Annotated in this window: 54 protein-coding genes and 1 pseudogene (2 of these 55 cut by a window edge); 16 read left to right on the forward strand and 39 right to left on the reverse strand. The window is 69.3% G+C overall.

The window, feature by feature from the left end:
- The 4 genes from ABZ477_RS15890 to ABZ477_RS15905 all read right to left on the reverse strand — a co-directional run.
- Positions 1-97, reverse strand: partial view of a dihydrolipoamide acetyltransferase family protein gene (locus tag ABZ477_RS15890; protein WP_360135169.1) — the start only. 1,286 nt of this gene lie to the left of the window's left edge; only the first 97 of its 1,383 coding nucleotides appear in the window; its start codon is at positions 95-97; its stop codon lies off the left edge, out of view.
- Positions 98-196: 99 nt separating this feature from the next.
- Positions 197-1,171 (reverse strand): alpha-ketoacid dehydrogenase subunit beta, encoded by a 975-nt coding sequence (locus ABZ477_RS15895; RefSeq protein ID WP_360135383.1) that lies wholly within the window; start codon positions 1,169-1,171, stop codon positions 197-199.
- 50 nt (positions 1,172-1,221) lie between these two features.
- Positions 1,222-2,385, reverse strand: coding sequence for a thiamine pyrophosphate-dependent dehydrogenase E1 component subunit alpha (locus ABZ477_RS15900; protein ID WP_360135171.1), 1,164 nt, complete (start codon positions 2,383-2,385; stop codon positions 1,222-1,224).
- Positions 2,382-3,503 (reverse strand): histidinol-phosphate transaminase, encoded by a 1,122-nt coding sequence (locus ABZ477_RS15905; protein ID WP_360135173.1) that lies wholly within the window; start codon positions 3,501-3,503, stop codon positions 2,382-2,384. Before ABZ477_RS15905 ends, ABZ477_RS15900 begins: the two co-directional genes overlap by 4 nt.
- A gap of 120 nt (positions 3,504-3,623) precedes the next feature.
- Here ABZ477_RS15905 and ABZ477_RS15910 point away from each other — a divergent pair, with 120 nt between their 5' ends.
- Positions 3,624-4,016, forward strand: a complete 393-nt coding sequence (locus ABZ477_RS15910) for a phage holin family protein (RefSeq protein WP_360135175.1) — start codon at positions 3,624-3,626, stop codon at positions 4,014-4,016.
- Here the strand turns inward: ABZ477_RS15910 and ABZ477_RS15915 are convergent.
- From ABZ477_RS15915 to ABZ477_RS15925, 3 genes are all read right to left on the reverse strand, one after another.
- The gene (locus tag ABZ477_RS15915; protein WP_360135177.1) at positions 3,988-5,355 is read right to left on the reverse strand and encodes a hypothetical protein; all 1,368 of its coding nucleotides are present in this window, start codon (positions 5,353-5,355) and stop codon (positions 3,988-3,990) included. The genes ABZ477_RS15910 and ABZ477_RS15915 overlap by 29 nt on opposite strands.
- 1 nt (position 5,356) lies before the next feature.
- Positions 5,357-5,602, reverse strand: coding sequence for a hypothetical protein (locus tag ABZ477_RS15920; RefSeq protein ID WP_360135179.1), 246 nt, complete (start codon positions 5,600-5,602; stop codon positions 5,357-5,359).
- A 95-nt stretch (positions 5,603-5,697) separates the two neighbouring features.
- Entirely contained in the window at positions 5,698-8,442 is a 2,745-nt protein-coding gene (locus tag ABZ477_RS15925; RefSeq protein WP_360135181.1) for an ExeM/NucH family extracellular endonuclease, read from the reverse strand.
- A 167-nt stretch (positions 8,443-8,609) separates the two neighbouring features.
- On the opposite strand from ABZ477_RS15925, the gene ABZ477_RS15930 reads away from it, so the two are divergent.
- On the forward strand, positions 8,610-9,119 hold the full coding sequence (locus ABZ477_RS15930; RefSeq protein ID WP_360135183.1) for a low molecular weight protein-tyrosine-phosphatase: 510 nt from the start codon (positions 8,610-8,612) through the stop codon (positions 9,117-9,119).
- Positions 9,120-9,159: 40 nt separating this feature from the next.
- A complete protein-coding gene (purB, locus tag ABZ477_RS15935; RefSeq protein WP_360135185.1) occupies positions 9,160-10,581 on the forward strand; it encodes an adenylosuccinate lyase in 1,422 nt (473 codons plus the stop codon).
- Positions 10,582-10,596: 15 nt separating this feature from the next.
- On the opposite strand, the gene ABZ477_RS15940 is transcribed toward purB, so the two are convergent.
- The 10 genes from ABZ477_RS15940 to ABZ477_RS15985 all read right to left on the reverse strand — a co-directional run bounded on the left by ABZ477_RS15940 (position 10,597) and on the right by ABZ477_RS15985 (position 22,142).
- Positions 10,597-13,917, reverse strand: coding sequence for a PKD domain-containing protein (locus tag ABZ477_RS15940; RefSeq protein ID WP_360135187.1), 3,321 nt, complete (start codon positions 13,915-13,917; stop codon positions 10,597-10,599).
- 181 nt (positions 13,918-14,098) lie between these two features.
- Complete coding sequence (locus ABZ477_RS15945; protein ID WP_360135189.1) at positions 14,099-14,440, reverse strand: amino acid transporter; 342 nt, start codon at positions 14,438-14,440, stop codon at positions 14,099-14,101.
- Positions 14,437-15,087, reverse strand: a complete 651-nt coding sequence (locus tag ABZ477_RS15950) for an acyl-CoA synthetase (RefSeq protein WP_360135191.1) — start codon at positions 15,085-15,087, stop codon at positions 14,437-14,439. The genes ABZ477_RS15945 and ABZ477_RS15950 overlap by 4 nt, the downstream gene beginning before the upstream one ends.
- Before the next feature lie 181 nt (positions 15,088-15,268).
- On the reverse strand, positions 15,269-16,447 hold the full coding sequence (locus ABZ477_RS15955) for a cystathionine gamma-synthase (RefSeq protein ID WP_360135193.1): 1,179 nt from the start codon (positions 16,445-16,447) through the stop codon (positions 15,269-15,271).
- The gene (locus tag ABZ477_RS15960; protein WP_360135195.1) at positions 16,444-17,442 is read right to left on the reverse strand and encodes a pyridoxal-phosphate dependent enzyme; all 999 of its coding nucleotides are present in this window, start codon (positions 17,440-17,442) and stop codon (positions 16,444-16,446) included. The genes ABZ477_RS15955 and ABZ477_RS15960 overlap by 4 nt, the downstream gene beginning before the upstream one ends.
- Positions 17,443-17,706: 264 nt before the next feature.
- On the reverse strand, positions 17,707-18,372 hold the full coding sequence (locus ABZ477_RS15965) for a hypothetical protein (RefSeq protein ID WP_360135197.1): 666 nt from the start codon (positions 18,370-18,372) through the stop codon (positions 17,707-17,709).
- The gene (locus tag ABZ477_RS15970) at positions 18,369-18,845 is read right to left on the reverse strand and encodes a MarR family transcriptional regulator (RefSeq protein ID WP_360135199.1); all 477 of its coding nucleotides are present in this window, start codon (positions 18,843-18,845) and stop codon (positions 18,369-18,371) included. Before ABZ477_RS15970 ends, ABZ477_RS15965 begins: the two co-directional genes overlap by 4 nt.
- Positions 18,846-18,909: 64 nt before the next feature.
- A complete protein-coding gene (locus ABZ477_RS15975; protein WP_360135201.1) occupies positions 18,910-19,845 on the reverse strand; it encodes an aldo/keto reductase in 936 nt (311 codons plus the stop codon).
- A gap of 110 nt (positions 19,846-19,955) precedes the next feature.
- Positions 19,956-20,888 carry a trypsin-like peptidase domain-containing protein gene (locus tag ABZ477_RS15980; RefSeq protein WP_360135203.1) on the reverse strand — a complete coding sequence of 311 codons (933 nt, stop codon included), beginning with the start codon at positions 20,886-20,888 and terminating at the stop codon, positions 19,956-19,958.
- Between the two features lie 69 nt (positions 20,889-20,957).
- Positions 20,958-22,142 (reverse strand): epoxide hydrolase family protein, encoded by a 1,185-nt coding sequence (locus ABZ477_RS15985; RefSeq protein ID WP_360135205.1) that lies wholly within the window; start codon positions 22,140-22,142, stop codon positions 20,958-20,960.
- A gap of 98 nt (positions 22,143-22,240) precedes the next feature.
- Here ABZ477_RS15985 and ABZ477_RS15990 point away from each other — a divergent pair, with 98 nt between their 5' ends.
- Entirely contained in the window at positions 22,241-22,807 is a 567-nt protein-coding gene (locus ABZ477_RS15990) for an NADPH-dependent FMN reductase (RefSeq protein ID WP_360135207.1), read from the forward strand.
- Between the two features lie 6 nt (positions 22,808-22,813).
- Here ABZ477_RS15990 and ABZ477_RS15995 read toward each other — a convergent pair whose 3' ends face one another.
- The 11 genes and pseudogenes from ABZ477_RS15995 to ABZ477_RS16045 all read right to left on the reverse strand — a co-directional run bounded on the left by ABZ477_RS15995 (position 22,814) and on the right by ABZ477_RS16045 (position 33,512).
- Positions 22,814-23,611 (reverse strand): alpha/beta fold hydrolase, encoded by a 798-nt coding sequence (locus tag ABZ477_RS15995; RefSeq protein ID WP_360135209.1) that lies wholly within the window; start codon positions 23,609-23,611, stop codon positions 22,814-22,816.
- A gap of 65 nt (positions 23,612-23,676) precedes the next feature.
- Positions 23,677-24,420, reverse strand: a complete 744-nt coding sequence (locus ABZ477_RS16000) for an SUMF1/EgtB/PvdO family nonheme iron enzyme (RefSeq protein WP_360135211.1) — start codon at positions 24,418-24,420, stop codon at positions 23,677-23,679.
- A gap of 54 nt (positions 24,421-24,474) precedes the next feature.
- Positions 24,475-25,230, reverse strand: coding sequence for a hypothetical protein (locus tag ABZ477_RS16005; RefSeq protein WP_360135213.1), 756 nt, complete (start codon positions 25,228-25,230; stop codon positions 24,475-24,477).
- Between the two features lie 191 nt (positions 25,231-25,421).
- On the reverse strand, positions 25,422-26,351 hold the full coding sequence (locus ABZ477_RS16010; protein WP_360135215.1) for a TIGR03621 family F420-dependent LLM class oxidoreductase: 930 nt from the start codon (positions 26,349-26,351) through the stop codon (positions 25,422-25,424).
- Positions 26,352-26,370: 19 nt separating this feature from the next.
- A pseudogene (locus tag ABZ477_RS16015) lies at positions 26,371-26,517 on the reverse strand (recombinase family protein); the annotation flags it as partial.
- A gap of 6 nt (positions 26,518-26,523) precedes the next feature.
- On the reverse strand, positions 26,524-27,210 hold the full coding sequence (locus tag ABZ477_RS16020) for a hypothetical protein (RefSeq protein WP_360135217.1): 687 nt from the start codon (positions 27,208-27,210) through the stop codon (positions 26,524-26,526).
- 117 nt (positions 27,211-27,327) lie between these two features.
- Positions 27,328-28,404: a hypothetical protein gene (locus ABZ477_RS16025; protein WP_360135219.1), complete on the reverse strand. Its 1,077-nt coding sequence runs from the start codon at positions 28,402-28,404 to the stop codon at positions 27,328-27,330.
- Positions 28,405-28,582: 178 nt separating this feature from the next.
- Positions 28,583-29,422 (reverse strand): hypothetical protein, encoded by an 840-nt coding sequence (locus ABZ477_RS16030; protein WP_360135221.1) that lies wholly within the window; start codon positions 29,420-29,422, stop codon positions 28,583-28,585.
- Positions 29,423-29,646: 224 nt separating this feature from the next.
- The gene (locus ABZ477_RS16035; protein ID WP_360135223.1) at positions 29,647-31,653 is read right to left on the reverse strand and encodes an ATP-dependent helicase; all 2,007 of its coding nucleotides are present in this window, start codon (positions 31,651-31,653) and stop codon (positions 29,647-29,649) included.
- Positions 31,654-32,193: 540 nt separating this feature from the next.
- A complete protein-coding gene (locus tag ABZ477_RS16040) occupies positions 32,194-32,925 on the reverse strand; it encodes a hemerythrin domain-containing protein (protein WP_360135225.1) in 732 nt (243 codons plus the stop codon).
- 260 nt (positions 32,926-33,185) lie between these two features.
- A complete protein-coding gene (locus tag ABZ477_RS16045) occupies positions 33,186-33,512 on the reverse strand; it encodes a GYD domain-containing protein (protein ID WP_360135227.1) in 327 nt (108 codons plus the stop codon).
- A 150-nt stretch (positions 33,513-33,662) separates the two neighbouring features.
- On the opposite strand from ABZ477_RS16045, the gene ABZ477_RS16050 reads away from it, so the two are divergent.
- Positions 33,663-33,812, forward strand: a complete 150-nt coding sequence (locus ABZ477_RS16050) for a hypothetical protein (RefSeq protein WP_360135229.1) — start codon at positions 33,663-33,665, stop codon at positions 33,810-33,812.
- Between the two features lie 182 nt (positions 33,813-33,994).
- On the opposite strand, the gene ABZ477_RS16055 is transcribed toward ABZ477_RS16050, so the two are convergent.
- Positions 33,995-34,864, reverse strand: a complete 870-nt coding sequence (locus ABZ477_RS16055; protein WP_360135231.1) for an alpha/beta hydrolase-fold protein — start codon at positions 34,862-34,864, stop codon at positions 33,995-33,997.
- Positions 34,861-36,087, reverse strand: coding sequence for an amidohydrolase family protein (locus ABZ477_RS16060; RefSeq protein WP_360135233.1), 1,227 nt, complete (start codon positions 36,085-36,087; stop codon positions 34,861-34,863). The genes ABZ477_RS16055 and ABZ477_RS16060 overlap by 4 nt, the downstream gene beginning before the upstream one ends.
- Here ABZ477_RS16060 and ABZ477_RS16065 point away from each other — a divergent pair.
- Positions 36,056-36,760 carry a TetR/AcrR family transcriptional regulator gene (locus ABZ477_RS16065; protein ID WP_360135235.1) on the forward strand — a complete coding sequence of 235 codons (705 nt, stop codon included), beginning with the start codon at positions 36,056-36,058 and terminating at the stop codon, positions 36,758-36,760. The two genes, ABZ477_RS16060 and ABZ477_RS16065, sit on opposite strands and share 32 nt — an antisense overlap.
- 9 nt (positions 36,761-36,769) lie before the next feature.
- Here ABZ477_RS16065 and solA read toward each other — a convergent pair whose 3' ends face one another.
- Together solA and ABZ477_RS16075 are read right to left on the reverse strand one after the other, a co-directional pair.
- Positions 36,770-37,954, reverse strand: a complete 1,185-nt coding sequence (gene solA, locus ABZ477_RS16070) for an N-methyl-L-tryptophan oxidase (protein ID WP_360135237.1) — start codon at positions 37,952-37,954, stop codon at positions 36,770-36,772.
- A gap of 290 nt (positions 37,955-38,244) precedes the next feature.
- Positions 38,245-38,667 carry a glyoxalase superfamily protein gene (locus ABZ477_RS16075; protein ID WP_360135239.1) on the reverse strand — a complete coding sequence of 141 codons (423 nt, stop codon included), beginning with the start codon at positions 38,665-38,667 and terminating at the stop codon, positions 38,245-38,247.
- Between the two features lie 402 nt (positions 38,668-39,069).
- Here ABZ477_RS16075 and ABZ477_RS16080 point away from each other — a divergent pair, with 402 nt between their 5' ends.
- Together ABZ477_RS16080 and ABZ477_RS16085 are read left to right on the forward strand one after the other, a co-directional pair.
- Positions 39,070-39,231 (forward strand): hypothetical protein, encoded by a 162-nt coding sequence (locus ABZ477_RS16080; protein WP_360135241.1) that lies wholly within the window; start codon positions 39,070-39,072, stop codon positions 39,229-39,231.
- A complete protein-coding gene (locus ABZ477_RS16085) occupies positions 39,228-39,518 on the forward strand; it encodes a hypothetical protein (protein ID WP_360135243.1) in 291 nt (96 codons plus the stop codon). The genes ABZ477_RS16080 and ABZ477_RS16085 overlap by 4 nt, the downstream gene beginning before the upstream one ends.
- A 98-nt stretch (positions 39,519-39,616) precedes the next feature.
- Here the strand turns inward: ABZ477_RS16085 and ABZ477_RS16090 are convergent, their stop codons facing one another.
- Positions 39,617-40,207: a hypothetical protein gene (locus tag ABZ477_RS16090; RefSeq protein WP_360135245.1), complete on the reverse strand. Its 591-nt coding sequence runs from the start codon at positions 40,205-40,207 to the stop codon at positions 39,617-39,619.
- 167 nt (positions 40,208-40,374) lie between these two features.
- Between ABZ477_RS16090 and ABZ477_RS16095 the strand changes: the two genes are divergently transcribed.
- The 4 genes from ABZ477_RS16095 (at position 40,375) to ABZ477_RS16110 (ending at position 44,488) form a co-directional block, all read left to right on the forward strand.
- On the forward strand, positions 40,375-40,965 hold the full coding sequence (locus ABZ477_RS16095) for a thymidine kinase (protein WP_360135247.1): 591 nt from the start codon (positions 40,375-40,377) through the stop codon (positions 40,963-40,965).
- Positions 40,966-41,731: 766 nt separating this feature from the next.
- Positions 41,732-42,523 carry a hypothetical protein gene (locus tag ABZ477_RS16100; RefSeq protein ID WP_360135249.1) on the forward strand — a complete coding sequence of 264 codons (792 nt, stop codon included), beginning with the start codon at positions 41,732-41,734 and terminating at the stop codon, positions 42,521-42,523.
- Positions 42,520-43,860, forward strand: coding sequence for a hypothetical protein (locus ABZ477_RS16105; RefSeq protein ID WP_360135251.1), 1,341 nt, complete (start codon positions 42,520-42,522; stop codon positions 43,858-43,860). Before ABZ477_RS16100 ends, ABZ477_RS16105 begins: the two co-directional genes overlap by 4 nt.
- A complete protein-coding gene (locus tag ABZ477_RS16110; RefSeq protein WP_360135253.1) occupies positions 43,841-44,488 on the forward strand; it encodes a hypothetical protein in 648 nt (215 codons plus the stop codon). The genes ABZ477_RS16105 and ABZ477_RS16110 overlap by 20 nt, the downstream gene beginning before the upstream one ends.
- Positions 44,489-45,096: 608 nt before the next feature.
- Here the strand turns inward: ABZ477_RS16110 and dnaB are convergent.
- A complete protein-coding gene (gene dnaB, locus ABZ477_RS16115; protein ID WP_360135255.1) occupies positions 45,097-46,473 on the reverse strand; it encodes a replicative DNA helicase in 1,377 nt (458 codons plus the stop codon).
- A 545-nt stretch (positions 46,474-47,018) separates the two neighbouring features.
- Here dnaB and ABZ477_RS16120 point away from each other — a divergent pair.
- On the forward strand, positions 47,019-47,996 hold the full coding sequence (locus ABZ477_RS16120; protein ID WP_360135257.1) for a hypothetical protein: 978 nt from the start codon (positions 47,019-47,021) through the stop codon (positions 47,994-47,996).
- A 384-nt stretch (positions 47,997-48,380) separates the two neighbouring features.
- On the opposite strand, the gene rplI is transcribed toward ABZ477_RS16120, so the two are convergent.
- From rplI to rpsF, 4 genes are all read right to left on the reverse strand, one after another.
- A complete protein-coding gene (rplI, locus tag ABZ477_RS16125) occupies positions 48,381-48,833 on the reverse strand; it encodes a 50S ribosomal protein L9 (protein WP_360135259.1) in 453 nt (150 codons plus the stop codon).
- An 11-nt stretch (positions 48,834-48,844) separates the two neighbouring features.
- Complete coding sequence (gene rpsR / locus ABZ477_RS16130) at positions 48,845-49,099, reverse strand: 30S ribosomal protein S18 (protein ID WP_005054609.1); 255 nt, start codon at positions 49,097-49,099, stop codon at positions 48,845-48,847.
- A gap of 94 nt (positions 49,100-49,193) precedes the next feature.
- Positions 49,194-49,697 carry a single-stranded DNA-binding protein gene (locus ABZ477_RS16135; RefSeq protein WP_360135261.1) on the reverse strand — a complete coding sequence of 168 codons (504 nt, stop codon included), beginning with the start codon at positions 49,695-49,697 and terminating at the stop codon, positions 49,194-49,196.
- 5 nt (positions 49,698-49,702) lie between these two features.
- On the reverse strand, positions 49,703-50,080 hold the full coding sequence (rpsF, locus tag ABZ477_RS16140; protein ID WP_360135263.1) for a 30S ribosomal protein S6: 378 nt from the start codon (positions 50,078-50,080) through the stop codon (positions 49,703-49,705).
- 179 nt (positions 50,081-50,259) lie between these two features.
- On the opposite strand from rpsF, the gene ABZ477_RS16145 reads away from it, so the two are divergent.
- From ABZ477_RS16145 to ABZ477_RS16155, 3 genes are all read left to right on the forward strand, one after another.
- Positions 50,260-51,264, forward strand: a complete 1,005-nt coding sequence (locus tag ABZ477_RS16145) for a hypothetical protein (RefSeq protein ID WP_360135265.1) — start codon at positions 50,260-50,262, stop codon at positions 51,262-51,264.
- Complete coding sequence (locus tag ABZ477_RS16150; protein ID WP_360135267.1) at positions 51,261-52,499, forward strand: hypothetical protein; 1,239 nt, start codon at positions 51,261-51,263, stop codon at positions 52,497-52,499. Before ABZ477_RS16145 ends, ABZ477_RS16150 begins: the two co-directional genes overlap by 4 nt.
- A 228-nt stretch (positions 52,500-52,727) precedes the next feature.
- On the forward strand, positions 52,728-54,746 hold the full coding sequence (locus ABZ477_RS16155; protein ID WP_360135269.1) for a hypothetical protein: 2,019 nt from the start codon (positions 52,728-52,730) through the stop codon (positions 54,744-54,746).
- Between the two features lie 68 nt (positions 54,747-54,814).
- Here the strand turns inward: ABZ477_RS16155 and ABZ477_RS16160 are convergent, their stop codons facing one another.
- Positions 54,815-56,458: the 3' portion of an ABC transporter ATP-binding protein gene (locus ABZ477_RS16160; protein ID WP_360135271.1), read on the reverse strand. It continues 48 nt past the right edge of the window; 1,644 of the gene's 1,692 nt are visible here — the last part of the coding sequence; its start codon lies off the right edge, out of view; its stop codon occupies positions 54,815-54,817.

Raw genomic sequence — 56,458 nt, forward strand, 5'->3', positions numbered from 1 at the left:
CGGCGACGGCGTCGCCCGGGGCGACGCGCCACGAGACGATCTCGGCCTCGGTGAGACCCTCGCCGACGTCGGGGAGGAGGAAGGTCTGAGTGCTCATCCGGGTCTCCTATCTCCCGCTCGGTGCGCGAGAGGGCAGAAATGTGCGCAAGGCACGGCGTGTCGCGTACATTTTCGCCCTCTCGCGAGCGGGTCGGGGTCAGTAGGCCAGAGCGCGGTCGACGGCCTCGAGGATGCGGTCGGCGTCGGGCAGGTACTTGCCCTCGAGCTTGGCCGGAGGGAACGGAGTGTCGTAGCCCGACACGCGAAGCACGGGGGCCTCGAGGGCGTAGAAGGCCTTCTCCATGACGGTCGCCGAGATCTCGGACCCGAGGCTCGTGAAGCCCGGCGCCTCCTGCGCGTAGACCATGCGTCCCGTGCGGCGGACGGAGTCGAGGATGGGGCCGTAGTCGACGGGCGAGAGCGAGCGCAGGTCGATGACCTCGCAGCTCGTGCCCTCGGACTCGGCGAGCGCGGCCGCCTGGAGGAGCGTCGACACGATCGCGCCGTGCCCGACGAGCGTCACGTCGGTGCCGCGGCGGACGAGCCGCGATGCATGCAGCGGCAGCGCGCGGGCCGTCGTGTCGACCTCGCCCTTCGGCCAGTAGCGGCTCTTGGGCTCGAGGAAGATGACGGGGTCGTCCGAGGCGATCGAGTCCTGGATCATCCAGTACGCGTCGTTCGGCGTGGACGGGCTCACGACGCGCAGGCCCGGTGTGTGCGTGAAGTACGCCTCGGGGCTCTCCTGGTGATGCTCGACGGCTCCGATGTGCCCGCCGTACGGGATGCGGATGACGACGGGGAACCGCATCGCACCCTCGAGCCGGTTCGTGAGCTTCGCGAGCTGCGACGTGATCTGGTCGAACGCAGGGAAGACGAAGCCGTCGAACTGGATCTCGCAGACCGGCCGGAAGCCGGCCATCGCGAGTCCGATCGCCGTGCCGACGATCCCGGATTCGGCGAGGGGCGTGTCGAGCACGCGGTTCTTGCCGAACTCGGCCTGCAGCCCCTCCGTGACGCGGAACACACCGCCGAGCGGCCCGATGTCCTCGCCCATGAGCAGGACCCGGTCGTTCTCGGCGAGCGCGCGGCGCAGGCCCGCGTTGAGCGCGCGGCTGAACGGCAGCGTCTCGATGCCCGTCGCGGGCGCCGCGGTCGCTGAGCTGGTCGAAGCGTCGGCGGTGGTCACGATGCGCCCTCCTCGAACGATGCCTCGTAGTCGGCGAAGCCCGCCTTCTGCTCGTCGATGAGCGGGTGCGGCTCGGAGTACACGTGGTCGAACATGACATCGGTCGGGATGTCGCCGAGCTGCGTCGTGCGCACGCGCGCGTCCTCGGCGACGGCCTCGGCCTCGGCGTCGACCTCGGCGAAGAACGAATCCGCGGCGCCGCGCGTCTTCAGGAACGCGCGCATGCGGTCGATCGGGTCGCGGCGGGCCCACGACTGCTCCTCGTCCGACGTGCGGTACTTCGTCGGGTCGTCGCTCGTCGTGTGCGCGCCCATCCGGTACGTCAGCGCCTCGATCGCACGCGGGCCGCCGCCGGCTCGCGCCTCGTCGAGCGCGACCTTCGTCACGGCGTAGCTCGCGAGGACGTCGTTGCCGTCGATGGGGATGCTCGGCATCCCGTACCCCTCGCCCCGCTTGTACAGCGGCGAGCGCGACTGCGTCGAGACGGGCACGGAGATGGCCCACTGGTTGTTCTGCAGGAAGAAGACCTGCGGCGTGCGGTAGCTCGCGGCGAAGACCATCGCCTCGTGCACGTCGCCCTGGCTCGACGCGCCGTCGCCGTAGTAGACGATGACGGCCTCGTCGCGTTCGAGGTCGCCCGTGCCGCATCGCCCGTCGAAGACGAGCCCCATGCCGTAGCCCGTCGCGTGGAGGGTCTGCGAGCCGAGCACGAGCGTGTAGATGTGCGTGTTGCCGTTGCGGGGATCGGTGGGGTCCCATCCGCCGTGCGTCAGCCCGCGCATGACGCGGATGATGTCGATCGGGTCCACGCCGCGGATGCGGGCCACGACGTGCTCGCGGTAGGACGGGAAGACGTGGTCCTGCGAGCGGGCCGCGCGGACGGAGCCGACCTGTGCGGCCTCCTGCCCGTGGCTCGGCGGCCACAGGGCGAGCTGGCCCTGGCGCTGGAGGTTCGTCGCCTGCCTGTCGAAGGCACGGATGACGACCATGTCGCGATAGAAGCCCTCGAGCTCGGCATCCGTCAGTGCGTCGACGATCTCGAGGTACCGCTCGGCGGCGGGAGTCGGTGCGAGCGTCCCGTCGGCCGCGAGCACCCGGACCACCGCGGGATCCGCGGAGGTGGAGACGTGGGGAGGAACCGAGGCTTCGGTCGGGGTCACTTTTCTACGCTAGCCGCTCGCCCCTGATGGCCTTCTGGGAGGGTCTTCACAACGGATGCTGCGATCCGTAGGACCTTGTCCACTGACTCATGCTCGCCGACGGATATACGGATGCCGTCACCCGCGAACGGCCGGACCACGAGCCCCGCCTCGACGAAGCGCTCGGCGATGTCGAGGGTCTCGGCGCCGGCGGGGAGCCACACGAAGTTGCCCTGCGCTTCCGGGACGTCCCACCCCTCGTCGCGCAGCGCCGCCACGAGCGCATCGCGGCGCTGCGCGATGACGCGCACGCGCTCGAGCAGCTCGGGCTCGGCGTCGAGGCTCGCGAGCGCCGCGACCTCGGCCTGGGCTGTGACGGAGAGCGGGATCGCGGTCGAGCGTGCCGCGTCGAGGACGCGCGGGTGGCCGATCGCGTAGCCGACGCGGAGGCCGGCGAGGCCGAAGGCCTTCGAGAACGTGCGGAGGACGACGACGTTGGGCCGCGGGTGCCCGCCGGGCTCGCGCAGGCCGTTGACGGCATCCGGATCCGTCACGAACTCGGAGTAGGCCTCGTCCAGGATCACGAGAACGTCGGCCGGGACACGGCTGACGAAGGCGTCGAACTCGGCCTGCGTCACGATGGGCCCGGTGGGGTTGTTCGGGGTGCACACGATGATCGCGCGCGTCCGCTCCGTGATGGCGCCGGCCATCGCGTCGAGGTCGTGGCGCGCGCCGGGCGCGAGCGGCACCTGCACGGCCGTCGCGCCGGCGACGACCGCGAGCCACGGATAGGCCTCGAACGAGCGCCAGGCGTAGACGACCTCGTCTCCGGGTCCCGCGGTGGCCTGGATGAGCTGGGCGAGGATCGAGACGCTGCCCGCCCCGACGTGCACGCCGTCGTCCGTCACGCCGAACCGTTCGGCCAGGCGCGCGCGCAGGCGCGCGGCCGAGGCATCCGGATAGCGGTTGAAGGCTGCGGCGTCGCGGACGCGCTCGAGGACTCCGGGGAGCGGATCGAAGGGGTTCTCGTTGCTCGACAGCTTGAACGCGTCGGGCCCCGCCTGGCGGCCCTGCTTGTAGGGCGGCAGCGCGGCGACCTCGGGACGCACGCGGACGGGGATATCGGAGGCGTCGGTCACGTCCCGAGTCTACGAGCGGGCGGCGGGCGGCGGGATGGCGATCGGTCGGGACGCGGTGCGGGCGGCGCGCCGTCGAGACCCTCGTCGTGCGGACCGCGCGCGTGCCAGACTGACCGCATCATGGGCTTCCTCATCCGCGTCGTCGTCAACGCCTTCGCCATCTGGGTCGTGACGCTGATCCCTGCGCTGCAGGTCACCGTCATCGCGTTCCCGCCCGGCGAGACCCTGCAGTACGTCCTGACGCTGCTGATCGTGGCCGCGATCTTCGCGATCGTGAACACGATCATCGGCACGATCATCAAGATCATCTCGATCCCGCTGTACATCCTGACGCTCGGCCTCATCGGCCTGCTCATCAACGGGTTCCTGCTTTGGCTCACGGCGTGGCTCACGAGCTTCTGGAACTGGGGCCTGCGGGTCGAGGACTTCTGGTGGGGTGTCGTGGCCGCCATCGTCATCTCGATCATCAACTGGGTCGCGGGCATCATCCTCCGTCCCCGCAGGAAGGACTGACGAGGCCGTCCTCGCCTGATGGACTGACGCGCTCAGCCGAGTACTCGGTCACCTCGACGGATGCTGCGCCCTCCAGCTCCTCGAAGACCTGGCGCACGCCGTCCATCCGCGGATCGGACGACCCGTCGAGCATCGCCGCCGTCTCCTCATACGCCGTCACGTGGTGGACGCCGAACTCGACATCCGCTTGCGACGGCAGCGGGTCGACCAGCCGCTCCGCGACGAAGCTGCCCGCCGACCCGACCTGCGTGTCGAGCCCGCCGCCCTGGAGCCCCGCGACGGGATCGTCGGTGTGCCGGACGGCGACGCTCAGCGTGTCGGACCCGACCTCCGCTTCGACGGGCGACCCGAAGGTCACGAGCGTCCGGGTGTCGTAGCCGCCGTCGACGGCGAGCCACGACGCGATCATCGCGCCCTGCGAGTGGCCGAAGGCATGGACGACGTCACCGGGCTTCGCGCCGGCGTCCCGCAGAGCGGCGAGGGTCGCGGCGTACGACGCGGACCGCTTCCCTCCGTAGAGCTCGATGTCCGACTTGACGTCGAACGCATCGGTCTTGCCCCACGTGCCCGAGGTCGTGCCGCGGACGTAGACGGCGAACCACCGCGAGCCGTCGGGCATCGCGTAGCGCTCGACGCGCACGCGCCCCGCCTCGCTGGACGGGATCCGCGCCGCAGCCGCGGCGAGCGATTCGGGCGCGGCCACCGGGCCGACCGCCGTCGGGAGCGCGCGGACCCGCACGGCGTCCGCGACTCCCGTGAGCCGCTCGCCGCGTTCGATGATGCCGAGACGCTCTCCCCGGATCAGGCCCGTCATCGCGGCCGCCGCAATTCCGGCCCCGGCCATCGCGTGGGGACCTGCCGGCGTGAGCAGCCACGACAGTGCGGGCGTCTGGAGGAGCAGATCGCTCGACCACAGGGCGCCGTAGAGTCCCTGCTGCCACGAAGCCTTGAGGCCCGTCCACGGGTGATCGTGCTCCAAGGCGCTCAGCCGCGCGTCGATGCGCCGGATCGCCGCCGAGTCTCCCGCCGCCTCGGCGGCCGCGCGCTCGGCGCGCAGCTCGACCGCCTCGTACACGGCCGCCAGGCCCGTGAGCGTTCCCCCGAGGTCCCGCGTCGAATCCCCCGCGTCCGCAGCCCGGGTCTGGAGGAACAGCGTGCGCGAGTCGGCGTAGATCGTGTCGGCGCCGGGCACGGCGTTCATCTGAGCCGCCGCGCGACGGTACATCGTCGCGACGTCGTCGAGCTCCTGCCCGAGCCGACGGAGTCGGTCGGCCGCCGCGCGCAGCGAGGCGGTGTCGACCGCGACGACGCCGCCGCTGCGGATCTCGAGGTCGCCCACGTCACCCCACCGCCGTGAACGCCCGCTGCCACAGGGCGCGCAGCTCGTGCTCGAGGCTGTCCGTCGTCGCACGCACCTGCTCCAGCCGGCCGATCAGCTGAGCGAGCTCGTCGCGGTACGCGCGGGCGGCCGCGCACTCCCACGCGGTCTCGTCGCGCAGACGGTCGAATTCGAGGATGACGCGGCTCAGCGCGCGCCGTGCTTCGGGCAGGAGCCCCCAGCCCATCGGAGTCCATCGGGTTTCCATCCGCCGAGGATGGCCGAACGAGCGGAGCGCGGCGCGCTCACCCGAGGGGTTCGGGAGAACGCGCCGCGCTCGGCGCGCTGTGCAGGAGCGAGGGGCTACGTGCCCGGGCCGACCGTCACACGGACGCTCGTCGTCGTGCTGTTGCCCGCGGCATCCGTCGCCTTGTACGTGATGTCGTAGACGGCCTTGTTGGCGGCACGCACCCGGAAGGTCGTGTCGTCGACGGTCGTGATGGCGGCCTTGGACGATCCGGACGCCGTGGCCGAGACCAGCTCGACCGTGACCTCGCCACTGTCGTCCTCCGCGTCCACGTCGACCGTCACGGTGCGCAGCGCGTTGGCCGGCGGGAAGATCACACTCGGCGACACCGTCACCGCGAGGGTCGGCGGCGTCGTGTCGAGGTCGATCCCGACCAGGACCGGGTCATGGTCGCTGGAGCGGTACGGGTCGGGGGCGAACAGCCCCGTGACCTGGCTCGCGGGCTTGAATTCGGTGTTGTAGTCGAGCACCTGCGCCTCGTCGGCGTTGATCGACCACGTCGACGCGCCGGTCACATCGTCCACGAGACCCGGGCCGGCGAGCGCGTGGTCGAGGTAGCCGAGCTGGCCGTCGAAGACGTACGAGTACGCGTCCTCGCCCTGGTGTGCCAGGAGCAGGTCCGTGTACCCCGCGTCGATGAAGACGTCGATGGGGTCTTCCTTGTCGTACGAGTTCAGGTCGCCGATGATGAGCGTCCGGTCGCCGGTGCCCTGCTCCGTCGGGTCGCTCGCGAGCCAGTCGACGAGCGCGAGCGCCGCATTGGTGCGCGTGATGTTGCAGTTGCCCGAGCCGTCGCCCGTGTCGGGGTCGCCGACGGCGTTGCAGTCGGAGCCCTTGGACTTCAGGTGGTTCACCGTGACCGTGAACGGCTCGCCGCCCTCGAGCCCGCGGAAGGTCTGCGCCAGCGCGGGACGGTTGAGCGTGTCGATGAAGCGGGGGTCGACCGTCGAGGTGAGCAGCGCGAAGTCTCCCAGCGGCTCGACCGTCGTCGTCTTGTAGACGAATGCCGTCGTGATCACGTCGGTGCCGATCTTCGGAGTGTCGATGTAGGCGTAGACGTCCTCGCCGATGAAGTCGTTCAGCGCGTTCGTGAGCGTCTCGACAGCGGGCACGGCGGGCGGCACGGCGTCGCCGTTGTTCTCGATCTCGATGAGACCGAAGACATCGGCGTCGATCTCGGCGAGCGCCGACACGATCTTCGCCTGCTGCCGCGCGAGCTCCTCCGCCGTGTTGGCACCGCGCGAGCCCAGCGTCGTGAAGTAGTTCAGGACGTTGAAGCTCGAGACCTCGAGGTCGCCGCCGACAACGGGTGCGCTCGTGCGCGGATTGACCGACCGGTAGACGGGAGGCTGGGTCGGCTGGATGCCGTACTCGGTCGCCTCGGCTCCGGTGCGCTTGCGCTGATCGAGGATGCCCGTGACCCCCGTGAGCGTGTCACCGCCGCGGAAGACGTGGTCGAGCGTGAAGGGCGCGCCATTCGGGTGGTAGAGCGGGTCGGGGTTCTGCCTGGACCTCGCGTCGTCCACGATGATCTGCTCCTCGGCATGCGCTGCCGCGAGCGCCGCGGCCTCGGGCCCGGGCTCGATCGTCGCGGTCGGCTGGTACTGCCGCTCCGGAGAGACGGTCACGGCGTCGAACCGGCCGAACTCGAAATACTCCGCGATGGTCAGCGTCCCCGCAAGCGTCACGTACATGCCCTCGTGCGCCTCGCGCTGAGCCTGCGTGAGCGGAAGCGCGAGCTCGATCGGCGCGGGGACGTCGCCGCCCGTCTCGCACACCTCGGTGTCGCTCGCCGTGACCTCGGTCAGGCCCTGGAACTCGCTGACGGCACCCGCCACGTTCACGACGTCGCCCACGGACACGTCGATGATCCCGTCGCCGTTGCCCGGAGTGTCGTCGCCGTCGTTCTGATAGACGAAGATGCCGTCGGATGTGGCCGAGTCGCCGTCACCGGCATCCTGCAGGTAGAAGCCGTCGAGATCCGTCGTCTGGAAGTCCGCGACGACGGTGCCCTCGATGCGGACCGTCGTGCCGTTCGCCGGCGACGTGGCGCCGGAGCCCTGAACGGAGCCGATCGCGACGGTGGACGCGGTGCAGTCGGCGTCGCCTGCAGGCGCCTCGGGCTTCGGGACGAGCGCGTTGGCGGCCCCGGGCGTGTTGAAGGCCTCACCGAAGGTCGGCGTCCCGGCGATGTTCGGGAGCCCGGCGCGGTCGAAGTCGTTGCGCACCCAGTCGGCCGTCGTGTCGGTGTCGGTCCCATCGGGGATGCGGGATGCCGCTCCCACCGCGTTGGCGCCGCCATCGAAGGATGGGCTGAGGGTGACGGGACCGTACGTCACATCGGCGCCCTCGGCATCCCGCACCGCCACCGAGTCGACGACGACGAGGCCGGCCGCGTCGACGACGCCGTCGTTGTTCGTGTCGATGTCGCTCCCGAGGACCGGGATCGTGCCTGTCACGAGCAGCAGGCTCATCGTGCCGTTCTCGAGCTCGTTGCCGGGGAGGTCGAAGAGCACACGGCCCGACGCGTCGGGCGTGCCCGGCCCGAAGACGCCGTCCACGACGCCGATCGCCGTCCCCTCGCCCTCGATCTCGAGGACGCGGTACGAGGCCAGATCAGTGCCCGGCGTCGACAGCAGCTCGATGTACTCGATGACATCGGTGCCATCGTGGTTCGCGAGGAACTCGTTGATGACGACGGGACCGTCGGCGGCCGCGGCGGGCGGCGCGGCAGCGAGGGTCCCGAGGGCGAATGCCCCCGTGACGAGATAGGCGAGCGGGCGGCGGACAGGGTGTTTCACGGGGGTCTCCTCGGCGAGCGCGTGCGAACGGAAGGCCTCATGAGCCTCCCGGCGCCACGCTAGGCGAGCCGGGGCCGCGGCGGAAGATCTTGCGGTGGCCGACAGGTGAACGATATGGGCCGGATTCGGTCTGTCCTGCGGGCGTGTCAGGGAACAGAATGGAGGCCATGAGTGCCAGCGCCGTGGAGCCCTTCCGCGTCGTCTTCGTCTGCACCGGGAACATCTGCCGCTCGCCCATGGCCGAGATCGTGTTCCGCGAGTTCGCCGCCTCTGCAGGCCTGCGCGATCGGGTCGGCTCGACGAGTGCGGGGACGGGTGACTGGCATGTCGGCGAGCAGGCGGATCTGCGGACGATCGAGGCGCTGGAGCGCCGCGGCTACGACGGCGCGCTGCACCGCGCGCGCCAGTTCACGCTCGGGGACTTCGCGCACAACGACCTCGTCGTCGCGCTCGACCGCAGCCACGAGCGCATTCTGAAGGGCTGGGCGCGCGGCGAGGCCGACGCCGACAAGATCGCGCTGCTCATGTCGTTCGACGCGCAGGCGCGCACGCTCGACGTCCCCGACCCGTACTACGCCGGCCCCGGAATGTTCGACGAGGTGCTCGGTATGATCGAAAGCGCGAGCCGGGCGCTCTTCCGGCAGCTCGAACCCGCGATCCGCCCCGCCGTCGTCTGATGGTGCGAAGCGGCGCGCGAAGCGTTGCGACGGGAGTCCCGTGACCTCTTCTTCCGCCCTCGGCATCCAGCCCCTCAGTCCCCTCGACGGCCGCTACCGCGCCGCCGTCGCGGACCTCGGCGACTACCTCTCGGAGGCGGGCCTGAACCGCGCCCGCGTCGAGGTCGAGGTGGAATGGCTGATCGCCCTCACCGACCGCTCCCTCTTCGGGACGCGTCCCCTCGGCGAGGTCGAGAAGGACCGCCTCCGCGTGCTGTACCTCGACTTCGGACCCGACGAGATCGCGTGGCTCGCCGAGCGCGAGGCCGTCACGCGCCACGACGTCAAGGCCGTCGAGTACCTCGTCCGCGACCGCCTCGCGCAGCTCGGCCTCGACGGCATCGCCGAGCTCACGCACTTCGCCTGCACGAGCGAGGACATCAACTCCACCGCATACGCCCTCACGGTCAAGCGCGCGATCGAGGAGGTGTGGCTGCCCAAGCTCCACGCCGTCGTCAAGGCGCTCAGCGCACTGGCCGTCGAGCACCGGGATGCTGCCATGCTGTCCCGCACGCACGGTCAGCCGGCGACCCCCACGACGATGGGCAAGGAGCTCGCGGTCTTCGCGTGGCGCCTCGAGCGGGTCGCGGCGCAGGTGGCGGCATCCGACTTCCTCGCGAAGTTCTCGGGGGCCACGGGCACCTGGTCGGCGCACCTGGCCGCGGAGCCGGATGCGGCGTGGCCCACGATCGCGCGCGAGTTCATCGAGTCGCTCGAGCTCGGCTTCAACCCGCTCACGACGCAGATCGAGTCGCACGACTGGCAGGTCGAGCTGTACGACCGCGTCCGCCACGCGGGCGGCATCCTGCACAACCTGGCCGTCGACATCTGGACCTACATCTCGCTCGGCTACTTCGCGCAGATCCCCGTCGCGGGTGCGACCGGCTCATCGACGATGCCGCACAAGATCAACCCGATCCGCTTCGAGAACGCCGAGGCCAACCTCGAGATCTCGGGCGGGCTGCTCGCGACCCTGTCGCAGACGCTCGTGACCTCGCGCCTGCAGCGCGACCTCACCGACTCCACGACGCAGCGCAACATCGGCGTCGCCCTCGGGCACTCGCTCCTCGCGCTGGACAACCTGCTGCGCGGCCTCGGCGAGATCTCGCTCGCGGAGGACGTGCTGCTGGCCGACCTCGACGGCAACTGGGAGATCCTGGGCGAGGCGATCCAGACCGTCGTGCGCGCCGAGATCGTCGAGGGCCGCTCGCAGATCACGGATCCGTACGCGCTGCTCAAGGAGCTCACGCGCGGCCGCCGGGTCGGAGCCGAGGAGCTCGCCGAGTTCGTGCGCGGCCTCGACATCGGCGACGCCGCGAAGGACCGTCTCCTCGCGCTCACGCCGTCGACCTATGCGGGGCTCGCCTCGGAGCTCGTCGACCTCCTCTCCGCCGAACGGGAGGCCGACGAGCCGCGAGTCTGACCCGGCCTGCCGCCGCTACGGCGCATTCACCTGCAGGTCGAGGACGCTCAGCGTGATGGGCGCGTTGTTGGCCGAGCCCGACAGGTAGCTGTAGACGCCGACGGCTCCGGGCGCCTGCAGGGCCGCCGTCGTGTCGGTCGCGGTCGTCCACGTCGAGGGCTCGGTCGTGCCGTCCTTCCACGCGCGCGCCTGCAGCGTCGTCGTCCCGGTGCCCGTCACGCGGAACCGCACGTTCCAGACGTCGCCGGGGACGTAGACGGTGCCGAGCCCCTGCGCGGCCAGCGTCGTCTCGGCGCCGTTGACCGTTCGCGCGAGCGTCATGGTCGTGCCCGTCGCCGTGGACTGGAGCTTGACGCGGTAGTCGGACGTCCCGATCCTCCGTACGACGAAGGACGTGTAGATCCCGCCGCCGCTGCCCGGCTTGTCGTAGCCGAAGCGCGCCACGGTCTCCGAGTCGCGGGCGCTCACCGCCGTGAGGTACGCCGACGGTCCGGATGCCGCAGCCATCCGCAGGGTTCCCGCGCCGCCCGCGACCGCGAAGTCGCTCGGGGCTCCGCTGATCGCCCACGCGCCACCCGTGTCCGCCGACCCCCAGCCGCCCGTGACGGACCGGCTGAAAGCATCCGCTGCGATGACGGATGCCGCAGCCACCGTCACCGACTGCGTCTCGGTGTCGGTCCCGCCGGCATTGTCGGTCACCGTCAGCGTCACGGAGTACGTGCCCGGGTTCGCGTACGTGTGGCTCGGCGTGGGTCCCGTATCGGTCGTGCCGTCGCCGAACGTCCACGAGTAGCCCGTCACGATCCCGTCCGGGTCTATCGAGGACCCCGCGTCGAACGATGCCGTGAGGGCGTTCGTGCTCGACGTGAAGGCCGCCACCGGGGGCTGGTTCGGAGGCGGCGGGCCGCCTCCTCCGTTGCGCGCGGCGTACAGCGCCTGGATGTCGGTGAGCGACAGGGCCGTCGGGTAGATCGCGACCTCGTCGACCCCGCCGATGAAGTTCACCGTGTTCGGCACGCTGGGCCAGCCGATGAGGGCGCTCCCGCTGAGCGCATCCCCGCCCAGCCGCCAGTAGCCGAGGTACCGCTCGCCCTGCGTCGTGTCGGCGCGCTGCGCGACCAGTGCACCGTCGACGTAGAGCCTCATCCCCTGAGAGCTCATCGTCGCGGTCACCAGATGCCACTGGTTGTCCCGGTACGTCGCCGACGACGTGACGGTCCGCGCCGCGCCGGTCTCGCTGCGGACGCCGAAGATGAGGCGCCCCGCGTTGTCCATGTAGATGTGGCGGTCATGGTGGTCCGAGATGCCGTTCTGGAGGTCGCCGAAGCCCAGGATCCGGCCGCCGCGCGTCGTGTTCGTCCGTATCCAGACCTGGGCCGTGAACGTGTCGGGCGCCGTCACGGTGCTGAGGTTGCACGAGGCCGTCGAAGGGCAGTTCCCCGTGAAGATCCGGCTGAAGTCGTTGTCGCCCAGCGTGGCGGCGCTGTCGCCTGTGACGGCACCCGGCTGGTTCCACGTCACCCCGGTGTCGGCGCGCCCGTCGGTCACCCCGACGTTGTCGGGGGACGTCGGCGTCGCGGCGCGGTCCGTCGCGACGAGTCCGGAGGTCTCGTTCAGCGGCCAGTAGATCCGCGCGCCGAGGCTGCGCACGAGTGCCGCATACGCGTTCGCGGTAGCGAACGACGTCGGCATCGTGACGGACGTCGGGGCGCCGAAGACGGTGTTGCCGTCTGCGTCGTTGACGACGACCTGGTACGTGTAGGACTGCCCGGGCGACAGCCCCGTGTCGACGAAGCCCTGCGCCGGCAGCGTCCACCAGTTCGAATTCGCCGTCGTGGTCTTCACCGTGGTCCCGTTGCGGGTGATCCGGTACGCCAGCGTGTAGTCGTCTCGATCGAACCCGGCCGGCCAGCTGACCCGCAGCGCCGTCGTGGAGACGGGAACCAGGGTCGGGATGAGCGTTCCGTTGACGAATCGCGGACCCTCGCGGGCGGGTGCGATGGGCTTGCGGGCGAAGCGCACGAGGCCCTGCTGGCCGACGCCGTTGACCGTGGGGAACTCGCCGGCGTAGGCGACGTAATCGGCGTTGCCCTCGACGGTCCAAGCCGCCTGGTACTGACCCGTGTAGGTGCCCATCGTCATGTCGGGGTTCCAGTTGATGAGCGCCGGACCCTGTCGCCCCCGCCAGTTCGCGTAGTTGAGCGGGTCGTTCAGGATGTCGCCGGTCTGCGTGTCGTTCCACGCGAGTGCGAACTGGAACTTCCACTGCTCGTATTGCGGAGCGCCGTCGCCCATGTTCCCGCAGAAGTGCGAGTGGCTCGCGCCGTACACGATGCCGTTGCTGACGAAGCTCGAGTAGGTGTCGCCGTGACAGTCCACGACCCATTGCAGCGTCCCCGGGTTCGCGACGGACGCCTTGAAGATGCCCTCCAGGTTGCCGCCGTTGCCGAACACCCAGCCCGTCCCGTAGACGTTCTCGCCGACGACCTTGAGGCTCGTCCAGCCGGCGTTGTTCCCGGCGTTGCGCGGAGAGGGCGGGCTCGTCACGCTCGCCAGCTGCCACCCTGTGTCCAGGGCGCCCGACGCGGCGTCGATCTTCGCAAGGCCGTAAGCGGGCTGACCGCCGACGTTCTGGAACGAGCCGGCGGCGAACACGGCGTTCTGGCTCGCGCTGTAGGCGAGCGCCCACACGGTGTAGTCGGCGTTCGGGTTCCACGACAGCAGTGCTCCGGTGCTCGCCGAGAAGGCTGCGAGGTTGTTGCGCGGAGTGCCTCCCGCACCCTGGAAGCCGCCGCCCACGTAGACGGCGGTGTCTGTGGCAACGACCGCGCGCGCCGAAGCGGTGACGCCCACCGGAGTGAAGGACATGTCGAGCTGACCGGTCGCGGTGCTGTAGGCCGCGAGCCGCTGACGCTGCTGCCCGTTGGCGACGCTGAAGTCGCCGACGACGTAGATCCGCGAGCCGTCAGGGGATGCCGCCACCCCGCGCACCTGACCGTTGAGGCTCGGATTGAAGTTCGTGTTGAGGTTGCCCGTCGTGATGTCGTACGACAGGAGGTTGCTGCGCGGGGTCTGGTTCGTGCCGGGCGCGGCACCGGCGGGGCGGGCCTGGCTGAACGAGCCGCCCGCGTAGACGGTGTTGCCGACGACGGCCTGCGACCACACGACTCCGTTGATCTGCACTGTCGGCAGCCGATCCGCCGTCACCGCCGCCGCGGGACGCGGCTGGATGGGCGTCGGAGCGGCGAGCGCGGCCGGCACGGGCCCCAGCAGAGCCACGACCAGCAGACCGGCGACCACGCCGGCCAGTCCGCGCGAGATTCGGAATCCAGACACGCCACACCAACCGATCCCCGTCGGGTCGGCGGACTACCCCAGGGTCGTCGAGACGGAACCTCGTCGGCCGATGTGAGCGACCGTCGGACTCGGACGGCTCACCCTTTCCCAAGGCGCAGGTCCACAGCGAGCCCGCGCTTGCGGACACGCTAGCGCAGGTCCGGAAAGGAAACCAGAGACGTCAGGTGCGCGGCTGGTCGCCGGCGGGCGCGGCATCCGGCGCATCGCCCTCGGCATCCGCCTGCTCCTTGTCGAGGAGGACGGGACGGTCGACGGTCTTCTCGATCTGAGCGGGGTCGACGGCGAGGAGGAGCAGCGACACGATGAGCAGGACCGCGATGAACGCGACGCCGGCGGCGATCGCCGCGATGACGCCCACCTGCTGCAGCTCGGCACCCGTGCGGTTCTGGAAGAATCCCATCGAGACGAGCGTCACGATGCCCGTGAAGGCGGCCGCGCCGAAGGCGAGACCGAGCAGCTGGACGGGCTTCATGAGGTCGCGGCGAGTGGGCTTGTCGGTCATGAGGCTTTCTCCTGATCGGATGCCGCGGCCGTGCCTTCGGCTTCGGGCTCGGCGGGCGAAGCCGGCGCGACGGCGGCGCGACGCGGCGAGAAGCCCGCGATGCCCAGATACACGGCGATGATCGCCGCGTAGGCGCCGAAGATCCCGACCCCGATCGTGATGCCGGTGAGGGTGAAGGACTGACCCGCGTCCGCGATGTAGTACTCGAGCGCGTATTTGGTCGGCACGAAGAGGAGGCCGACCGCGAGTGCGAGCGTGAGGATCCCGACCGTGAGCGAGTCGCGCGCCTCGCCGTGACGCTGCGCGTCGTCGGCCAGGATCGCCGCACGGCGCTGACGGATGCCCGCGGTCGTCTCGATGACGCCCGCCAGGACCGCCCACACGATGACGACGACGAAGAACAAGGTGGTCGTGCGCCACGTCGTGACGCCGCCGACCATCCCCGCGATCATGGTGACGATCGCGAGGAGGACGGACGGCCAACGGCTTCCGGCCGGGTGGACCAGCCACACCGCGACGAGGAACACGATAGCGTTCGCGATCGCCCACCCGCTGAAGACCGCCATGCCGACGGCCGCCGAGTGGTCGGGCGAGAACGTGATCATTACGGCCGCGAGCGCCGCGAACACGGCACGCGCGAGCTGCACGTGCCGCACCTCGAAAGTGCGCGGAGCGGGCGTTGACGACACAGGGGTACTCGGAGAGGAGGAGACGGAAGGGATGCTTCCAGTCTAGGTCGCCGCCGGATCAGGAGTTTCCCCGCCGCCGCCGGCGTCGTGCTGCAACGGCGTGGTTGACCTGTCGATCGGCGGCAGTGGCGCCCGTGACTCAGAGCTGGCGGAGCGCGTCGTCGAGGTCGGCCAGGAGGTCGTCGACGGATTCGATGCCGACCGAGAGCCGGACGACCTCCTCAGGGACGGCAAGCTCCGTGCCGCGGACGGAGGCGTGCGTCATCTCGTCCGGGTAGTTGACGAGCGACTCGACGCCGCCCAGCGACTCGGCGAGCTGGAAGATCCGCGTCGACTCGGCGAATCGCCGCGCGGAGGGCCCGTCGGCCAGGGCGAGCGACACGATGCCGCCGAACCCCGACATCTGGCGCGCCGCGATCTCGTGCCCCGGGTGGTCGGCGAGGCCGGGGTAGTAGACGTGTGCGACGCGTTCATGTCGCGAGAGGAATTCGGCGACGGCGCCGGCGTTCTCGCTGTGCCGCTGCATCCGCAGCGCGAGCGTCTTGATGCCCCGCGTCGTGAGGAACGCGTCGAGCGGGCCTGACACGGCGCCGACCGCGAACTGCAGGAACTTGACCTTCTCGGCGAGCTCGTCGTCATCGACGACGAGTGCGCCGCCGACGACGTCGGAATGCCCGCCGAGGTACTTGGTGGCGGAGTGCACGACGACATCGGCGCCCAGCGCGAGAGGCTGCTGCAGCGCGGGCGAAGCGAACGTGTTGTCGACGACGACGAGCGCTCCCGCCTCGTGGCCGAGCCGCGCGAGCCCCGCGATGTCGGTGATCTTCAGGAGCGGATTGCTCGGCGTCTCGACCCAGAGGATGCGGGCGTGGCGCGCCGAGAGCTCGGCGGCGACAGCATCCAGGTCGCTCATGTCGATGACGCGGACGCCGACGCCCCACGGACCCAGGATCCGGGCGAGCAGGCGGTACGTGCCGCCGTAGACGTCGTTGCCGAGAAGGACCTCGTCAGCGGGCTGGAGCACGGCCCGGAGCAGCGCGTCCTCCGCCGCGAGGCCGGACGAGAACGAGAACGCGTGAAGTCCGCCCTCGAGTGCGGCGAGCTGACGCTCGAGCGCCGTGCGCGTCGGGTTGCCGCTGCGCCCGTACTCGTACCCGCCGTGCAGCCCGCCTATGCCGGCTTGGGCATACGTGGTCGAGAAATGCACCGGTGGGATGACGGCGCCCGTCGTGGGATCGAAGGCCTGGCCGGCGTGGACGGCGAGGCTCTCGAAGCCGCGGGCAGGGACGCCGGTGCGGGCGGCGGGCGTTTCGGTCACGCGTTGCTCCTCGAGGTGGTGTCTGCGGATGCGGTCGAGTCGGCGGAGTAGCCGTGCTCCGCCATCCAGTCGTCGTCGAACAGCTTGCTGAGGTATCCGCGCCCGTGGTCGGGCAGCAGGACCACGACGACGGCCTCCGCGGGCAGGTCGCGCGCCGCGCGGAGTGCCCCCACGACCGCCATCCCGCTCGAGCCGCCCACGAGCAGTCCCTCCTCGCGTGCGAGGCGGCGCGTCATGGCGAACGACTCCGCGTCGCTGATACGATGGATCTCGTCCACGACGGAGGGGTCGTAGGCCTCCGGCCAGAAGTCCTCGCCGACTCCCTCGACGTCGTAGCCGTGCACGGGCCCGCCGGAGTAGATCGAGCCGACGGGGTCCACGGCGACGATGCGCACCTCGCCCGCCGAGGCCTCCTTGAGGAACCGCCCGGTCCCCGTGATGGTCCCGCCCGTCCCGACGCCGGCGACGAAATGCGTCACGCGCCCCTCGGTGTCGCGCCAGACCTCCGGGCCGGTCGTCTCGTAGTGGCTGCGCGGGCCGTTCTGGTTGGCGTACTGGTTGGGCTTGTACGCCCCGGGGATCTCGCGCACGAGCCGGTCCGACACGCTGTAGTACGAGCGCGGGTCCTCCGGCTCGACGGCGGTGGGTGCGACGACGACCTCCGCGCCGTAGGCGCGCAGCACGGCACGCTTGTCCTCCGCGACCTTGTCGGGGACGACGAAGATGCAGCGGTAGCCGCGCTGCTGCGCGACGAGCGCGAGCCCGACGCCGGTGTTGCCGCTCGTCGGCTCGACGATCGTGCCGCCCGGCTTCAGGAGTCCCTCGCGCTCGGCCGCGTCGATGATGTTCCCGGCGATGCGGTCCTTGGAGGATCCGCCGGGGTTGAAGTACTCGACCTTCGCCAGCACGGTGGCTTGGATGCCGTCGGTGACGTGATTGAGACGGACGAGGGGCGTGTTGCCGACGAGGTCGGCGACGGTCTGCGCGTATCGCACGGTGTGTCCTTGGGTTAAGGCCGCGCATCGAGTGCGCGGGAGCTGTCGGGGTCGTCGAAGGAGATGCGGTGGAGCACTCAGCGACAACAGCGACAGGTCAGCACGTCTCGAAGCCTACGGGCAGCCGCGCGGCGCGGCTCTTCTGTTACGTCACATCACGCTACGCCGCGGGAATGGCCCCGTCGATGGGGGCGCCGGTCCGGGCCGTCGCATGCCCGTCACGGAATGCACCGGCGGTCCCGGCGCGCACCGGCATCGAGCCGCTCACGGGATGTGCTGTCGCACCGCCTCCATGAAGCCGTCGAGGTCGTCGGCCCACAGGCGCACCGAGGTCACCGTCTGCTCGCCGCCCTTCGGCGCACGGCCCGGCAGGCGCACGACGGTGGGCCGCTCGAGGGCGATCTCCACGTTGGTCTCGTGCTGGATGCGGAGGAACAGCATCCGCCCGTCGTCCGTCTCGACGATCCGCGGCGACTTCGGCTCGTCGATGCGCGTCCCGCGCGTGACCGACGCGATGTCGTCCCACGAGAGCGGGATGTCGGTCTCGAGACCTTCGCGGACGCGGATGCCGTCTGGTCCCACGGTGTGCGGCTTCACGAGGTAGGCGCACAGGAGGCCCACCATCCAGGTCACGCCCCAGATCCCGAGGACGAGGAGGATGATCCGCGGGACGGGCCAGCGGTGCACGATGAGGTCGATGATCGGGATCTCGACGGCGGAGAGCCCGATGAAGATGAGCAGGATCGTGAGGACGGGGCGGTGATATCCGAAGCCCGTCGCCCCGGGCGCGATCGCGGGCCGTCGCGCGACGGCTCGGCCGATGCTCGCGTAGATCCGCAGCTCCAGGAGCACGGCGCGCCAGATGAGGGCGGCCGCGCCCTTGACCCTCTCGCCGAGACCGGGCTTGGCGAGGACGGGCGGCGCCGTCATGGGCGGGGTCCGGATGCTGCGCCCGCCGCCTGCGCCTGCGCGGCGGCCTCGTCGACGAGCAGCGCCAGCCGGTCGGCGATCGCCTCGACGCCGCGCTCGACGGCGGCCCGGTCCGCGGGATCGACGGCATCGAGGAGCATGGCGCTGAGTTCGACGTGCTCCTGAACCGTCCGGGCCATGAGCTCGGCGCCGAGATCCGTGAGGTGCACGAGGATCGCGCGGCGATCGGTCGGATGCGGCTCACGGCGCAGGTACCCAGACTCCTCGAGCACGTCGACGAGTGCCGTGACGTTGCGCGGCGTGACGTCGAGCGCGTGCGCGAGGGCCTGCTGCGTCATGGCGCCGGAGTGCTCGAGCACCCAGAGCACCCGCATCCGCGCCGCCGACAGCGGTGTGCCGGCGAAGGCGCGCGCCATGTCGCGGTCGAACAGGGCCCCGATGAGGAGCAGACGGTCGAGGATCGTGGGTTCCACACCGTTACCCTACTACATCATTACCTATATTCACGATATAGCCGGCGCTTGGGGGCGCCCCGCGTCAGGGGACGCGATAGCCCGCAGCGCGGAAGAGCTCGTACCACTCCGCGCGGGTGAGCGGGATATCGGACCCGAGCGCCGCCCCGGCGACGCGCTCGGCGTTCGTGGTTCCGAGCACGACCTGCATGCCGGCGGGATGCCGCGTGATCCAGGCCGTCGCGATCGCGATCGCCGGCACGCCGTACTTCCCGGCCAGGCGGTCGATGACGGCGTTGAGCTCGAGGTAGTGCGGGTTGCCGAGGAAGACGCCCGTGAAGAATCCGGCCTGGAACGGCGACCAGGCCTGGATCGTGATGCCGTTGAGGCGGCAGTAGTCGACGATGCCGCCGCCGTCGAGGGTCACGGACTGCTCCGTGCCCTGCATGTTGGCCGCGACTCCCTGGGCGATGATCGGCGCGTGCGTGATCGACAGCTGCAGCTGGTTCGCGACGATCGGCTGCCGGACGGACGCCTTGAGCAGTTCGATCTGCCCGGGCGTGTGGTTCGAGACGCCGAACGCGCGCACCTTGCCGGCCGCCGACAGCTCGTCGAAGGCGCGGGCGACCTCGTCCGGCTCGACGAGCGCATCCGGACGGTGGAGCAGGAGGATGTCGAGATAGTCGGTGCCGAGGGCGGTCAGCGAGCCCTCGACCGACGAGACGATGTGCTCGTACGAGAAGTCGAAGTACGGACCGGGCTGCCGGATGCCGCACTTCGTCTGGATCGTGATCTGCTCGCGCTCGGACGGCGTGAGGCGCAGCGCCTCGGCGAACCGCCGCTCGCACGCGTGCAGGGCGCCGCCGTAGATGTCGGCGTGGTCGAAGAAGTCGATCCCGGCGTCGCGCGCCGTCGAGACGAGCGTGCGGATCGCCTCGTCGTCGAGGTCGGCGATCCGCATGAGGCCCAGGACGACGTTGGGCGCGGGGCGATCGAAACCGGACAGCTCGATGGTCTTCATGATTCGGGTTCCTCTCGTGGCGCGGTCCACGTCAGGCACCGTCACGCCAGAGACGATCCTCGCGCAATCCGGCCCGACGCGCGACGCGTGCGCGGCCCGGACCGCGGGGGTCAGCCGGTGCGGAGCTCCTCGGGCTCGACGACGACGTCGACGAGGGCGCCGTTGCGCCAGAGCGTCATCTCCATCCGCCGCCCGATGGCGTTCTCGACCATCTGGCGCTGGACGCCCGTCACGGTCGTGATGGGCGTCCCGTCGAGGGCGATGACGATGTCTCCGCGGCGCGCGCCGGCGTGCTCGGCGGGACTTCCCTCGACGACCGACGCGACCTGCATCCCCGTGCGGGCGCCGACCTTGGCGGCGACGGCAGGTGCGAGCGGCACCTGCGCCCCGGCGACGCCGAGCCATGCCCGGCGCACGCGCCCCGTGCGGATGAGCGAGTCGATGATCTCGCGCGTCGTGGGGTTGATCGGCACGGCGAGCCCCAGGCCGATGCCCGCGACGGCCGTGTTGACGCCGATCATGCGGCCGCGGCTGTCGGCGAGCACGCCGCCGCTGTTGCCGGGGTTGAGCGCGGCATCCGTCTGGATCACCTCGTCGACGACGCGACCTGCCCGCGTGGGCAGCGAGCGCCCGAGCGCCGAGACGATGCCGGCCGTCACGCTTCCGGCCAGCCCGAGGGGGTTGCCGAGCGCGACGACGAGCTGCCCGACCCTGAGGCCGGTCGCATCGCCCCACGGGACGGGCGGCGGTGTGTCGCCTTCGGCCCGGAGCACGGCGAGGTCGCTCAGCGCATCGCTGCCGACGACCGTCGCGGGCAGCTCGGTGCCGTTCGCGAAGGCGACCGACACGCGCCCCGCGCCCTCGACGACGTGCGCGCTCGTGAGCAGGTGCCCGTCGCCCGAGATGACCGACGCGCTCCCGCCGCCCGAGCCGCGCGACGAGCGCACCGCCACGGCGGCGACGGAGGGCAGGACGGATGCCGCGACCGCCGTGACCGCCCGCGAGTAGGCATCGAGCACGTCGTCATCGTCCATGCCGACCATCCTGTGCCTCCGCCGGCTGCCGGGGTCCGGTGTTCGCGGTGGGCTGACGGGCGGCCGGACCGTCGATCGTCAGGCGAACTCGGCCCGGTACGGACGGAAGAACTCCCGCAGCTCCTGCGCGTAGACCTCAGGCTCCTCGAACGCCGCGAAGTGCCCGCCGTGGGGCGGCTCGGTGACGCGGACGAGATTCGTCGTGCGCTCGAGCCACGCCCGCGGCGGACGCACGACGTCGCCCTGGAACAGCGCGAACCCGGACGGCACCTCGACCCGCCGGCCGTGCTGCGCAGGCGGGATCGCGGCGTTGGCGCGGTAGAGGCGCATCGACGATCCGATCGTCTCGGTGAACCAGTAGATCGAGACGTTCGTGAGGATCTCGTCCTTCGTGAACCTCCGCTCGACGGCGCCGCCGCAGTCGCTCCACGCGCGGAGCTTCTCGACGATCCATGCCGCGAGCGCGGCCGGCGAGTCGTTGAGTCCGACTGCCGCCGTCTGCGGCTTCGTCCGCTGGATCGCGGCGTACGCACCCTCTGTCGCACCCCAGGCGGCGGCATCCCGCATCCACTCGCGCTCCTCCGGCTCGAGGTCGGACGGATCTCCGGGATAGACCGGGATGCCGGCATCCGTCCTGTGCACCGCGACGACGCGGTCGGGGTGGTCGAGCGCGAGGTAGCGGCTCACGTGGCTGCCGACATCGCCGCCCGCGGCCCCGAAGCGCTCGTAGCCCAGCATCGGCATGAGCTCGGCCCACAGCCCTGCGATCGCGATGACGTCGAGCGGCGCACCTGTGGGCCGATCGGAGTACCCGAACCCCGGCGCGTCGGGCACGACGACGTCGAAGGCGTCGCCCGGATCGGCGCCGTGCGCTCCCGGGTCCGTGAGCAGCGGGATGACCTTCGTGTAGCGCCAGAACGAGTCCGGCCAGCCGTGGCTCAGGACGAGCGGGACCACGGGACCCGCCGGCGCGACCGCGCGGGCATGGACGAAGTGGATGCCGGGCCCGCCCGCCGAACCGGCCCCGCCAACCCGGGCGCGGAACCGCGGGAGCCGGTTCAGCTCCGCCTCCTGCGCCGACCAGTCGAATCCGTCGGCCCAGTAGCCGACGAGCTCGCGGAGATACCCGGGATCCGTGCCGTACGCCCAGCCCGCGTCCTGCGGAGCGTCGGGCCAGCGGGTCGCCCGCAGTCGCGCGCGCAGGTCCTCGATCGCTGCGGGCGGGGTGTGGGACACGAACGGCTGGGGAGCAGCATCCGTCATGTCGTCACGCTACTCACGCCGCCCACGCGTCGCGCAAGGGGGTGCCCGCATCTCCTGGGCGCGGGGAGGATGGGCGCTCATCGGCGAAAGGAGCAGTCATGGCCTACAAGGTGGGGTACTTCGTCGGGAGCCTCTCCTCGACATCCATCAACCGCACGCTCTCGAAGGCGCTCATCCGGGTCGCGCCGGACGATCTGGAGTTCACCGAGATCGGCATCCGGGACCTGCCGCTCTACAGCCCGGACTACGACGACGACTACCCGCCCGCCGCGCGCGAGCTCAAGCAGGCGATCTCCGGAGCGGATGCCGTCCTCTTCGTGACGCCCGAGTACAACCGGTCGATCCCGGGTGCGCTGAAGAACGCGATCGACTGGGCGTCGCGACCGTACGGGTCCAACGCGTTCGATCACATCCCGGCGGCGGTCATCGGCGCCTCGATCGGCTCGCTCGGCACGGCGCTCGCGCAGCAGAGCCTGCGGGCCGTCCTGAGCTTCTGCAATGCGCGCCAGATGACGGCGCCCGAGGCCTACATCCAGTTCGACCGAGACGTGTTCGGGACAGACGGCTCGGTGTCCGACGGCGACACCGAGGAGTTCCTCCGGGGGTACATGGCCGAGTTCCGCGAGCACATCGCGCGCGTGCTCACGGTCCTGCCGCGGACGTGACGGCGCTCACGGCTGGGTGAGGAAGGCCAGGGCCTCCTGCCGGAAGACCCGCGATCCCGGGGTGTTGAAGTGGTGGCGGCCGGGGATCTCGACGAACCGGCCGTCCGGCGTCGCGTCGGCGAGCAGGCGGGAGCGCTCGAGGATCGCATCCTCGCTGCCCGTCGCGAAGAGCACGGGCTGCTGCGGCGGTCGCGCGGGATCGGGGTCGGCATCCCCGAGCCGCATTCCTTCGGCGAGCGCGACGAGCACGCCCAGATCGTTGCCCGGCACGCGCTCCGCGAGCGTGATGTAGTTCTGCGTCACGCGGTCCCGGACCGGGATGCCGCGCTCGGCGTAGTCGCGCGCCTGTCCGATGTCGACCCGCGCGAGGGGGCGGCCGTCGGGGATGCCGCCCAGCACGCCGCGCGGCACGCGGTGCGGATCGTCGACGAGGAGCTGCCAGCCGACGCGCCCGCCGAGGGAATAGCCGGCGTAGAGCACGGTGTCGAGCAGGTAGGTGTCGAGCACGGCGAGCAGGTCGCCGACCAGCGCGGGCATCGTGTAGTCGCGCGGGTCGTGCGGCTTGTCGCTCGCGCCGTGGCCGCGCTGATCGACCCCGAGGACGCGGAACCCGGCTCGCAGCAGATCCCGCACCCAGCCCGTGTTCACCCAGTTGTCGCGGCAGCTCGAGGCGAAGCCGTGCACGCACAGCACCGTCTCGGCGCTGTCGTCGCCCCACGAGTACGTCGCGATCCGATGCCCCTCGGCAGACATCACGTACTGCGGGTCGGGCATCTCGGTCAGCGCGGACGGCGTGCTCTCCATCCCTCAAGGATGTCGCGGCCGGGCGGTCGCCGTCGACTTCGGTGGAGCCCGGCGTGCTCCCGCGGTCAGCGTCGGGGGGTCCAGCCGGGCGGCAGGGGCTCGTCCGTCGCGGCCCGCTCGCGGTCGGCGAGCTCCGACCAGCCCTGCGCTTCTCCGGGGGTTGAGAAGGCACCGCGCGCGATGCGGAATCCGACATCCTCGTGATGCATGCGCGGTCCTCCCCCGCGCCGGGTCGACGCGCGCACGCTCCACGCGTCATCCGCGAATCCTCCGCCGCGGAACACGCGGTAGTCGTCGTACCGGGCGGGGTCGAGCAGGTCCCAGCACCACTCCCAGACGTTCCCGAGTGTGTCGAAGAGGCCGTTGAGGTTCGGCATCCTGCCTCCGACGTCCTGGGGCGTGCGCACGCCGTCGGCGCTCGTCCACGCGATGTCGGCGAGGGGGCCGTAGTGCGGCCCCGTCGAGCCTGCTCGGCAGGCCAACTCCCACTCCGCCTCCGTCGGCAGCCGGAACCCGTCGGCCTCGACATCCCACGACACGTCCTCGCCGTCGAACGTGTAGACGGAGTCCAGGCCCTCCCACTCCGAGGCCGCGTTGCAGAAGCGGACGGCACGCAGCCAGCTCACGTCGGTCGCGGGACGGCGGGGGTGGGATGCTGTCTCCCCCAGCAGCTCGGCCATCTGCTCCTGCGTCACGGCGTAGACGCCGATCTCGAAGGGCTCGAGCTCAACCGTCCACCGGCGCTTGCGCCGCGCGTCGTGGAGCTGGACGGCGCCGCCGGCGATGCGGGCGAGCTCGATGTCCGGCATCCGTCCAGTCTTGCGGATCGCGCGCGCTGTGGTCGCACGGGGTGCGTGCTGGGATCAGGAACCGTCGGAGTAGACGACGACCTCGCCATCGTGCAGGACGAACTGCAGCGCGCTGCCCACCTCGAACCGCTCGAGCAGCTCGTCGGGAAGATCCGCCGTCACGATGATCGCGGCCGTCGGATCGAACTCCCCCGCGCCGCAGCCGATCCCGAGGAGAGACCCGTCCGTCTCGGCCGGGAGCACGAACAGGCACAGCGAGGGTTCGGCCGAGCTCCAGAACTGCGGCGCGAGCAGGACGTTGAGGCCGTGGAACTGCTCGAACACCATCCCGCCCTCGCTCCGTGCCCCGAGGGTGTCGGGCCACGGCGCATCCGGATCCTCGGCCAGCACACCCACCTGGCCCATGCGGACCTGGAAGGTCGTGTAGGTGATCGCCGCGCCCACGATGAGCGCGAGCACGAGCGCCCCTGCCCACAGGAGCGCTCCGCGACGAGGGCGCCGCGGGGCGGGCGCGGGCGGCGGGGCTTGCAGTGCCGCCTCGGGCACGGGGGTCGGGGTCGACGCCTCGTGATCCGCCGGGGGCGGCGCCTCCTCGGGAGCAGGAGCCGGCTCGTCCTCGTCCCACTCGTCGGGCCAGGCGGCGGGCCCCGGGGTCGATGGAGGGCTCGATGCGAAGTCCCGCGGACTCTGCGCTTCGAGCAGACGGAGCCGCTCCATGGCCACGGGATCGTCATGGATGTCGGCATTCGGCCCGTAGGCGCGTGCGCGGAGGGATCGGAGCTCGCGCTCCTCGCTGGACTGCTCGTGCATCACGGCAATCGTCTCACCCGGGGCGCCGAGCCGGTGGAGGGGGCCACGAGGGCGATCCGACCCACTGCATTCCCATGCCTCGAACGTCTCCGTCCGTGCGGGTCGGACCTGGGGTCTGCCGGCACGCTGGACCGCCGAGCCAGACCGAATCGGTCCGGTTTCGGATCGTTCATCGGGCGGCTGCGACGAGCCTATGTGCCGGCAAGTCGGGATACGACGGGTGCGAACTGATCCATGAACTCCGGCATCACCGCGATGTACGAGATGCTCAGTTGGTCGCGCCAGTCCTGCAACTGATCGGCGATCTGGTCTGTGGTGCCGACCAGGAAGTGCACGGAGTCCAGTACCTGATCGGCCGAGATCCCCCAGGTGCGGCCGATCTGGGCGGCACCGTCCCGACGGTCAGCGGTGATCCTCACGTCGAGTATCAGGATGTTCAGTTCGAGATCGTCGAACCTGGTGCCCGCCGCGGTGCGCACCCAGTCCACCCGGCGCGCGGTAGCCGCGACGGAACCGTCCTCGAAGTCAAGAGCTCCCTCGCGCGACTTCATGATCAGTCCGACGATGTCGGCCTCGCGTGCCGCGAAGGACAGCATCCGCTGGCCGCCACCGGCGATCAGCAGCGGCGGGTAGGGCTGTTGACGCGGCTTGGGGAATCCGTCGAGGTCGGCAATGCGGTAGTACTCACCGCTATAAGTGACCGGTGTCGGTCCGAGCAGGCCCTTGACCACCGTGACTGCTTCGAAAAGCCGACTGACCCGAGTCCCTGCGTCGTCGTACGGGATGCCTGTCTTCGCATAGTCGGGTCCGAGATACCCTGCGCCGATCCCCAACTCGAGTCTGCCGTCGGTGAGGAGATCCACGGTCGCTGCTTCCTTCGCCAACACCGCGGGGTGACGGAAGTCGTTGTCGCAGACGAAGGTCCCCACCCGAAGCGTCGTCGTCGCGTTCGCCGCCGCGACCAGCGCGGCGAAGGGAGACAGCTGCTCGCCGAAGTGGTCCGGGAGCAGCAGGGCGGCATAGCCGAGATCCTCGACCTTCCGAGCCAGACCCGCGTACTCACGCGCGGACGGCGCGTAGAAGCCCCCCGTGGCAAACCGGAACCGACGGTTGACGACCATATCGAGCGCTCCTCTTCCTGAGTGACCGGGCGAGCCGGTCCAGTTCTGTCACGACGAGGGTCTCGCCGCTTCGCGCCGCGGCGAGCGCCTCCCGCAATCGCGGTCGTGCGCGGTTTGCACCCGTCATCCCGTCATCGACGAAGATGCGCTCGTCATGTACGCCCAGCCGCCGCTATGGCAGGGCGGTGACCGGGTGATTCGCCTCGGCGCGGACCTCCGCTGCCTCGCGCGTCGCGCCCACAAAGCGCGCCGTGTCCGACACTGCGGCGGTGAGGAGGGCGACGAGTCGTTCGTCGGGGTCTGCGACACACGCCCATGCGATCCCATCGACGGCGCCGGTCACGATATCGCGGCACTGCCGCACGGTCATGCGCTCGCGCCCCCGACCGACCTTCTCGATGAACTGAATGGCCCAGGCATCTGCGGCAGGTGCGGCGCGGAGGGCGGCCTCCGCTAGTTCGCGCAACTCCGCGGTGAGCCCGTCGCGTTCCACGAGGCCGCTGAGGGCGACACGCACCCCCACCGCCTGCGAACGCTGGCGCTCCTCAGCGGAGATAGGAAGGGCGGCGCTGGCAGCTCGTAGAGCGAGCAGGACGTCGAGCATCGGGTCTTCACTCGTCAAGCCGACCACTGAAGGAATGAGTGGCGTGAGCCGGGCGCGGCCGGCTTCGCTCGTCCGGTCGTTCACCATCCGTGCGAGGTGCGCGAGGGTGCCGTGCGTACACGCGGGATGGTCGCTCCAACGCTCTCCCGCGAGGTACGAAGCGAACTCCATGAAACAGGCCCCGCGCCGCGGCGAACGGTGCCGACCTGGGGAGAGGATCGGCATGACATCCGGATGAGCCACCCAGTCGCGCATTAGACCCTCCTCTCTCCTTTCACTGTGCGCCTGCAGTCGGGGTGATACAAGTACCCCTCGCCCCGCGTGCGCACAGTCCGTTTCAAGACCAGTCTTTGGCGTCTTGGGCCAGAGGCGTTAAGCGCTGGGATCGTCGGGCCTGGATCGTGGTGTCACCCAGTAGCGCAGCCAGTCGTTCATGCGGGATCGCTTGTTCCCGCCGCGCCCGCCACCGCCGAAGTGCAGGGTGCCGACCGCAATGAGCCCTCCGCCTGCGGCAAGGATGGCGGGGATCATGATGCCGAAGATCTGGAAGGCCTCCGCATACGCCGGGCGCAGCTCTTGGCTCGTGACCCAGAGGAGCGTAATGGCAACGTTCGCGATGATTCCCACGCCCAGGCCGATGTAAGCGATGGCCCGGAGGCCGGTGCTCCTGATCACGGCGGCGGCACCATTGAGCATGCCCGCGACACCGACGCAGGTCATCGCGGCGGCGAACGCGAACACCGTCCACCCGGCCGACGGGGCCAGGAGTGGCGCAAGGAGCAGGAACGCGGAGAACAATGTGTATGCGGTGCTCGGCAGCAGCCACGCGAGCCCGATCAGGATCCTGGTCGAGGTTCGGCCGCTCGGGGTGGGCACGAGTTCGCTGGACGCGTCTCGCGACCGCCTCATCAGCAGGACGATTCCAGCCGCCAGGAAGAAGATCGCCCATGCGACTCCCGCGGCCCACGGCTGAAAGCTGCTCACCAGGACGCCATACCCGAACGACGCGCCTGTGAGGAGCAGTCCTGTGCCGACCAGCGCCCAGGCCCAGTGGGTGCCGTAGGTGGCGACCACAGCGGTGACGCAGATGGTCGTCGCGGCTGCACCGATGATGGTGGACCCGAGCAGGTCGCTCGACAGTCGCGCCAGCACCAGGGCGATCGGCAGGATCAGACTGAGCAGCGCGGCCCCGAGGATCGCGATAGGCATGCCTGTCAGGCGACGGATCGGGCTCGCTTTTCGGGTGAACAGAAGGACGATCGCGGCTGCGCACAGCGCGAAGATGAGGGGTACCTGGACTGCCGGCGGGAGCCCGAGGGGGAGGTCCTTGAACAGCACGGAACTGAGCACAACCCCTGGGACGCCGATGACCCACCTGGCCGCTTTCCCCGCGACCGAGGCGGAGTTCGCACGAGACTCTCCATCGTGACGTTCCGCGTCGTCGGTCACAGGTACATCTGTACCAGTCAAGCACTCGAGGCGGAATCGGGCTCGGGTGCGGGCTGAGCGTGCTCGCGAGGATTCCCTTGCCTGCCGTATCGAAGTGATCTCCGTGGAGCGTTCATGATCCAAGTCGCGGCGTTGATCCGGGCTGCGTCTTCGCGATCGTCCATGTTGCGGCCCAAGCTCAGGTGTTTCCTAGAGGAGGGTGGACGAAGACGTCGACCGTGTTCTTGCGGAGATGAAGACTGATCACGCTGTTGTCTGCGAGCCATTCACCGAAGCCGTCGTCCGCCTCCGCTATCACGCTCATGTGGACGGCTAGGTCGATCCCGGGCGGCAGGCACTCATATTGGAACCTGCCGTCGGCACGGTCCCAGGCGACGAGGCAGGTGCCCAACCCGTTCTCGATGGACGAGACATCGACTGACCACACGTCAATGTCGTGGTACCCCTCGAACTGACGGAGCGTGGAGCTGTTCGGGTCCTGCTCCAGGTTGATCAGCACTTGAATGACGCCGTCGTCCATCTCTCCCGTGATCGGTTGCAGCGTCGCATCGGGGTGCGGTACCACGAACCACGTCGCCGTGTAGATAAGGATCGCGACGACCACGATCGCCCCGACGAGGAACCACGCTCGGCTCCGCGTCGCCGTCGCGCGCTGCCGTAGCGAGCGGACGACGCTCCCCCGTGAGGTCGGCGGGGCCGTCTCGAGCATCGCCTCCTGGGTTGATGCCGCGTGAGCGGGTGTGCTGCTCTCGCCGGCCGAGGCGGCGGGCGAGGAGTCATCCGCGACCCGAGGGCTGGCGGGCTCGGTGACGTGGACAGGCGTCGCTGAGGCGACACGAGTGGCTTCGAGTTCGATCAACCTCGCCATCGCCGCCGGGTCGGCGTCGATGTCAGGCTGCGGGCCGTAGGCCCGCACACGCAGGGTGCTCAGTTCGCGTTCGGTGTCTGACGGGCGCGAAGGTGTCATGCGCTCGATCGACTCGTGCTCCGAGCCTGGTGCGGAGGACGATCCATCCACAGCTGCAAGGTACACCCGTCCCGCGGGGCCGGCACAGTGAACGCGGTTCGCCCGAGTCGGCTGCTGGATGACCCGGCGGCAGTCTCTGGTGCACCGCCGCAAACTCGAGCGATCTGCGATCGGCTTGCGGGCATTGCCCGGTCGGTGAAGCCGCCGCGCATGCCAGCGCGGGGCATTGGGGTCCACATCAGGCTCCGCGCGCTCGATAGACCAGCCGATCCAGATCAGGCGAACAGTTCGTCGAACGCGTCCATGCGCACGCGTGGCGCGGCGACTGACCGCCCATTTGCGGGTTCGGAAGCGACGGGGGTGGTGCTGACCGATTCCATGAGGGCGCGCGCGGGCTGGGTCAGGAACCTGCTTGGCTTGGCGGCGACGTGCTTCGCCATGAACGCGGTGGGGTGCGTAGGCAGCTGCGAGGGCACATACACGGCGAGGGTGTCGCGGGCGCGCGTGAGGGCGACGTAGAAGAGGCGCTCCTCCTCGGCAAGACCCGCGGACGAGGTGAGTGCCATGTCGGAGGGCATCGCTCCGTCGTTCGCGCGCATAAGGTGCACGGCGTCCCACTCCAAACCCTTCGCGGAGTGGATCGTGGACAGGGTGAGCCAGTCCTCGTCGAGGTGCGGCTGTTTCGCCCAGTCGCCGGCGACGGTCACCGGGTCGATCGCCTGCTCGCTCACGAACGTGCGGAGATCGCTGTGGTGAGCGGCGGCTTGCGCGATGCCGTCGACTTCGGTGACCCGACGCTGCCAATCCGGGTAGTGCGCGCGCAGCAGCGGATCCACCGCGCCTCGGCAAGCCTCGACCAGCGCCGGTACCGCGGTCGTGGAGTTGACGGCGCCGAGCAGCGACAAGGTCGATGCGAGCCCGGTGCGCGCCTTCGCCGGAGCCGCCGCGACCGCGCCTGCCGTGCAATCGGTGCCCCCGTCCGCGAGGATCCTCGCCAGGCCTCGGGCACTTGCTTTGCCGATCGCGCGGTGCCGGGTGAGCAGGCGGTACCAGGACACCTCGTCCGCCGGGTTGAGCACCACTCGAAAGCTCGCCAGCAGGTCCCGCACGTGCGACGTCTCCAGGTAGCCGATCCCGCCGAACTTGTGGAACGGGATGCCCCGCACCTTCAGCTCGACCTCGAGCTGTGCGCTGTGGGATCCGGTGCGCATCAGCACGGCCTGGGACCGCAGGGGCGTGCCGTCGGTGTGCGCGGCGAGGATGCGGTCGGCGATCGTGCGGGCCTCGTCGTCGGCGTTGCGGCAGGTGACCAGGGTCGGCCGAGTGCCCGGCTGCGAACGGTCGGCGACCAGCCGAAGCCTCAGGTCGCCAGGGCGGACCTGGTTGGCGAGGTCGAGGACCGGCTGGGTGGAGCGGAAGTTGCGTTCCAGGCGCACGAGCGTGGCGTCGGGGTACACCTCGATGAGCTCGAGGAGGTGGCCGGCGCTGGCCCCGCGGAACGCGTAGATCGCCTGAGCATCGTCGCCGACGACGGTGAGCCCGCGGCCGTCGGGACACAGCCCCCGCACGATGTCGACCTGAAGCTGGTTGACGTCCTGGTACTCGTCGACGAGCACCCAGTCCCAGCGCGCCCTCAGCCGCGCTCCGACATCGGGGTCAGACGCCAGGGCCCGCCACGCGATGAGCAGATCATCCAGGTCCAGCAGGCCCCGCTCGCGCTTGCGATCGCGGTAGTGCCGCAACAGCCCGGCGATCGCGTCGCTGTGCTCGAGCGCCCAGGGAAACTGCTCTTCGATGACCGCGCGGACCGGGGTCGCGGTGTTGATCGCGCGGGATCCGATGTCGGCGATCGTGCGTGTCGTGGGCAGTCGCACCTCGGTGCCGTCGAGCCCGTGCTCCGCGCGCAGCAGGTCGATCAGGTCGATGACGTCGTCGGGATCGATGACCGTCACATCCTCCAGCCCCAGATGCTGTGCGTGCTCAGCGACGATGCGGTGCGCGACGGCATGGAACGTGCCGCCGGCGATGCGTTGCGCAGCCTGCGGGTCGCCGCACATCACGGCCGCGCGAGAGAGCATCGCGGATGCCGCGCGTCGGGTGAATGTCAGGAGCAGCATCCGTTCCGGTGCGACCCCCGCCTCCAGCAGCCGCGCAACCCGGGCGGTGAGCACCCCCGTCTTGCCCGTGCCGGCCCCCGCCGCGACCACAAGCGGCCCGTCGCCGTGTTCGACCGCCTCGAGCTGTGCCGGATCCAGCCCGGCGAGCGCATCACTAATGGCCACGGAGGTGACGGTAACGACATCCACGGACATTCAATCCCCACGTCGAAATCGCGGAGACGTTCAACGGGTCTGTGTGATCGGGAGCAAGCGGCATCCGTAGCGCGGCGGCTCCGCCCCCTGAGGATCGAACAGCGGGCGGAGGCGCTCGTGTCGTGCGTCGGTCTCCGTAATCCGGTTGTCCCTGCTGTTGTCATCGCCTTCATTGCTGGCTAGATTCGCCTTGTTCCCGACGGAAGGACACAGACTATGGGCACCCGGATTCTTTGAAATACCAAAGCGAGCCCCCGCCCGACCTGTTCGCGCGGGGGTTTCGTCGTGTCGGGATGCGGTAGCAGTAGGGTCCGTACCGGTCGATCGCACGATCGGCCGCGGGGGAATCGGGGGGAATGATGCCAAGACAGACGAGCCCGAGACACCGGCCACTTCGGCCGCTGCTGATCAGGGAGCAATCCCGGCGAACGACTTGGCCCGGCGACCGTCGATGACGGCTTTCTTCTGCTTGGCCGGCGCCCACTGGGGGTGGTCGGAAGCGCCCTCCGTCTACGGGGAAGGCTCGCTCGGCCTTGCGGAATAGTGACCGGGTCGCGCTGTGCCCGCCGACAGAAGCTCGAGGTTGCGCGCGTAGCTGCGCTTGCCGTACAGCCGATAGAGGAGCTTGATAGCCCTGGGCACCTCCGTCAGGAACTCATCGAGCTGGTCGGGGGTCATCGAGTCCTGGATGAGCCCGAAGAACAGGAAGATCTGAGATCGGGCGTAGCCCTTCTGCGCCTCCTCCCCGACGTGCTCCCATTCCTCTTCGCTGAACGTCTCCTCGATCACCGGAAGGATGTAGCGCTCCTCCTTCGCGAGATGCTCCTCCAAGAGCGCGCCGATCGCCTCGAGATGCGCCGCGACAGCCTCGCCGGCGCCCTGATCGCGATGCTGCTCCCAGGCATCGAGCAGCGGCCGGGACGATCCCAGGAGCCCCGCGACCTCAGCGTGATGATGCTTCATGAGCTCGACATGGACGGTGCAGGCGGGACGCCTCTGTTCAAGGCTGTCCCAGAGCAGGCTGTCTTCGAGGACATGGTGATGGTGGAGAGCGTCGTTGACGAGCCTGACCGACTGGACGACCTGTGCCACGCGTCGTCGGTCGGACGAAGTGCCCCGAACCCCGGCCGGCATCAGCGCGTAGAGCCGCCGGAAGGCGTCGTGGATGTAGAGGAGGTCAGACGGGTCGCAGCCTGCGTCTTCCGAGGGGATGTCGCCCGAGGATGGGAGTGCGGTGGCCATTGCGTCGCCCCTCAGAGAGTCGTCGGGATCTCGCGCCCCGGGAGCAGAGTCGAGCACTGCTAGCGGTAGAGGCGCCTGCCGATCGAGAAGCTAACGGAACGGGGCGGCGCTGACAAGACCGCGTCGGGGAACTGCACCGGACCCCCATCCGGGCTGTGCGTGGAATGGAACACTCGGGTGCCAGGGGTCCGTCCAGGCTGCTCTCCTTCGATAGCTCAGCGATCGGTGCGGTCGCCGCGAACCTGTTGATCTTGGCGCATTCACGTGCCAGGTGGTCTGTACTTGACCTCGTCGACTCTCCGCAGGGCTTCAATCGTCTCGTCTACGGTCAAGAGGACCGTGGTCTCAAGGGAACTCAGGGCCCCGCCGGCGCTGAGCGCGAGCGTGACCGCGGCCATCGAGACGTTGTCTGGGGCTTCCCACAGGGTGTAGCCGTCGTGCGCGCCGAAGGCGTACCAGAAGCCGTGCAATCTGCCACCGACGGCCTCGATGTATGTCTGCGCGGCTGTCCGGCGGTCTTCGGGGTTGTCCGCCAGTCGCGCCCAGGTCTCGGCGGTGTAACTGAACTTCGACAGGTAGAGAGGCATCGCTCCTCCTTCACTCCGGTTGGGCCCCCCACCCAGACTGGCCCTCGTCAACGCCGCCCTCAATGGGCCGCTCTCACGCCGAGCGGAGCGCGAGTCGACTACTCGGGGCGACAGGACGCGGACATTCCCGCCCTCGAAGCGGCGCTGATCATGAGCCCGCTCGTCGTGCGGTTGCTCGGTCCAGGTCAGGTCGCCAGTGCCGCCCTCGCCATCGTGGACGTGAAGGACCACCGGGAGATGGAGGCCCGGATTGACGCCGTGGAGGCGGAGATGAGGCGCGCGCTCGACGTGAACTTCTAGCGGAAGTAGGCACGTCCTCGCCGCGCTCCCGGACGCAGCGCGACCATCCGGTGCTGCTCCGCAATCCAGAAGGGATCCCTCAGCGGGCGGCGCCCGAATGGCGGGCGGCTGGGGGCGGTCGCCGATGCGCCCGCATGGACGTGCGGCTCGCGGGCTCCAGACTTCCTCGTCCCCTCCTGCGTTCAGCGCGTGTGGCACGCCTTCAGATAGCTGAGGAATGAGGCCTGCAATCCGGTGACGTGCGTCTCGTGCATCATCGCGGTGGTGATGTCCGGTGACCATCCCCGCGCGTGTAGTTGCTCGAGGGCGGCGAGGACGTTCTGCGCGATTCCGCGATAGATCGGGATCGGCCCGATCGCTTCGGCTTCGTTCAGGGTTACGTGCAGGAGGGGTGCGGGAGAGTCCGCGTCGCGTGCGGGTAGGCCGTCGATGAGTGAGAAGATCTGGCTGTTCGTGGCCGCGATTCCCGGGGTTCCGGCCCCGATGGTCGAGAACGGTGTGGTTCGGCGCAACCAGGCGTAGAGGGCGAAGAGCCCGCCATAGGAGTAGCCGAACAGGCCGTGCCCGGTCTCGCTGACGCGCACCTTCTCTTGGAGTGCGGGGTGAAGTTCCTCGGTCAGGAAGTCGAGGAAGACATCGCCGTGGGTATCGGTCAGCTGTGCGAGGTACGCGTCGACTTGTTCCTGGGTCATCGCCCCAGCCTCACGAGCTTGTGTGAGCGTCGTCACCATGTCGTCGCTGACCGGCTCGTCCGGCGGCACGAGATCCCGGTTGCGAAGGCTCGCCCACTGTGCGGCCTCCTCGCCGGCGTATCCGACGCTCACCTGGATGTACGGTGCGACGGTCAGATAGGGGTCTGCCTGCGTCACGATGAGCGGCGCGGTGAGGCCGACGGCGAAGTTGCCGTCCACGACGTAGATCAAGGGCAGAGGTTCCGCCGAGTCCGCATGACCGGGCGGCATCGTCACCCACACGCCGTACGTGTGTCCCGACTTCGCGGTGATCTCGAAGTACTCCGTGTCTGCGAAGCAGCCGTTCAACATGGCGCTCATCGAGCGTCTCCCTTCATGATGCGGCCGGCCTTCACGACGAGGGTGGCCATGTCTGGATCTGCGAACACGTTCGCGTCCTGGAGCGGGTCCTGCCGCCATGCGACCAGGTCAGCCCGCATCCCGACGCGGATCATCCCGACGGTCTCGCCCAGGCCGACGATGTCGGCGTTGACGCGGGTGGCCGACACGAGCGCCTGCATGGGCGACTCCAGTTCGGCGCGCAGACGCAGCTCCTCGCCTCGTCGCTGCTGATGGGGGCCGATGAGGTCCGTGCCCAGCCCGATCCGCAGACCGGCTGCGCGGGCGATGCGCACCGCTGCGGCCATGCGCTCGCGAACCCCGCTGACCCGTTCGCGCGCTGCGGGATCTAGGTCCATGCTCTCGGTGTCCATGAGCTGTTCGATCACCGCGAATGTGGGGACGAGCGCCACGTCGTGCTCACGCATCAGTGCGGCTGTCGGCTCGTCGATGTCGGTGCCGTGCTCGACGCAGCGGACGCCGGCCACCACGGCGTTGCCGATGCCCGCATTGTTGTGCGCGTGAACCGTGACGTAGGTGCCCCGCGCCCGCGCCTCTTCCACCGCGACGGCGATCTCCTCGACCGTGAACTGCGTGTCGTCGAGGTGGTCGTGCCCTCCGACCACGCCTCCTGTGACGCACAGCTTGAGGAACGTCGCGCCACGTCGGAACGATTCCCGGACGTTGCGCCGCAACTCGTCGGCGTTGCCCGACATGAGTGACAGGGAGGTGAGTCCGGGGATGTGGTGCGCCTCCCAGAGCTCCGTCGGCTCCCAGGACGCCCCGTAGTAGCCGTGCCCACCCGTCTGGCACTGCACGGGACCGCAGGAGAGCACCCGTGGCCCGCGAACCTTGCCCTTCTCGATGACCTCGACCAGCCCTCCGTCTACCCCGCCGGTGTCCCGCACCGTGGTGAACCCGGCGTCGAGCGCGTAGCCCGCGTTGGCGAAGATGTCGGCGGCCAGCTCAGCGACCGAGAGTTGGAATCCGAACTGCGCCCTGATCGGACTGGAAAGCCCGAGGTGCACGTGTGCATCGATGAGCCCCGGGGTCAAGAGCATGCCGTCAAGGTCGAACGTCTCGGCATCCGCCGGCGCGTGACCGATCTGCGTGATCGTGTCGCCTGTCACGCACACATCTGCCGCGACCGGGTCGTCGCCGGATCCGTCGGCGATGATGCCGCCCGAAAACCAGATGCTGTTCATGGATGCGCTTCCGAGGACCGCATTGTCCTCAACAGTGGTGAATTCGCTGTGCGCTAACGTACTCAACAGTGGTGAAGGAGTCAATGGAGGCGGAGTGAGATCACCGGTCGGCGAGGGGCGAGAGCGCCTGCTGCAGGCTCTCTTCGAAGAGTTCGGCGAGGGTGGCCCCAGCCCGAACCTGTCGATGCGCCAAGTCGCCGAGCGCCTCGGGGTGCACCACACGTTGCTCACGTATCACTTCGGATCGCGGCCGGGCCTTCTCCGCGCCGTACTTTCCGAGGCACGTCGCCGCGACAACCTCGTCATCACAGCGACGAGCGGCGACCTCGGCTTCGAGGCACTGTCCGGAGCCATCTGGCACTTCTACGCGAACAGTGCCGTCGAGGATCGGAGCCGTGCGTTCTTCCACCTGGCGGGCCTCGCCGTCTATGAGCATGACGCGTTCGAGGAGTTCGTCGCGGACATCGACGACCTGCGGCAGCTTCTCGAGGCGGCCGCCCTTCGAGACGGTTCGACACTGATGGATGCCCGGCAGCTGAGCATCATCGCCACCTCGTCGTTGCGGGGGCTGCTGCTGCAGCGACTGCTGGCGCCGTCCGCCGACGTCGACGCCGCCGCCGTACGCTTCCTCGCATCGTTGCCGGCGCTCCGCGAGAGCCGTCAACCGTTGTAGACCCGGCTGCTACGGCGTTGGGACGAGACGGAACACGGGAACGAACTCGGGGTCGACGATCGCCGGGCGGGTGAGGCTGAATGCCTCGATGTCGTGTTCCGTCCGTCGCTTCGTGGTGAGGTCGGCGAGGATCTGCCCGACAAGGCTCGCGAACTTCCCCGCATGGCCCGCGCCGTTGAACACAGCCACGTGCGGGTGTCCGGGGATGGTGTCCAGGACGAAGTCGCGGTCAGCCGCCATGTCGTAGACGCACGTCTTGTTCACGAGGCGCGCTCCCGCAGCGCCCGGCAGGTGCGCGGCGAGAAAGTCGTGCAGCAGGCGCGCCTCGTCGTCGTCGCCCTCGTAGACGCGTTCGGCGCTGGTGATGAAACGTCCGCGCATGTCCCGGGCGATTTTGACGGCAGCCTCGCCGTAGACCGGAAAACCGTAGTGAACTTCGTCCGCGTGGTGGATCCAGATCGGGAACCGGTCGGGCGTGTAGTCGGCCAGGTTGGGTGCCGTGAAATAGCTGACCTGCTCCTGCGAAAGGGTCAGCACGAAGTTGAGCCCCAGATCCGGCATGAGCTCTCCGAGCCACGACGCGGCCGCGACGACCAGGTGATCCGCATCGAACACACCGCGGTCGGTGGTGACGGTGACGTGGTGCTCGTGGATCTTGATACCGGTCACCCTCGTGCGAGGCGAGAACTCGACGCCATTGCTGATCGCGAGCGAGGTGTGTGCCGACACCGACTTGCGAATGTCCAAGATGCCTCCAGCGGCCTGGTAGAGGCCGAGCGTTTCGTCGGAGACACGCCACTGAGGGAAGCGATCCCTGACTTCGTCCGCCGTGAGATCCTCGTACTCGACGTCAGCGGCATCCATCGCTGCCTTGTATCCCTCGATCTCGGCGACACCGGGGGTGTCGGCGGGGGCGAGGTCCAGCCCGCCGGTCTTGGTGTAGATCGTCAGCCCGGATCGCCGTTCGATCTCGGCCCACGCGTCGAACATCGCGTGCGTCAGCCTGGTGTACTCGGCGCGGTGGTAGGCGTGACGGATGATGCGCGAGTGGTCGCCCGAAGATCCGAGGGCATTGACGAGATCGAACTGCTCGAGCACCAGCACGCGCTCGGCGCCGCGCTCCGACAGCCAATAGGCGGCCGCCGAACCGATGGCTCCGGCGCCGATCACGATGTGCGAGTATCCCTTGGCCATGGCCGACCTCTTCCGAATTGCCATCATGCGATGCTTCCGGCCAGCGTTTCATCTGAACCTCGGTCTGATGTCTAGCCACCGTACTAGTAGCGCGAAGGCACCCTCCAAGCACTCGGCGCTGTGCTACGGCCCCGACTCGAAGGACCTCGCCCGGATCCCCGTCCACAGTTACCGTCCGGGCTCGCCCGGGGTGAGGTTGGCGGTCTTCGGAGCTGCCGGCCGTAGACGATCCGTGAACGGGCAGCGGGCATATCGGCATCTCGTTCCATGAGCCTCGAAACGTGGGTCTTTCAGTCGCTGACGCCGTAGCGGGGCCAGAAGTCCGGACTGGGTTGGATCTGCTCCACGATGTCCACGTAAAGGCCATTGGGATCTTGAACGCCGAAGCGTCGTTGCCCCCAGGGCTCGTCGCGGAGCTGATAGGAGATCACCGTCCCGCCCTGCACGAGCTGCTCGTACGCTTCGGCTGCGTCGGCGACATGAAGTGTCAGGAAGACACTTGAGCCGGGCGTGGCCGCTCGGCCTTCCGGTGGAGAAGTGGGGTGGTCCTCGAGCACGAATCCGACCGCAGCGCGCGATTCGCCCGGAAGGGCGAGAAGCACGAAGAAGTCGGCCCGGAAGATCACGTCCAGGCCAAGCGTGCGGCTGTAGAACTCGGTCGTCGTGGAGAGGTCGTGCACGAACACGACGGGATAGACATCCTCGTACCGCATACCCGAACGCTACGCGCCGGCTACGACGTTCTGCCCTCGCAACCAGGCCGACCTTGAAGGGCACGGCCGCACCGGATCCCTCAGCGGCGGTGTACGCAAGGGGCGCGGTCGAGTGAAATTGCGGGCCCTGGGACGCGGCGGGAACCACCAATGTGACCAGCGAGTTCTCCGCCGCCAACTGGGGGCGGGTGTGGATTGTGAAGCACGCGTCGCCGTCGCTACCGCGACGCGGGACGTCACCATGACGTCTCGTTAGAGAGTCTCCTTCGACGTCACGTGGATGGCTTGCGCAGCGGCAGGCTGCTACACCGCGCCCGTCGCCGCGGCTGAATCAGGACTCCAACCGCATCTCAATGGGTGCGAGGCTGGTCCACGGAGTGGCCTGGCAGATATGGTCGGCTCATGACGGAGAGACTGGTCGAGAAGCTCGCCGCGTCCGTACCTTCTTGGGGCGCCCGCATCGCCTACGGAGAGAAGTCCACGGTGGGAGGGCAGGACATCGTCCCCGTCGCCATCGTCGCGTTCGGGTTCGGCGCCGGGGAGGGGTCTGGCGAAACCCCATGACGGAGAAGCTGCCCCAGGGCAAGGGTGAAGGCTCGGGCGGTGGCGGCGGCGGGATCGCGCTGCCCATTGGCGCATACGTCGATGGCCCCAGTGGGGCAGTCTTCAAGCCCAATGCGATCGCCCTCGTGCTCGCGGTCACACCGATCGTCATGAGCGTGACCGCCGCGATCGCGGGTGTATACGCGGTGCGAAGTGTCGCCCAGGTCGGGTCCCGCTTTGCCGGGGCAGCAGAAAACTTCGCTCCATTGCGAATCTTTGGCGCGCGGCGTTCTCGCTCGGATCTGTAGCCCGGTCGGATCCCTTTTTGGGGCGGCGGCCGATAGCGGAACCGCAGCGTGCATTCCGATCCCGAAGGAGCGGTGCTTAGGCCAGTTCCGGTGGGGTCTCATCCCATCCCGGGCGCCCCGTACTGGGCTCCGTCAGGTAGCTCGGGGCAGGAGGCGTCGGCGGTCTGGGCTGCGATCTCTGCTCGCACGGCGATGCCGCCGGGGACGGTCCGGAGGGTGTACACGATTCCCTCCTGGGCGCCCATTTCGGGGATGTAGCCGAGGAGCATCCCGTCGTTGTTCATGTTGTCGGGCCGGTGGTCTCCCCATACGGAGATGAGACCGCCGGCGGGGTTTGCGTCGAGCCAGTCGGCGGTGTCGCTGAGGGTGGCGTCGGGCACCAGCCAGAACGCCTCGAGCTCCGAGACCGGCCCACACGGCCAGCCGGTGTACGAGTAGAACGAGGCGACATTCGATGAGGCGGTTGTCGTGCCCGGCGGGAGGGAGATGTCGTCCAGCCAGGCCTGGGCCTGCGCCCGCGCCTGCTCGTCGTCGCTTCCCGATGCGATGACGTCGAAGGGGGGTGGTGCCGATTCTGGCGTGGTTTCCGCTGCCGGCGCGGGCGAACCTGCGGGCGTCTGACCGGTCGCGCATCCGGTCAGGGCGAGGGCGGCCAGAACCGCTGCGGCGAAGGTGAGGCGGTGACGCATCCGCCCACTCTAGGGGCACCTGCTCACTCGGTTCGCCGCGAACCTCGAGCCCCCCGACCTGCCCATCGGTCCGTCACGTCGATCCCTCAGCGAGCTCTTGGGCTGGGAGGTGCGGGCCTGCATCCTTTCTGTTCCAGCTGACGACGGCCTCACTTAAGCTCTGACTGATGCCCAGGAACCCGAACGGCCGGCTCCAGGTGGTCTGCGGGCCGATGTTCGCCGGCAAGTCCGAAGAGCTGCTGCGGCGGGTGCGCCGCGCACAACTTGCCGGACTCGCCGTCGAGGTGGTCAACCACACGCTTGACGATCGGCATGCCGCGGGCAGGGTGGCCTCGCACTCGGGGCTCAGCATCGCGTCCCGATCGGTGCGCGACGTCGAGTCGCTGGTGGAGCTGATCGGCGATCGCGAGCTGGATCTGCTGACAATCGACGAGGCCCAGTTCTTCGGGCCGGAGCTCGTCCCGGTAGTGAGCAGGCTGGTGCTCACCGGGATGTCGGTGGTCGTCGCCGGGCTCTGCGTGACGTTCGACGGCCGCCCCTTCGAGCCCCTACCGTCGCTCATGGCGCTCGCCGAGGACGTGACGAAACTCACAGCCGTGTGCACCGTCTGTGGGCAGGACGCCGCGTTCCATCAGCGCCTCCTCGGCGACGAAGTCGCGGACGCTCGCGTCGCGACCGCCGAGCATGTGGGCGGCATCGAGTCGTACCAGGCACGCTGTAGGCTGCACTTCGGCGAACGAGGCCGTCGCTCAGCGTGATGCATCGCCCAGCCCGCGATCCCGCGCGCCCCCGCGACCGCAGCGGCACGGTCGCGCACCTGTAGCTTCACGAGGATCGTGGCGACGTGGTTGCGCGCAGTCTTCTCGGAAACGCAGAAGGATCCACATCCGGGCAATGCGCGCAAGCGGTGCCTGGAGTGCGTGCACGGGCTGGCGCGACCTGGTTCCGCATAAGGGCGGCCCACGGAAACGGTTCTGGCCGAGCAAGGTCGGGAGTTGCTCGGACCGACGCGCTACCTTCAGAGCATCTCTCCGGCCGCGGCGACTCGCCACGATTACCCGTTTCGAGTCGTGGCCTGCGGAGGTCATCAGGATCGTACGGCTCGCCATGTCCGGCGATGGCCTCGGCACCGGCACCGCCTGCTGGAGCTGGCGCAGATCCCTGGCCGCGCATGGATTCAGCGCGAGCCCTACGGCACTGCCCTGATCATCGGAGCATGGAACGTTCGTTCGCGCTGACCCTGACCCGCCGTCGGAGCGATCGCAGCCGGCATGTCGGCGACGCTCGAGAACCCGGCCCAAACGCCGTCGTTTTGGCCGGTTCTTCAACCGTCGTCGACACGGCAACTGCGTAGTCCTCAACCCGTCTGAAGGTGCACCGGCGTGCTCAGCGCTGATGGCGGAGCTTCGTTCACCTCTACTGCTGGATCACGCACGTCGGTACCATGCTGTCGCGATGATGCGCTGATCCAGGGGGCCACGGATGCGTAGCTGGGAACCGAATGATCCCGCGGTTGAGGAGTTCATGTCGGCGAACGAGGACATCGTTCGGCGTGTGGTCCTCGGCATCGATCCGCACACTGACGAGCAGGATACAGATTCCGGGGTCCGGGTCGTCGTCAACGTCGCAGCCGTGCATGTGCCATCCGTGCTGAAAGACGGATACAAGAACCGCTACGACCTGAATAAAGCTCCGATCGTGGGCTCTCGCCAGGACAAACGGCTGGATGTCGACACTGCGGTGGCGGCCATCGATGGGGTGACTCCCGCCGGACTGTATTACGCCGCGATGGAGCTCAATGGCGCGGGTATGCGTTTCTACGGTGATTTCGGAATGGTGCTCAAGACGGAGCGCATCGACGAGGACCAGCTCGTTCTCTTCATGAACTCATTCGACATCGAGCGCGAGCCGCTCAGGGGGCGCGTTAACGGCGACCCCGAGCGTCGTGCCGAGGCGGCACGGGAGATCGCCGGAGGCTGGCGGGACCGAGCCGAGATGGTCTGGCAGAAGCTGCGGGACAACGGGGGTATCCCACAGGCACGGCTCATCTCATCGGCAGCGGTCTCGCACGGCGTGCTCGACGACGAGGACTATCTCGAGGTGCCCCTGTCAGGCTCCTTCGGGTCCGGGAACGTTGACCACGTCCGTACGGCGGCGCCCGACGCCGCTCGAGAAGCGGCGATCACGAACAACGAGGCTCGTCGCGGTCTCACGCAGAGTCAGTGGGTCAGTCAGCGCCGGCATGCCGCCGACGCCCTCGACGCTGCACGGATCGGAGTGGTCATCGTGGGACACGCGGGACGGCAGCGCACATGAGCATCTCGGATGCACCGTCTGTCCGGGACTCGTCGGCGTTGTGGCGCATCGATGCGCTGGATGCTCGGGGAGGAATCTGTTTCGCATCCAAGCGATCTGCAGACCTTCTCGGTACGGAGATCGACCTCGACCGCCCTGCGGTCTGGCTGGCAGCGCCCGACTTCGTGCCGCGCCGGCTTGCGAGCCGCGCCCCGGCCATGGCGGCAACGCGCGGAACCTTCCAGCTCGGGGTGTTCATCAGAGACAGCGAACTGAGCTTCACGGATCTGGACCATCTCGCGGAATTCGTTCGTCGCGTCTACCTGGCGCGCGGCGGCGACAACCCGGAAGGACCGTCAGCGGCAGGCGCCCCGACAGAGGGACCTCCACCGACTGCGCCTGGTCCGCTGCCGGAGTCGGCATTTTCGTCGAGGTTGCTCGAACTCGGCAGCAGGTGGAACGCGGAATCCCGGGGACTGGGCGGCGGCGACGGCAAGGGCGGTGAGACGGCCCCGTTCTCAGTAGAAGTCCCTCTGTTCAGCCCGCCCCTGCCCGAGGACGAACGCGTCCGGGAATGGCGCGCGGTGGCCGTCGAACTGGCTCGAGGATTCGCGCGGATCGCTGCGGAGATGGTGGCACGCGGACCGGCGGATCGAGACCCGACGTCTTACGGGGGGTGGCTGAGGTCGCTCCGGAAGCTTGCGGCAGCCGCACTTAAACTCGGAGTGTGGGACACGCTCGACAGGGGTGAGGCGTGGCCTGACGATTCCACGCTGTTCTCCTGGGCAGGCGAGCGGTATCTCGCCGCACACGACATCCCTGGGCAGCCGGGCACGAGCGTCACCTCTGATCCGATGGAGAAGGTGCGGTATCTGCTCACCGGTTTACTCGACGGGACGAGGCGTGAACTGTCATCAGCGGGGTTGAGCTTCGAGCTGGCTGTCGGTGGTCGAGAGGATCCGTACGAGGACTTGCGTCGCTGGCCGCTGCCCGCGGATCGCGCCCTGCGCGCAGGGATGGATCCTGCCGTAGCAACTGTCGCGACTCTTCTCTCCCGGGCCGTCAGCACCCCGGGGATTCTGTCGGGCACGGATGCGACCGACCGCGCCATCCTGATCTTCGCAATCTGCCACCTGCAGCCTCGCCCCGTCAGTTCGGGTGCGCACGCCCCAGGCCAGGGGGGCTGGCCCGGCCCGGATATCGAAACCCTCACGGATCTTGTCGAACACTCGTGGGGCTGGCTCCGGCGAGAACTACCGACGATCGTTTTCACCCCCGACGTGGAAGCCCTCGTCCCCGCTTCCCGCGAAGAGGAAGACGGGGACAAGGAGGGTGCGCGTGCCGTCGCCGCTTCTTGATGCCCATCCCTGGATGATCCTGCAGACCCCATCCGCCCCCCCGACCTCGGGAGACACGGGGTCGTTCGTCGCGGAGGCCGCTACCACCGCGGCGTTCACGCTCGCGGGGACGCTCATCCTTGCGACTGTGACGGCGATCTGGCTGAACACGCGAATGAAGCGAACGGAAGCACTGATCGCCAAGCGATTGGAGGTGTTCGACGTCATCGCCGGCGAGGCGAACACGATCGTGCAGTTCTACAACACGGTCGGAGACTGGCGCCTGTTGACGCCGGAATCCGTGATCGCTGCCAAGCGGGCCGTCGACCGCTCGATGGCTGTTCACGGCGCCCTCTTCTCAACCCCCGTCCATGAGGCATATCGGGGGTTCATGGAGACGTTCTTTGGGCAGTGGCGCGGTCCCGGTCTCGATGCGGGTCTTCGCATCGACCCTGACAAACTCAAGGATCGTCGTGGCGCCGCCGTTCCCACGGATTGGAGTTCCGCGTTCGCCGAGCCGCCGCACCCTGGACGCGACGAGCGCACCAGGGCCTACCAAGCGTTCACCGACGCCCTGGGCCGGGATGTGGGGATCCGTAAGCCGCCCGTGCGGCCGGAGCACGACCCGAAGCGTGACTCCAGAAGCTGACTGGGAAGGGCCGCGAATGCCGCTGGCTCGTCGCCGTCCGCGGCTCGCGGATGCCGCCGGTCCCTCTGCCGCGTCGTAAGTCACCTCTCGAGGCATCCTTGCGGCTCCGGCAGGATGGTTGAGGATAGCTTGAATTCCGCCCCACTGGCGGCGAATAGCCTCTACCCTCCAGCAATGGATGGGACGCCGATCCCTAGACCCACCCACCGCCGACCCGGCGAGGCGCTCGGCCTTCTCGACCGTAGCGTTCGTCAGAAGGTCCGGCGCCCGTTCGAGGGTCCGCATTCGTTCCTTCGGCGTGCCCGATCGCTCCCCGGCGCGCTGAATGTTGAGCGGGTTGCACTTACCCCGCACGCATCGATGCCCGAGCGGGGGACGCCCACTGACGCATGGTGCTGCTGCGCACGGCTACGTGTGAGCTCGACATCGGAGCAAAGCAGACCGAACGGGGAGGTGAAGTGTTGGTCTTCGAGACCGGGACCGTCGTGCGCGACGGACGCGCCGTCACTCGCCGAGGCGTCGCGAACCCGCCACTTGGCCTATCGGACCGGGAGGCTCAGCGGCTCACTCGCGGTCGGACACTCTCATTGGCGGACCGACGGCCCGATCTATGCGAAGTCCCCACCCGGGGCCATGTCGGTGAAGCGCGAGAAATGGCCTTGGAAGGCGACCGTGATCGTGTCGGTCGGGCCGTTGCGGTGCTTGGCGACGATGAGGTCGGCCTCGCCTGCGCGGGGGCTGTCCTTCTCGTAGGCGGCCTCGCGGTGCAGCAGCACGACCATGTCAGCGTCCTGCTCGATCGAGCCCGACTCGCGGAGGTCGGAAAGGGCGGGCTTCTTGTCGGCGCGCTGCTCGGGTCCACGGTTCAGCTGCGAGAGGGCGATGACGGGGCACTGCAGCTCCTTCGCGAGAAGCTTGAGCGCGCGCGAGAACTCCGAGACCTCCTGCTGGCGCGACTCGACGCGCTTGCCGCTCGTCATGAGCTGCAGGTAGTCGATGACGACCATCTTCAGACCCGCGCGCTGCTTGAGCCGGCGGCACTTCGCGCGGATCTCGACGAGCGTCATGTTGGGGCTGTCGTCGATGTAGAGCGGAGCGTCGTTGATGCGGCCGCGCGTCGCGGCGATCGTCGTCCAGTCGCGCGAGTCGAGCGTGCCCTTCCGCATCGCCTGCAGCGGGATCGCGCCTTCGGCGCTCAGGAGGCGCATCGCGATCTCGCTGCGCCCCATCTCGAGCGAGAAGAAGATCGTCGGCATGTCGTGCTTGATCGCCGCGGCCCGCGCGAAATCGAGAGCGAGGGTGCTTTTACCCATCGCGGGGCGGGCCGCGATGATGATCATCTGGCCGGGGTGCAGGCCGTTGGTCAGCTGGTCGAGACCTGAGAAGCCGGTCGGGATGCCGGTCATCTGGCCGTCGCGACCGCGAGCCGCCTCGATCTCGTCGACGGCGGCGTCGACGGCGATCGTGAGCGGGACGTAGTCCTCGGCCGCCTCGGCTCCCGTCACGGAGTAGATCTCGGCCTGCGCGTTGTTGACGAGGTCGAGCGCCTCGCCCTGGCCCGAGTAGCCCATCTGCACGATGCGCGTGCCGGCATCCACGAGGCGGCGCAGCAGTGCGCGCTCGTTGACGATCGACGCGTAATAGCCGGCGTTGGCCGCGGTGGGGACGATCGAGGTGAGCGTGTGCAGATAGTCGGCACCGCCGGCGCGCTGGAGCTCACCGGTCTTGATGAGCTCGTCGGTGACGGCGACGACGTCGGTCGGCTCGCCGTGCGAGTAGAGGGTGAGGATCGCCTCGAAGATCAGCTCGTGCTTGGGCACGTAGAAGTCCGTGCCGCGGAGCGTCTCGATCACGTCGGCGACGGCATCCTTCGAGAGGAGCATGCCGCCCAGAGCGCTCTGCTCGGCGAGCAGGTCATGCGGGGGCGTGCGCTCGTGCTCGCGGGGGCCACCCAGACGCTCGTCGGAGATGTCGGCGATCGACAATTGCGGTTCCTCCTGGTGGTGCGTCGAGCGTGCTTGCGAGGGCGCGCACGGAGTCATGCTTCGGGATCAGCGGGAACTTCCCCATTCGTGTTCCATCGCTGCTGAGTTCATCACCGGCTTCCGACATCGGCGTCTGGATCCGGGCCTGTCCGCGGGCCGCACCCCACGCTAGAGAGGCACTTTCCGCATCGCAAGACAGCCTGTGGATAACTATGTGGAGAAACTGCGTGAAACGCCGTCCTCCCTGTGAGCAGTGCCTGTGGAGAAGTCTTGGGAGTAATCGCTTCACGGCGCCGTTTCTACGGGTTGATCGGGGATTTCAGATTTCACAGCCTGTGGATGCAGATGTGGTTGAAGTCGAGCTTGAAGGTTGCGTCTGCTAGGTCCGGCTGTGCACAGTTCATCACCGCCGGGCCATACGTCCGAGGCGCGAAGACCCCTGGACAAGCTGCGCCTGCAGGAGTACCTTCGGCAATCCAGGCACCCCAAGGCGGCGTTCGACTGCGAGCGTCCGTCCGACGATCGTCGTCGCTGTGGAGGTGAGCGTGGACATCGCGAACAGCCCCTTCCGGGTGCCTGCTCTCCGGCTCTTCGTCGCCGGACTCGCGCTCGCGTTCGCGCTCGTCCTCCTGGCGCTGCTGACCGGCCTCGGCGCCGGTCGAGCGCAAGCCGACGACGGCAGGGGCGCCCTGTCCGGTCTCGCCGGCACCGCCGTCGCGGCTGTGGCCGAGGTCGCCGATGGGACGATCGACACGGTCGCCGACACGACCACGGCCACGGCCGACGCGGTCCAGTCCGCGGTGCAGGCCGCTCCCGCACCCGTCGCAACGGTCGTCCGACCCGTGGTCGAGACGGTGGCGACGGTCGTCCCGGCGGCCGCCGAGCCCGTCGCCGAGGTGCTCGATGCCGGCATCGTGTCCGGTGTCCTCGAGCCCGTCGTCGAAGTCGCGACCGCCGTCCCCGTCGCCGGGGCGATCGTGCAGGCCGCCGGTCTCGACGATGCGGTGACGGATGCCGCAGCCGCCGTCGATGAGATCACGAGCAGCGTCGGAGCCGTCGTCGAGGACGCGCCGAGCGTGCTCCCGCCCGCGCAGACCCCTGCCGAGGAGACCCCCGCGGCTCTCCCGGCCCTCCCGGCCCTGCCGCCCCTCCCGGCCCCGTCGGGCTCCACCGACGCCGATGCCGTCCCCACGGGCCCTCAGCGCGCTTTGACGGCGCTCACGGCCGCCGTCGCGGCATCCGGCGTCACCATCGTGCTCCGCGAAGCCTCGCGGGCCGCTGTCGCGGTCCTCGCCTCCGCGGGACCGTGGGCCGGCAGCATCCTCTCCTCCGCTCTCGGACCGGGCGTGTGCGCGCCCGGCGGGGGCTTCCCCACGGGGTCCGGCGGTGCAGGCCCCGGCGCCCTGGCGCTCATCGCGTTCGCTCCGCTCGCCGCACACCGTGCCTGGGTGCGCCGACGCGGACCGGACGACGACGACGCGCCGCCGGCGCCCATTCTCGGCACCGACGTCTCCCCCGACTGAGGCACTCACCGCCGTCGGCATGGCCGCGGCGACGGGCTCGCAGACGCCCGCAGTGACTTGGGAGGAGCGCCTCGGGCGCGGCCCTGGCCGACTTCGTGCCGACCGGCGCCGGTGTCCTGGCATCCGCACTGCGGCCCGCGTGGCGTGAGCCGGAGGCTGGTCGGTGCGCCTGGGCCCGGCTCGCCCTGGTTCCGTCGCGCGGAAATGGCGGGTGCCGCGGTACGGAGGGGCCGCGGCATCCGTCCCCACTCGGGCGCCCCCGGCGTGACTCGGAGGGGCCACCGGGACAGTCCCGAGAACCCGGATCACCCCTTGAAACACGGATGCCGCGGACCCCGAAGGGTCCGCGGCGTCCGTGGCTCGACAAGCTCGCCAACCGGTGGCTTACTTGGCGGCGACCACCTGCAGCGTGATCACGGCGGTGAGGTCGTCGCGCAGGCGAACGGTCGCCTCGTGCTCGCCCACCGACTTGATCGGGGAGGTGATGTGGATCTTGCGCTTGTCCAGGTCGCCCAGGCCCGCGGCCTTGACGGCGTTGGCGACGGCCTCGGTCTTCACCGAGCCGAACAGACGGCCCTCGGCGCCGGCCTTGACGGCCAGCTTGACCTTGTTGGACTCGAGCGCGTCCTTGAGCGCCACGGCCTCTTCCTGGTCGTGGATCGCGCGGGCCTCGCGGGCGGCGCGGATCGACGCCACCTGCTTCTCGCCACCGCGGGTCCAGGCCACAGCGAAGCCCTGGGGGATGAGGTAGTTGCGGGCGTACCCGTTCTTGACCTCGACAACGTCACCGGCGCTACCGAGCCCGGCGACCTCGTTCGTGAGAATCAGCTTTGCCATTGCGGTGCTCCTTAGCGGCCAGCGCCGGCGTAGGGCAGGAGCGCCATCTCGCGGGCGTTCTTGATCGCCTTGGCGATCAGACGCTGCTCCTGCACCGAGACACCGGTGATACGACGGGCGCGGATCTTGCCGCGCTCCGAGATGAACTTGCGAAGAGTGGCGACGTCCTTGTAGTCGATGACGCCGACGCGGATCGCCTTCGCGGGGGCTGCGTTCTTCGCGCCCTTCCGCGGCTTCCGGCGGTCGCCGGTTGCCTTTCCAGCCATGGGATTTCCTTACTGAGAGATTGGGATGCTTCGACCCGGCGTTCGACCCCGCGACAAGCTCGGGGATCGGGCTTGTCGGAGATCGGAAGGGGTCTTAGAACGGAGTGTCGTCGCCGTAGGACGTGCCGGGCGTGCTCCACGCGTCGGCCGATGCGGCGTTCGAGGAACCGGGCGTCGACCACGGCTCGTCGGCGACCTGCGGGCGCGACTGCCCGCCGCCACCGCCACCGCCGCCGGCCGCGCGCGTCACCTGAGCGGTGGCGTAGCGCAGTGACGGGCCGATCTCATCGACCTCGAGCTCGATAGCGGTGCGCTTCTCGCCCTCGCGCGTCTCGTACGAGCGCTGCTTGAGGCGACCGGTCGCGATGACGCGGGAGCCCTTCGTCAGCGAGCCCGCGACGTGCTCGGCGAACTCGCGCCACACGCTCGCGCGGAGGAACAGCGCTTCGCCGTCCTTCCACTCGTTCGCGGCGCGGTCGAAGTTGCGCGGCGTCGACGCGATCGTGAAGTTCGCGACGGGGAGGCCGTTCTGCGTGTAACGCAGCTCGGGATCGGCCGTGAGGTTGCCCACCACGGTGATGATCGTCTCGCCGGCCATCGTCGTTACGCCTTCGCTGCCTTGGCGGGAGCGGCAGCCTTGCGAGCGGCCTTCTCCTCGGAGCGCTTGGCCTCGGCGGCGACCTGCGCGATGGCCTCCTCGGCACGCAGCACCTTGGTGCGCATGACCTGCTCGCTGAGGTTCAGCTGACGGTCGAGCTCCTGCGTGGTCGCGGCGGTCGCCGTGAAGTTGACGACGGCGTAGATGCCCTCGGTCTTCTTCTGGATCTCGTACGCGAGACGACGGCGGCCCCAGATGTCGACGTTCTCGATCGAGCCACCATCTGCGGTGATGACCTTCAGGAACTTGTCGAGGTTCGGGGCGACCTGGCGCTCGTCGATCTCAGGGTTCAGGATGACCATGAGTTCGTACTGGTGCGTCACTTACCCACCTCCTTCGGACTAGAACGGCTGCCGGGCATTTCCCGACAGCAGGAGGGTGTGTTGCACGTCATCCGGCTTACCGCGCGTCGAGCGCGTGCGGACAACCCTCCTATGGTACCGGATGCTGTCCCTCAGCCCGAATCCGCGCGTCCGGCGCCTGCGCCGGTAGCGTGGCGCGCATGGAATGGACGGCGGATGTCGCGCCCGGCGACTGGATCCGGGAGCGCATCGACGAGCCCTGGCACGGGACGATGCACGATGTCGTCCCGCACGGGTTCGAGGCGTACGCGCGCATCTTCCACCCGGCCGATCGCGACCGGCCGGTCGGTCGGCCGTGGCCGCCGCTCCCCTACGGCGCGCACCACCGGGAGTGGGAGGCCTTCCAGCTGTCCGAGCCCGACTTCGAGGCCGAACGCGTGTCGTGGGCGGATTCCGCTGCGGCCTTCGGCACGACGCTGCACGCGCTCGCGCAATGGGACCGACTGGTCGAGCGCTTCCGCGAGGTCGAGGGCGAGGACGGACCGAGGGATGCCGCGGGCTGGCGGTACGGCCGTCCCATGTGGGGGCAGCTCGCCCCCGACCTCCTCTCCACGACGACGGCGATCCTCGCCGGCCACACGACGACGCCCGACGATGCCTTCATCGGAGTATGGGAGGGCTGGGGCGGGCTGGTGGGCGGCATGGGCTTCGGTCCGTCGCGCGTCCTGTTCACACTGTCGGCCTTCGAGGAGGGCCCCCGCGACGAGGCCACGGAACAGCACCGGGAATTCCTCGAGCGCTCCGCCCGCGATCAGCTGAACGGCGCCTTCCGCAAGCCCAAGTGGCAGCCCGGCATCCTCTCCGACGACATCTCCCGCGGCCCGCGTCTCGAACTGCCGAACCGATCGCACGTCCTCTTCACCGGCTCGCTCGGTGAGCTCGCCGATCCGGCGTGGGCGGAGCGGATGCCGTGGACCGACGCGTCGGCCGTCGAGTTCGGCGGACGCCCCACCGCCGAGTCGCCGAGCCTCGTGTGGCCTGCCGACCGGGCGTGGGTGCTCGTGAGCGAGGTCGACTGGGATTCGACGATCGTCGGCGGAACGCATGCGGCGCTGCGCGCGCTCTGCACGGACCCGGGGCTCGAGGCTCTGCCGCTCCGCGAGGGCGCCGACCTCACGTGGGACGCCGACGAGGTCAACCGATGAGCAGCGCAGGGGTGGCGGCATCCGTCCCCTTCGATGCGCGGCCGCTCGTCGAGCCGGTCGACCGCGCCGCGACCCGCGAGTTCGCCCGGCGCCTGCGCGCTGAGGGGCGGATCCCCAGCGCCCTCGGCTCGCCGGCCTCGGTCGTCGCGATGGTCATCGTCATCGTCGTGTTCTGCGCATTCGGCGGGGTGTTCGTCTCGCTGTTCCTCACGTTCCTCGCGACGGCGATCTCGGACGGCGGCGAGGGCGCGTGGTTCGGAGCACTCGTCATGATCGTGCCGAGCCTCATCATCGGGATCATCGCAGCGATGGTCCTGGTCGGCGCCGTCCGCGGGACGGCGGGCCAGGCCGCCCGGTGGTACCGGCTCGACCGCTTCGCCCGCGCCAACGGCATGGCCTACCTCCCCCGGCTCGATCAGCCGGCGCTGCCCGGGATGATCTTCGGGATCGGCGGGTCGCGGACCGCGACGGACGTCGTGCGCGGCGAGCAGCCCCGGTTCGTCGAGTTCGCGAACTACCGCTACACGACCGGGTCGGGCAAGAACCGCACCACCCACGTGTGGGGCTACGTCGCCGTCAAGCTCGACGTGCCGCTGCCGAACATCGTGCTCGACGCGAAGGGCAACGACGCGCTGTTCGGCTCGAACCTCCCGGCGCTGTTCGACGCGGACCAGCGTCTGAGCCTCGAGGGCGACTTCGACAGGCACTTCTCGCTGTACTGCCCCGAGGGGTACGAGCGGGATGCGCTCTATCTGTTCACCCCCGACATCATGGCGCGCTTCATCGACAACGCCGCGGCGCTGGACGTCGAGATCGTCGACGACTGGCTCTTCCTCTACGCCAAGCGCGACTTCTCGACACTCGATCCCGCGACGTGGGCGTGGCTCTTCTCGGTCGTCGCTGCGCTCCTCGACAAGCTCGGGCAGTGGGGTCGCTGGCGCGACGAGCGGCTCGCGCAGGCGAGGGCGACGGATGCTGTGGACCCATCGCCGGCGGCGGGACTCGACACCGCGGCAGCCGCCGGCGCGCAGGGAGCGGCATCCGGAGTCGTCGCGGGCCGGGATGCCGTGCCGTTCGCCGCGCCCGCCGGTCTGCTGCGGCCTCCCCCGGGCGTCGCTCCTCAGGGTCGTCGGCTCACGCGGCGGGTGTCGTGGGTGTCGATCGTCGCGATGATCGCGATCATCCTGTGGTGGATCGTGAGCCAGACGGGGATGCTCGAGCTCTTCCTCCGGTAGGCCGCACCTTATCTCGCGCTTCGTCGCCTGAAAAGCCCCTGGACCCGCACCTTCGCTGGTGATGTACTAGGCCGTGCAGCGGGCCGATGATGACCCGCTCTTTCATGGAACAGGTCCCCCCGAGACCACGAGTCCCGTCGGGGCACGACTCTGGAGGTAACACCTGTGGCTCGATCTCGACGCCGTACCATCGGCGCGATCACGATCAGCGGCGTAGCCGCTGTGGCGATGACACTCACCGCCGCCGCCCCCGCCCTCGCCGCGCCCGGCGATGGCACCATCACCCTGCCGATCAACGACAGCGCCGCCGGCGGCACGTACGACCAGGACTTCACCCTGGCGTACGAGAACGCCACGCCGGACGGCACGCCGGTCTACATCTATGTACCCGAGGGAACCCCGCTGGACGGCTCGGCGCCGGAAGGCGTCGCCAGCATGGATCCCGCGTTCGATCATGACCCGACGGACGACTTCACACCCTGTGCCGACAAGGACGTCAACGACTTCACGATCACGCAGGCGCAGATCGACGCGCTCGGCGATGAGCTCGCGAACCAGATCGTGGCCGTCGACGAAGAGCACTTCGGGCCGATGGACGCAGCCGACCCGGCCGACCCGGCGAGCGACTCGCTCGTGATGGTCGTCTACAACGTGCAGGACGACTCCTATTACAACTGCGCGGAGACCACCTACACGGCCGGCTACTTCGCGCCCGACTTCATCGATTCGGTCGGCATGAACGTGATCGTCGTGGACGCGTTCGACTGGGCCAACCGGACGGGCGAAGAGGGCGACCACCTTTATGAGGGCGTCATCGCGCACGAGCTCGAGCACCTGCTGCACAACTACAGCGACCCGGGTGAGCTGTCGTGGGTCGATGAGGGCCTCGCGGACTTCGCGGCGTTCCTCAACGGCTACGGCGTCGGCGGATCGCACCTGACATACCACCAGGTGTTCTACTCCGACACGTCGCTCACGCGCTGGGGAGGCGGGCTGCAGAACTACGGCGCCTCGTACACCTTCTTCCAGTACCTGTGGGAGCAGGCCGGCGGCAACGGCGACGGAACCTACGAGCCCGACCTCCAGTACGACAACGCGGGCGGCGACCTGCTGATCAAGCGCATCTTCGAGAACCAGGCCGACGGCATCGACGGCGTTCAGGCGGCGATCGACCAGTTCAACGCCGAGACGGGCGGCGACCTCCGCGACGTCAAGACGCTGTACCAGGACTGGGCCGTCGCGGTGTACCTCGACGACGAGAACTCGGACCGCTTCGACATCAAGGCCGTCGACTTCGGCGACCCCGAGTTCACCTCGTGGACGATGGACATCGCGGACGACCAGTTCTGGGGTGGCCGCGGGAGCAACCAGGGCGCTCAGCCCGACGCGAAGTGGAACAAGCGCGCCAACGGCCAGGTGCCCGTCGCCGTGCCGTACGGCATGCAGGTCGAGCGGTTCCGCAACCCCGGCCCGAACATCTCGATCGCGCTCGACGGCGAGGACCAGTCCCAGGTCGCGCCCCACTCCGGTGACACGCACTGGTACGGCGGTTACGAGAGCCAGTCCGACAACGTCCTCGACGTCGATGTGACCGGCACGGCCACGTCGCTCGACTTCTGGACGTGGCACTTCATCGAGGAGGGCTGGGACTACGGCTTCGTCGAGGCGCTCGTGGGCTCCGACTGGGTGACGGTTCCGCTCGTCAACGACGCCGGAACGGTCGTCACGACGGACGACAACCCGCACGGCAACAACACCGAGGGCAACGGCCTCACCGGAACGTCCGGCGGCGCGTACTTCGTCGACGAGCCCACCTACATCCACCTGACGGCTCAGCTGCCGGCCGGTGCGACCGACGTGCGGTTCCGCTACTCGACCGACGCGGCGTACCTCGACACCGGCTGGTTCGTGGACGACGTCATGGTCAACGGTGCGGCGGCGACGGTGTCGTCGGCCGAGGGCGAGTGGATCGAGACGAACGGCCTCCAGGACAACAACTGGACGCTCCAGCTCGTCTCGCGCTGCGACCTCACGCCGGGCACCACGAACCCCTTCGAGATCACGGACGGCGCAGGCAACTACGTCTACCGCCTCGAGGGCGACGCCATCACGCAGGGCGGATTCAACACGAAGTGCGCGAACGGCAAGAACCGCGACTTCGCGACGATCGTCTCGAACCTGCCGACGGGTGACCTGACCTACCTCGACGCCGGCTACACGCTGACCGTCAAGAACACCAAGAAGTAGGCGGCACTCCGCACACACAGGAGCCCCGGGTGAGCGATCACCCGGGGCTCCTGTCCGTGCTGCGTCTGTCAGGCCGAGCGCGTCGCCTGCCACACCGCGCGCCGCGCGGCCTGCTCGACGGGGTCCGGCACCGGAAGGGAGGCCAGGAGCCGCTTGGTGTAGTCGTCGCGAGGGTCCGTCAGCACCTGCACCGTCGTGCCCTGCTCGCGGATCTCGCCCTGCCGCAGGACGACGACGCGGTCCGCGACCTGGTCGATGACGGCAAGATCGTGGCTGATGAACAGCGACGCGAACCCGAACTCCCGCTGCAGCTCGGCGAAGAGCTCGAGCACCCGAGCCTGGACCGACACGTCCAGCGCGCTCGTCGGCTCGTCGGCGATGAGCAGCTTCGGATTCAGGGCGAGTGCGCGGGCGAGCGAGGCGCGCTGGCGCTGCCCGCCGGACAGCTCGTGCGGGTACCGGTCGCCGTACGAGGTCGGGAGGTGGACAGCGTCCAGCAGCTCGTCGACGCGCTTGCGGGATGCCTGGGCCGACGACTCGCGCTTGTGCACGACAAGCGGCTCGGCGATGCACTCGGCGATCGTGAGGAGCGGGTTGAAGCTCGTCGCCGGGTCCTGGAAGACGAAGCCCACGTCGGGGCGGATCTTCGCGAGGTGACGGGACTTGGCGCCCTTCATCTCCTGCCCGAGGACAGTGAGTGACCCGCCGAGCACTTCGGTCAGGCCCACCATCGCGCGGCCGATGGTCGTCTTGCCGGAGCCGGACTCACCGACGAGGCCGAGGACCTCGCCCGGGCCGATCCAGAAGTCGACGCCCTTCACGGCGATGACGCCCGACGAGCCGAACCGGCCGGGGTATCCGATCTGCACCTTCTTCGCGACGACGAGGCTGCCCTCGGGCGGCGCCGTCGGCGCGGGTGCCGCGGGATCCTGCGTCGCGCTCTTGCCGCGGCCGACGTGCGGGACGGCGGCGAGGAGCGCCTTGGTGTAGTCCTCCCGCGGGTCGGCGAACAGCTCGTGGACGGGCGCCTGCTCGACGATGTCGCCGCGGTACATCACGACGACACGGTCGGCGAGATCGGCGACGACGCCCATGTTGTGCGTGATGAGGACGATCGTCGCGCCGAACTCGTCGCGGCACGCGCGCAGGAGCTCGAGTATCTCGGCCTGAACCGTGACGTCGAGAGCCGTCGTCGGTTCGTCCGCGATGATGAGCTTCGCGTCGAGCACGAGCGCCATCGCGATGACGACGCGCTGCTTCTGCCCGCCCGAGAACTGGTGGGGGTAATCGTCGACGCGCTTCTCGGGATCCGGGATGCCGACCTTCCGCAGGATCTCGATCGCCCGGGCCTTCGCCTCCGAGGCGGAGAGCTTCTCGTGGGCGCGCAGGCCCTCGGCGATCTGGAACCCGACCGTGAAGACGGGGTTGAGGGCGGTCGAGGGCTCCTGGAACACCATCGCGGCATCTCGACCGCGCATGCGCTGCAGGTCGTCGTGCGACGCGTGCACGACATCGGTCTCGCCGCCGTCGCGGCCACGGATGACGACGGCGCCCGAGAGCGTCGCCGTCTCGGGCAGCAGACCCAGGAGCGTGTTCGCCGTCACGGTCTTGCCCGAGCCGGACTCTCCGACGATCGCGAGCACTTCGCCCGCGCGCGCCTCGAGGCTGATGCCCGTGACCGCCTTGACCGGCTCACCGTCGGTCGCGAACGT

The organism is Microbacterium sp. NPDC019599, from assembly GCF_040632175.1.
GTDB lineage: Bacteria > Actinomycetota > Actinomycetes > Actinomycetales > Microbacteriaceae > Microbacterium.

Bases quoted from the DNA above. Each gene is read 5' to 3' on its own strand.
- ABZ477_RS15910 (WP_360135175.1), top strand. From the start codon at position 3,624: ATGGGCTTCCTCATCCGCGTCGTCGTCAACGCCTTCGCCATCTGGGTC.
- ABZ477_RS15920 (WP_360135179.1), bottom strand. From the start codon at position 5,602: ATGGAAACCCGATGGACTCCGATGGGCTGGGGGCTCCTGCCCGAAGCA.
- ABZ477_RS15930 (WP_360135183.1), top strand. From the start codon at position 8,610: ATGAGTGCCAGCGCCGTGGAGCCCTTCCGCGTCGTCTTCGTCTGCACC.
- ABZ477_RS15945 (WP_360135189.1), bottom strand. From the start codon at position 14,440: ATGACCGACAAGCCCACTCGCCGCGACCTCATGAAGCCCGTCCAGCTG.
- ABZ477_RS15965 (WP_360135197.1), bottom strand. From the start codon at position 18,372: ATGACGGCGCCGCCCGTCCTCGCCAAGCCCGGTCTCGGCGAGAGGGTC.
- ABZ477_RS15975 (WP_360135201.1), bottom strand. From the start codon at position 19,845: ATGAAGACCATCGAGCTGTCCGGTTTCGATCGCCCCGCGCCCAACGTC.
- ABZ477_RS15980 (WP_360135203.1), bottom strand. From the start codon at position 20,888: ATGGTCGGCATGGACGATGACGACGTGCTCGATGCCTACTCGCGGGCG.
- ABZ477_RS15985 (WP_360135205.1), bottom strand. From the start codon at position 22,142: ATGACGGATGCTGCTCCCCAGCCGTTCGTGTCCCACACCCCGCCCGCA.
- ABZ477_RS15990 (WP_360135207.1), top strand. From the start codon at position 22,241: ATGGCCTACAAGGTGGGGTACTTCGTCGGGAGCCTCTCCTCGACATCC.
- ABZ477_RS15995 (WP_360135209.1), bottom strand. From the start codon at position 23,611: ATGGAGAGCACGCCGTCCGCGCTGACCGAGATGCCCGACCCGCAGTAC.
- ABZ477_RS16000 (WP_360135211.1), bottom strand. From the start codon at position 24,420: ATGCCGGACATCGAGCTCGCCCGCATCGCCGGCGGCGCCGTCCAGCTC.
- ABZ477_RS16005 (WP_360135213.1), bottom strand. From the start codon at position 25,230: ATGCACGAGCAGTCCAGCGAGGAGCGCGAGCTCCGATCCCTCCGCGCA.
- ABZ477_RS16010 (WP_360135215.1), bottom strand. From the start codon at position 26,351: ATGGTCGTCAACCGTCGGTTCCGGTTTGCCACGGGGGGCTTCTACGCG.
- ABZ477_RS16020 (WP_360135217.1), bottom strand. From the start codon at position 27,210: ATGCGCGACTGGGTGGCTCATCCGGATGTCATGCCGATCCTCTCCCCA.
- ABZ477_RS16040 (WP_360135225.1), bottom strand. From the start codon at position 32,925: ATGGCCACCGCACTCCCATCCTCGGGCGACATCCCCTCGGAAGACGCA.
- ABZ477_RS16045 (WP_360135227.1), bottom strand. From the start codon at position 33,512: ATGCCTCTCTACCTGTCGAAGTTCAGTTACACCGCCGAGACCTGGGCG.
- ABZ477_RS16050 (WP_360135229.1), top strand. From the start codon at position 33,663: ATGAGCCCGCTCGTCGTGCGGTTGCTCGGTCCAGGTCAGGTCGCCAGT.
- ABZ477_RS16055 (WP_360135231.1), bottom strand. From the start codon at position 34,864: ATGAGCGCCATGTTGAACGGCTGCTTCGCAGACACGGAGTACTTCGAG.
- ABZ477_RS16065 (WP_360135235.1), top strand. From the start codon at position 36,056: ATGATGCCGCCCGAAAACCAGATGCTGTTCATGGATGCGCTTCCGAGG.
- ABZ477_RS16060 (WP_360135233.1), bottom strand. From the start codon at position 36,087: ATGAACAGCATCTGGTTTTCGGGCGGCATCATCGCCGACGGATCCGGC.
- solA (WP_360135237.1), bottom strand. From the start codon at position 37,954: ATGGCCAAGGGATACTCGCACATCGTGATCGGCGCCGGAGCCATCGGT.
- ABZ477_RS16075 (WP_360135239.1), bottom strand. From the start codon at position 38,667: ATGCGGTACGAGGATGTCTATCCCGTCGTGTTCGTGCACGACCTCTCC.
- ABZ477_RS16080 (WP_360135241.1), top strand. From the start codon at position 39,070: ATGACGGAGAGACTGGTCGAGAAGCTCGCCGCGTCCGTACCTTCTTGG.
- ABZ477_RS16085 (WP_360135243.1), top strand. From the start codon at position 39,228: ATGACGGAGAAGCTGCCCCAGGGCAAGGGTGAAGGCTCGGGCGGTGGC.
- ABZ477_RS16090 (WP_360135245.1), bottom strand. From the start codon at position 40,207: ATGCGTCACCGCCTCACCTTCGCCGCAGCGGTTCTGGCCGCCCTCGCC.
- ABZ477_RS16095 (WP_360135247.1), top strand. From the start codon at position 40,375: ATGCCCAGGAACCCGAACGGCCGGCTCCAGGTGGTCTGCGGGCCGATG.
- ABZ477_RS16100 (WP_360135249.1), top strand. From the start codon at position 41,732: ATGTCGGCGAACGAGGACATCGTTCGGCGTGTGGTCCTCGGCATCGAT.
- ABZ477_RS16105 (WP_360135251.1), top strand. From the start codon at position 42,520: ATGAGCATCTCGGATGCACCGTCTGTCCGGGACTCGTCGGCGTTGTGG.
- rplI (WP_360135259.1), bottom strand. From the start codon at position 48,833: ATGGCAAAGCTGATTCTCACGAACGAGGTCGCCGGGCTCGGTAGCGCC.
- rpsR (WP_005054609.1), bottom strand. From the start codon at position 49,099: ATGGCTGGAAAGGCAACCGGCGACCGCCGGAAGCCGCGGAAGGGCGCG.
- ABZ477_RS16135 (WP_360135261.1), bottom strand. From the start codon at position 49,697: ATGGCCGGCGAGACGATCATCACCGTGGTGGGCAACCTCACGGCCGAT.
- ABZ477_RS16145 (WP_360135265.1), top strand. From the start codon at position 50,260: ATGGAATGGACGGCGGATGTCGCGCCCGGCGACTGGATCCGGGAGCGC.
- ABZ477_RS16150 (WP_360135267.1), top strand. From the start codon at position 51,261: ATGAGCAGCGCAGGGGTGGCGGCATCCGTCCCCTTCGATGCGCGGCCG.
- ABZ477_RS16155 (WP_360135269.1), top strand. From the start codon at position 52,728: ATGACACTCACCGCCGCCGCCCCCGCCCTCGCCGCGCCCGGCGATGGC.